Source organism: Chryseobacterium sp. CBo1, from assembly GCF_001693475.1.
Lineage (GTDB): Bacteria > Bacteroidota > Bacteroidia > Flavobacteriales > Weeksellaceae > Chryseobacterium > Chryseobacterium formosense.
On record NZ_MAUH01000002.1, the window covers coordinates 1 to 57,671 of the forward strand.

Sequence of the window (57,671 nt, forward strand, 5' to 3'; positions counted from 1 at the left end):
TGGATTCAAAACAAGAATACTAAGTAAAATAATGACACTCACATTTATCCAATTCATAAATGTTTTTGTTTATAAAAGAAAAATGAATAATATTAAAATAGCTATTGTGTGATAATGCACTACGGGTTAAACAATATAAAAAATCCGTCTCGGCCAAAGCTGAGACGGATTTTTAACTTTCGAACTAATCCTTAGCAATTTGCTGATCATTATTTTGACTAATCAAATTTATGCTGGTCGGTGTTACCAAAGGAATTCCGTCTTGATCCAATCGTTGTTTTATTTTCATCAATGCTTCACTTTTTATATGAACCATATTAGAACCTACAGCAATCCAGAATTTTGCCTGTAGGGTGAAAATTCCCTGCTTTAAGCTTGTGAAAATTACTTCAGAAGTTTCTATACGATCAATATTGTCAAGATTTTTAATTACATCTAAAATTCCCTCTTGTGCTTTTGCAATATCTTCATCTGCCGGTATTTCAAAGTCTAAAATAATTTTTCTTTGCGGTGATGCTGTAATATTTGAGAAAGGAGCATTAAAAATCACCTGGTTCGGAATATATACCTTCTTTCCGTCATCACTGATAATTTTTGTTGTCAGAAAACCAATATCCATCACTGTTCCTGAGTTGTTTCCGAGAATAATATAATCACCTACTTTAAAAGCTTTATCAATGCCAATCAACATTCCTGAAAAAATACTAGAAACAAGATCTTTCAAAGCGACTCCCGCAATAACCCCTGCAACTCCTAAACTTCCGATAAATTTCCACAGAAAACCGCTGAATCCCATAATTTCAAGGGCGATAAAAGTTCCCATCAGAATAATAATAAATCTGAAAACACCGATTATCGTTAAAACCGAACCTTCATTTCTGCTCTTGGGAAATACTTTGTGCATGATTTTCACTGCAAGTTTACTCAGGTATTTACTTGTTATTAAGAAAAAACTGAAAACCAGAATTCCTACTACAAGTTTTGGGGTAATCTTCGCAAAAGCGAAATACCAGTTTTCTAATACTTTGTAAACCGTATCAATATAACTCCAGCCATTTTCCATAAACGTGAAATAAATTTTTATTTTAAGATTTTTTTTAAGCAAAAATTTTGCCAGTTACAAAAAGTCTATTAAATTTGTAGACTAATAAAACAAAATATTATGTCAATCAAACTAGGAGATACCGCACCCAACTTTCAGGCAGATTCAACAATAGGAAATATTGATTTTTATGAATATTTAGGAAACTCCTGGGGAATTTTGTTTTCTCATCCTGCAGATTTTACTCCGGTTTGTACGACAGAGTTAGGTTTTACTTCAAAATTACAGGCTGATTTTGAAAAGAAGAATACGAAAGTGATTGCTTTGAGTGTAGATGGAGTAGAAGATCATAAAAAATGGATTGAAGATATTAATGAAACTCAGAACACGGAAGTGAAATTTCCGATCATTGCAGATAAAGACAGAAAAGTTTCAGAGCTTTATGATTTTATTCACCCAAATGCTTCTGCAACGGCAACTGTTCGTTCTTTATTGATTATCGATCCTGAGAAAAAAGTTAGATTAATCATTACTTATCCTGCTTCTACAGGAAGAAATTTTAATGAGATCAACAGAGTTTTAGACTCATTACAATTGGTAGATTCTCATAAAATCGCAACTCCCGTAAACTGGAATGATGGTGATGACGTCATTATTCCACCTGCAATTTCTACAGAAGATGCCAAAAATATTTTCCCGAAAGGGGTTACCGAAATAAAACCTTATTTGCGATATACACCGCAACCCAATAAATAGGCTTAGATTTTTTATTTATTATATATAGTTTAGTTTTAATTGAAAAAGCGGCTCAGAAATTTTCTGAACCGCTTTTGTAGTTTATTATGATAATAGTTTATCCTTATCTTACGTCGTTTGCAACGTCTTTAGCTTTTGAAGTTGGCAAGTAAATACTGAAACCAACATTAAAACTGATTCTTGAAGTAAGTCCTTCATTACCGAAACCAGTTACCCCATTATATTTTACCAATCCTTCAACACCGATATTTGGTGTGATGAAGTATGAATAACCTGGTCCAACTCCGAAATCTAAACCTGTAGTAGAAATACCGTTTTCAACATTGAAACCTCCAACACCTACGTTACCTTCGAAGAACCAACGACCATGGTTTAATAAATTATCAACTCCTTTTTCACCCGGAGAAAGGAAGTAACGACCTAAAGCTCCAACTCCGTAATCAAACTGTGTAGATTGTCCTGCTCCCGGTTTTGAAAATCCTAAAGTAACATATCCCCCAACAGCAACATTATCTTCTACAAAATAAGCTGCTCTCGGTTGAAGTTTAATATCATATCCAGCTCCTGTATTTAAACCGAAATTACTTGAAAGCAAGCTACTTCCTACCATCCAGTTACCTTTTTGGATCTGTGCATTTGCTGTAGTAGCTAAACCTGCGATAGCTAATATTCCTGTAAAGATTAACTTTTTCATAATTTATAATTTTAATAATTAATGTTTATTATTTTTGATGAAAACTGAAATCCAATTAATGTGCCACTCAGTTAATTTCAGGGAGATTTTTTCATTTATTTGAGATAAGTTTATTATTAAAAAAATAAAAAGTACAGTTATAATTATCAGGAAGTACATTTATACCAACAGAAGTATGATAGATATCACTAAACCAGCAATGGCAAATTTAATTCCTCTTTTAAAAGGCTTACTTTTAGGATTGAACATCCAGAAACTTGATAGTACAAAGAAAAATAAACAGATCCCGAAAAATGCATTTAACGGAGACAAGCGATCAGCAGATTTTGCTTTATGAAGCTTGGTCATTTTATCTAAAACAAGTGGAAGTTCTTTTTTTGTGTAATGTGCTTTTCCTGTAAGAGAATTGTAAGATCCTTCTTTGAACTGAACCATATTATTTTCAGTTTTAATGATTTCAAAATTCTTGATCTTCAGTTCTTTTTCAAGCTCTTTTTCAGACAGGTTTTTGGCAATTATTTTGTCATAAATCTTTTCTCTCTTCAAAAAATCTGTATCTCTGTAGATCAGTAAAACTCCGCTCAAAGCATAGATGACCATTATTCCTGCCATGAAATACCCCAGATAACGGTGGGTAATCCTCATGAAACTTCTTGTATCTTTAATTTTATCCATATTTAATAAAGGTTGTAAAAATTCAAAAGTGAAAGCTGCAAAATTGCAACTTCCACTCTGAACTGAAAAATTATTTTAATAATAATTTAAAGCTTGTATGTTAATGTGAAATAGTAATTTCTTGGTGTGATAGGATTTACTGAATAGTTTTCGTGAACATTGTAATTTTCAACATCAAATAAATTTCCGACTTTCGCCTGAATCATGAATTTCTTCCATTCGTAACCTGCCGATATAGAAACTGTCGTAAAATCTTTTAATTCAAAAGATCTACTGACTCCGTTTCTGGTCGCTAAACTGTTGGCTCCTGTTTTTGTATCATTCCAACCTGCAAGTCTGTCGCCGATATAATAAGCTCCGGCTCCGATTTTTAATCCTTTTATTCCTCTCGTAAATGTATAAAATACAGATAGGTTTGCAGTTGTTGCAGGCGTTCTTACCAATCTCTGTTTTTCAACATAGCCAACTTTTTCAGGAGTATCTAAATACACAGAATTGTTGTAAGAAAATCCTCCGATAATAGACAAATTAGTTGTAGGATTTCCTGTAATATCCAGTTCTACTCCTCGGCTTCTCATTTTACCGACAAATTCTTTTAAATTTCTTGGGTCGGTGGATGCTAAATTGGTTGCAGGATCTACATATGCCTGATAAAAATCTCTATATGAAATCTGATAAACAGAAAGGTTTACAGCAAGTGCATTGTTCCATATATTTTTCTTTGCACCAACTTCATACTGGTCTATCATTGATGGCTTTAAAGATTGTAGGGTGAAAGCATCTAATCCTGTATTGGCTGCAAAAGAATTGGTATACGTTGCAAATACAGAAAGATTTTCATTAGGATTATAAACAATACCTACTTTCGGTGAAACAGCCTGATCAGAAGTTGCCGAATTGTTTACTTCGCTTTTTACTCCTGTTTTGAATTTGGTATTTAATGTCGGCATATTTTCAATGTAAGACCAACGCAATCCTGCAATTACTTTAAATTCTTTGGTAAGACTTACAAAATCCTGAGCGTAAACTCCGATTCTTCTGGTATTAACTCGTGTTTTTTCCAATTTCTGAGAATCAGGCATACTTCCGCTTGCCCAGGTTGCAGGATTGTCTAAATAAAGAAGATCTGTTCCTCCGTTTGTTCCATAAAAATAATTAGTACCGTAATTTTTATTATTGGCAGGATTAAAATAAGTATAAGAATCAGCAACACCATAATCTGCATCAGCTCCGATCAAAACTTTATGGTTAATGCTTCCGGTATTGAATTCACCATTCAAGTTCACCTGTGCTGACGTATAATTTTGCTCATTATAAGTTCTGTTTAACGGTCTGTTCCATGAAAGTCGGTTAGGATTTGCCGTGAAACCCCACTGAACTCTTTCTGTAGAAAAATAATTTTTTGTATAATTCTGATAAGAAACGGTAGAATTCAACGACCATTTTTCGTCGAACTGATGATTAAATGTTACGTTGGTAGAAACCTGCTCAACATCTTGGTATTGCCAGTCTGTTCCCAGAAATACATTTCTTCCTAATCCCGTATTCAGGGAATAGCTTTTATCTTTGTTTTCAACTGCACCGATTCCGAAATCGGGTGTGAAATTATTTTTAAGATAATCTGCTTCAACAATTAATTGCGATTTCGGACTCAAGTTAAAAAGAAAAGAAGGATTAAAATAATATTTCTCAGATTGTACAACATCTCTGAAACTTTCAGCATATTCATAGGCTCCATTTACTCTGAATGCAATATTTTTTGTTAACGGTCCGTAAATATCAACGGTTGGTTTATAAGAGTTCCAGCTTCCAGCATTCAAACCAATGCTTCCTCCGAAATCAAACTTCGGCTTTTTGGTAACCATGTTGATCACGCCTCCTGCAGCAGTATTTCCGTAAAGCATGGCATTTGCACCTTTTAGAACTTCCACTCTTTCTAATCCGCTTACTTCCGGAAAAACACCACTGTTGATTCTTGATCCGTTTTTAAACATATTATCATTACCCAAAATGAAACCGCGTCCTCCAAAACTATCCTGAGAATTTCCTCTGGAAGAAGTAACATACATTCCGTTTACATTTTGCAGTACATCACTTAGCTGTTTTGCCTGTTGCTGCTCAATAATATCATGGGAAACTATGGCAATTGGCTGCGGAGTTTCCATTACCGTTAAATTGGTTTTAGTAGAGGTTGGGGTAATCTTATTAGGATTCCCGGTTTTATAGATATTTACATTTTCAATGTTTTCTATTCTGATTGTGTCTCTTTCTGTGTTTTTTAGTTGTGCACCGATTGTTATCGAAATAATCAGAAAACCTAATGTGGTAATTTGTTTTTTCATTAGTTATTTAGAGTGATTTTAAATAATGCGCAAATGTATGATTGTTGTTTAGAATAATTCAAAATAAATTTCTGATTTTTATCATACCACATCTGTATAAAAATCCATCAAATTTTTTGTTTTTAATTTAAATATCTTTGTTCAAAATAAATCTTATGCAATTGGTAAAAGTAGGTCTTTGTGCTTTCGGAATGAGTGGTAAAGTATTTCACGCACCATTTTTAAAGCAACATCCGGGATTTTTTCTCACAGCAATCGTAGAACGTTCAAAAGAAGAATCTAAAATTGATTATCCCGATGCAACAATCTACCGTTCGGTAGAAGAAATGCTGAAAAATGCAGATCTAGAAGTTGTGGTGGTAAATACTCCGGTTCAAACTCATTATGAATATGTGAAAATGGCTTTGGAGGCAGGAAAAAATGTTATTGTTGAAAAACCATTCACGGTAACTGTTTCTGAAGCTCAGGAACTGGTTAATTTAGCTGAAAGCAAAAATCTATTTCTAAGTGTTTATCAAAACAGAAGATTCGATCGTGATTATCTTCAGGTACAGAAAATTTTGGCTGAAGGAAAACTAGGGAATATAAAAGAGGTAGAAATCCGTTTTGACCGATTCAGAACTGAACCTAGTGCAAAAGAGCACAAAGAAAATCCTGAGTTAAGCGGTTCGGGTTCTGTGCATGATCTAGGTTCGCATCTTGTAGATCAGGCAACACAGTTTTTTGGCTATCCTGAAAAGCTTTTTGCCGACGTTTTCTCTATGAAAGGTGAAAATTTTGCCAATGATTATTTTGAAATTATTCTTTACTATAAAGATAAATTAAGAGTAAGACTAAAATCTTCGGTATTTACCAAAGAAGATCATTATGCTTACAAAATTCATGGCAGCAACGGAAGCTTTTTACAGGAAAGAACTGATGATCAGGAAAACGAACTGGTTGCAGGAGCAATTCCAACCTACGGTGAAAACTGGATGAAACCTTTGAAAGAAGCCGACGGAATCTTAAATTATTTTAATGAAAATTCAGTGACAGAAAGAATTTTAACTTCAAGTGAGCCCGGAAATTACATGAATTACTATCAGCAGATTTATGAACATATTGTTTTCGGATATGCTTTACCTTCGCTTGGAAATGAGGTGGTTCAAAATATGAAAATCATCGAAGCTGCCCTTGAAAGTTCAGATAAAGGAAAAATTATTGATTTAAATTAAAACCTAAAAATGCAGAAGAGAAGTTCAAGTTTTATCATTATAGGTTTGCTGTTTATAGGAATCGCGATGACTTTGGTTGAAGATAATATATATTTGAGATACGGATTTCTAATTGTGGGAACTGCGTTTCTTTTCTACAGCGTTTTTACGATGATCAGGAGGAAATAAGTATTCAATTTATTAAAAAAAAGAGCTATCCAATTACTGAATAGCTCTTTTATTTATCTTAAATCCTAATGACTTAGGCTTCTCCCATGATTTCCTGAATTTCCAGCCATCTCATTTCGTGCATTTCCAATTTTTCAGAGATACTTTCAAGTTCGGCAGAAAGCTTTGAGATTTTTTCATAATCCGCTTCATCATTCAATTGGTCTAATATTTTCGCCCTTTTTTCTTCAAAATCCGGTATTTCTTTCTCAATTGTTTCCAATTCCCGTTGCTCTTTAAAAGAAAGTTTCTTTTTTGGAGCCTGTGGTTTTGAAACCTCAATTTCTACAGGTTTTTCAATTATTTTTTCCTCTGTTTTCACTTTTTTATCTTCCTGCTTCAGACTTCCATCTTCCAACTTTTTATGCTCTCTATATTCAGAGAAGTTTCCGATAAAGTCTTTAATTTTTCCTTCGCCTTCGAAAGCCAGAATATGGTCAACAATCCTGTCCATAAAATAGCGGTCGTGGGAAACGATAATCAAACTTCCCTGAAAATTTAAAAGAAAATTTTCCAAAACTGTTAGCGTAGGAAGATCTAAATCATTCGTTGGCTCATCAAAAATCAAAAAGTTTGGATTTTGATATAAAATATACATCAAATGCAATCTTCTTTTTTCCCCACCGGAAAGTTTTGATATTGGAGAATATTGAGTTTGGTCGTCGAATAAAAATAACCTTAAAAACTGCGATGCAGAGATGGTTCTTCCATTAGCTAAAGGAAAGTTTTCCGAAATTTCTCTGATAAAATCGATTACTCTTTCGTCTTCTTTATATTGTAAACCTTTCTGAGAAAAATATCCGAATTTAATGGTTTCCCCGGTTTCGATTTCTCCGGAATCTTTTGGCTCAAAACCTTGAATAATATTTAATAAAGTAGATTTTCCGGCTCCGTTTTTTCCTAAAATTCCTACTTTTTCGCCACGTTGAAATGAATAGCTGAAATCTTTTAGCAATAATTTATCGCCGTAGCTTTTTGAAATATCTTTCAGTTCCAAAATTTTATTTCCAAGCCTTTTCATTTCGAAATCAAGCTCTAAAGATTCCTTTCGGGTATCTGTTTTTGCTATTTTTTCCGTTTCATAAAAATCGTCCTGTCTGGATTTTGACTTCGTCGTTCTCGCTTTGGGCTGTCTTCGCATCCATTCCAATTCCTTTCTGTAAAGGTTTTGCGCTTTATCGATCGTTGAATTCAAATTGTCTTCACGAATCATCTTATTTTCAAGATAAGTTGCATACGATCCGTTATGAAAATATAGATTCTGATCTTCCATTTCCCAAATAATTCCGCAAACCGCATCCAAAAAATAACGGTCGTGCGTTACGAGAAGAAGTGTAATTTTTGCTTTATTTAAATAATTTTCGAGCCATTCTACCATTTCCACATCTAAGTGGTTGGTCGGCTCATCCATAATCAAAAGCGTATGACGATGTTCGGCTCTTGTTTCCGTTAGCAATTTTGCCAAGGCAACACGTTTTATTTGTCCACCGGAAAGCATTCCCATTTTGGCAGTCAAATCTGTAATTTTCAGCTGAGAAAGAATCTGGCTCATTTCGTTTTCCAAATCCCAGGCTTTGTGAATTTCCATTTCAGCCAGTGCTGTTTCCATTTCATCCGGATTTCCGGAAAGCAAAGCGTGATGGTACTTTTTTAACGCTAAAATCGGTGCGGAATCCAAAGTCATCATAAATTCGTCAATCGTAAGATCAGATTCGAAATCAATTTCCTGATCAAACAAAACCACCTGGATATCTTTATTAATAATAACTGTTCCGCTGTCTGCGATTTCTTTCCCCATCAAAATTTTCAGAAGGGTAGATTTTCCGCTGCCGTTTTTGGCAACGATGGCAATTTTGTCACCTTCATTTACGTGAAATGAGACATTTTTAAACAAAGTTTTAATCCCATATGATTTGGTAAGGTTTTCGACAGAAACGTAATTCATTTTAGAGTGAAGCTTTTGATTGAAATTTCAAGTGAGCCGCAAAAGTACAAAATTTAAACCTTAAAAATATGATAGCAAAATTACGTGCGATTCCTAAAAAAAGATATTGGGATTATTTTATTTTAGTCTCAAGATTTTTATTGGCTTATACTTTTATAGGCTATGGTTATAGTAAACTTGACGGTAATCAGTTTGGAGTTTCAGCTGATGATTTACTGATTCCTTTAAAAGACTCATCTTTGTTTAAGATAATGTGGTTTTTATTTGACCATGAACCATTTAAAACAGTTGTAGGAATACTTCAAATTATTACAGGGATACTTTTGCTGTTTGAAGCGACCGCTATTTTGGGTGTAGTTTTCTTTATTCCTGTTGCTGCAAATATTGTACTGATGGACATTAGCTTTATGGATAGTGCTATGGGAACTGCATTTACTTATAGATTTATTTTCTACTTTTTTCTATGTTTTTTAATTTTGTGGAATGACAGAGAAAGAGTAAAAATAATTTGGAATGCAATGGTAAAAAAGTTTTCTGTGAAGCTAAAATTCCCAATTTTATTATACTTAGCGATTCCTGTGTTTGCCGTTGTTTTAAGTCTCTTATCGTCTATTCCTCAAATTATCCATTACTACATCATATTTCCTGAAGATATTGTAAAAAATGTAGAAATGCTGATGTCTGCGTTGCGGAATATTTTTTAGCTAAAATTTACATAATGATTTATCAATTTGCCAACATTAATTTTTAATGTAGATTTGAGAAACTAAACTAATTATAAAAACTATGGTGCAAATTAATTTTCTGGCAATCCTTTTTGCCGCTTTGATTCCCTTGGTGATGGGATTTATCTGGTATCATCCTAAGGTTTTTGGAAATGCCTGGATGAAAGAATCTGGTTTGACGGAAGAAAAAATGAAATCTGCAAATATAGGTGTTGTCTTTGTTTTGTCGATTATTTTATCTGTTTTGATCGGGATGTTTCTTCAGTTTGTGACGATTCATCAGTTTGGAGCTTTAGGAATGATCGGAGGTGATGAAACATTGGCAAAGCCTTCTTATACAGCTTTTATGTATGATTACGGAAAAGCTTACCGTTCTTTTGGTCACGGTGCTTTGCATTCTTTTATGACAGGAATCTTTTTTGTGTTTCCTTTAATTGCAATCAATGCGATGTTTGAAAGAAAATCCTGGAAATATGTTTTTATCAATACTGGTTACTGGATAATCACCATAACTTTAATGGGCGGTATTATCTGCGGTTGGTATGCAATGGATGGCTTCAACTGGGTAACTCAGAAATAATTTTACATTATAAATTATAAGGCTACATTTGTGGCCTTTTTTATGGCTTATACTTTTCAAATTTTTGGTTCTGTAAAAGAACTTCCGACAGATTGGAACAAAATTATCGGACAACAGAATATTATGTTGTCTGAAGAATATTTTCGTGTTTTAGAAGAGTCAAAACCTGAGAACATGAAATGTTTTTTTGCCGGTTTTTTTGCTGATGAAAATCTGATCGGCGGAGCTTTATTTCAATATCTGAGCTTCATTGAACATAAAACATTTCAGAAGGATGAAGTTTTGTGCAGTGTCAGAAATTTTTTAGCAAAGAAGTTCACTAAAGACGTGATGATTCTGGGAAATAATATGTTGACGGGCCAAAACGGATTTTATTTTGATACCTCAAAAATTCATACCGATAAAGCAATGTCTTTGTTAAATGATACATCTACAACTTTACAAAGCAAATACAGGAGATCTTCTTTGATCATTTTTAAAGATTATCAGAAGCCATTTTTAAAGAATTTTGATGAAATAAAGTTCAGACGATTCTTCAGGTTTTCGGTTCAGCCGAATATGATTTTAAATATAAAACCGGAATGGAAAGCTTTCGAAAATTATGCTGATGATTTTTCTAAAAAGTACAGAGCAAGACTGAAGTCTGCAAAGAAAAAACTTGAAGGAATTCAAAAAATTGAATTGGATTTTGAAGCAATAAAAATGCATCAGAAAGAAATGAATGTGTTGTATCAAAATGTCGCTGAAAATGCTCCATTCAATACTTTTTTTCTTACAGATTATCATTTTGAAAATATGAAACAGAATCTTCAGGAAAATTTCAAAGTTTTTGGATATTTTTCTGATGATAAACTTATCGGCTTTTATACTTTAATTATTAATAATCAGGATATTGATACCTACTTTTTGGGCTATGATAAAGAAATTCAGAAAGAAAAACAGATTTACCTGAATATGCTTTTTGATATGACCGAGTTCGGGATTTCCAACCAGTTTAAACGAATTATTTTCGGAAGAACCGCTTTAGAAATAAAATCGACTATTGGAGCAGAACCTGTTGAGATTTTCGGATTAATCAAACACAACAATAAGGCAATTAATACTTTTATAAAAAAGATTTTTTATTCATTAAATCCTAAAGTAGAGTGGGTGCAGAGAAAACCTTTTAAATAAATTAAGAATTCGGTTCACGGCATTGTGATTTTTTAGATAATATTTAACGATTTCGAATTTAAATTTAATAGGATTTTAAGAGCGTTTTATATACAGATTCTTGAATTTTGCTAAAATTATAATCATGAAAAAACTTAATCTTCTTTTATGTGTTTTTACCGCAGGTTTTTACTATTCTCAAACTATTTCTGGGACTATTCTTTCTAAAGATGAAAATCAGCCGGTTGCGTATGCTAAAATCGGTGTTGACAAGGAAAATATCGGTGTAATCACTGATGAAAATGGAAATTTCAGTATTGACCTTTCTAAGGCAACTGCTTCAGGAAAAATTAAGGTTGAAGTCGCGGGTTATGAGCCTTTCACCGAAAATATTTCTGATTTCATCAAACAAACTTCTCAAAAGATTTATCTGAAAGAAAAGATTAAAAATATTCAGGAAGTTAAGCTTAAACCTAAAAAATTAGTTGATAAAAACTGGGGCGTAAATACAAAAACAAAAAGTGTGATGTATTCGGTAAATCCTGCCTTTAAAAAAGAAGATTTTCTGGGTGAAACTGCTTTAGCATTTAAAGCAAGTAAAAAGTCGAAGATTAAAGCCATCAATCTTAATATTGCAAGCATCACAGCAGACCGACCTGTGGTAATGCGTTACACGATTTACAACGAAAAAAATGGTTTCCCAAACGAAAGTATTCTGGATGAAGAAATTACAATTGAATTAACGAAAGATAAAATTATTGACCAGACATTTTCTTTGGATGTGAATGATAAAAATATTTGGGTTCAGGGTAATTTTTTTGTCGGAATTCAGTTTTTAAAAGAGTTTGAAGGAAGGTTAAATATTAGTGCCGCACTTTTCAGAACGGGATATTTGAGAAAGTTTTATGGAGATTGGCAAAAGATGAAAATTGCAGCTCCTGCTATTAATATCGATGTAAAAGTGGATAAAAATGCTAAAGACGAAAATAATCAGGAAGAACTTAATGATAAAGCTCTTGCCTATGATTTCGGGGATGTAAGTAAATATATTGAGGAATCAAACAAAGAGATTTATGGAAAAAATGAAATGGTAGGGAAATTTTTAAAACTGAAAGACGCCAATCTTTATTATGAAGTTTATGGCGAAGGTGAACCGCTTTTTTTACTACATGGAAATTCAGGAAGCATCAAAGATTTTTATCAGCAGATTCCGGTGCTTTCAAAACAATACCGTGTGATTGTGATGGATACAAGAGCACAGGGAAAAAGTGTTGATAAAACTAAAAAGGATTTCAATTACAAGATTTTTGCAGATGATGTGAAAGCTTTGGCAAATCATTTAGGGTTACAGAAAATCAATATTGCAGGTTGGAGTGATGGCGGAAATACAGGCCTGGAATTTGCCATAAAATATCCGGAAAGTTTAAATAAACTCATTACAATTGGCGCAAATGCTTTTCCAGAAGGCGTTGATAAAGATTTGATTGATAATTTCACAATAAAATATAAAGTTTCGCAGTTGGAAAACAAACCTGAGAGTTTCAATGAAGGCAGATTACTTAAATTAATGCTGAAAGAACCGAAAATCACTGAAAAGCAATTAAATAAAATTCAAAATAAAGTTTTGGTGGTTGCCGGAGAAAAAGATGTGATCACTGAGGAGCATACCAAATTTATGGCAACACAAATGCCCAATTCAGAGCTGAAAATATACAAAGAAGCAACCCACATGATTCCTTTTGAAAATGCAGAGCAGCTTAATCAGGATATTTTAGAATTTATGAAGAAATAATCAGATTATTCTTTCAAAAACTTTTCGTAATAAACTTTGTCTTTTGTCTGGATTTTTAAATAATAAGTTCCATTGGCAAAATCTTCTACTTTTATTGATTTTTGTGCGGATTTTAAAATTAGTCTTCCTAAGTTGTCGTACACTTCAACAGAATTAACTTGCGCCTCAGTAGCAATATTCAGAATTTTTTTTACGGGATTTGGGAAGATTACTAAATTTTTCTTTTTGACAAGCTCTGAAGTATTTAATGTTGAATTATAGAAATTCCCGAAATTCAGAATTCCGTAACCCATTTGGTTTGTGTGAGAAGGAAATAACGAAGCCGTTTGTCTCAGATTTGTTCTCATTACATCTCTGCTCATCGCCGGAAAAGCTTGAATTAAACAGGCAACTCCACCTGCCGCAATCGGTGTTGCAATCGATGTTCCCGAAACAGAAACTGTAGCATTATCATCAACTGTTGTTGAAAAGCCTCCTCTCGTACTTGCATCAGGCTTTATTGCACCCAAAGAATTCGGACCGTAAGAAGAAAATGCTGATGAACTTCCTGCAGCATCAACAGAACCGATAGTAAAAACTTTCACATTATCCGCCGGAGTTGTAATGTAATGCCATGGAACTTCTCCGGAATTTCCTGCAGCAATTAAAACAAAAATCCCTTTATTTACGGCAATTTCACTTGCTCTTGCTATAAAAGATTTCGAGCCGTTCATATCTGCATAAGTATAGCTGTATTTAGGATCATCAAAATTATTATAACCTAATGAAGTGGTGATAATATCAACACCTTTTCTGTCGGCCTCTTCGGCAGCTTCAATCCAATATAGCTCTTCTTCGGGAATTTCAGCGGTTGTGGTTTCGCTTCTGTAAAGATAAAAATCAGCATCCGGAGCAGAGCCTACAAAACTATCATTAATATAACCGCCGATTGCTCCTAAAACTACAGTTCCATGATGATTCAATGATGTATTGTAAATATCATTACTCTTTGAAACGAAATCATAGCCACCTTTTATCTTATTATTAGTCCATAATCTGGAAAAGGCAGCTCCTGTATTTACCGTAGGAAATCCGGTGTCAATAACAGCAATCGAAACTCCGGTTCCGGTATAGCCTGCAAGATGAAGCGGTCTTAAATTAATTTGGTCAATTTGTTCTGAACCTGATCCATAGTTAAAAACGGTCATGTTTTTTTGAGCCAGTTCGAAATCTGCCCACTTGTTGGTTTGAGTGGTTTTTAAAACTAAAGAAGAGTTTTTCGCAAAACTTTCGACAGACTGTACAAAAGGTTGCGCTTTAATAAGATTTACCTGTGTTTGATTTGCATTTACAGCCACACCGTTCAGCCATTTTGAATAATCGGTGATGGTAAATCCTAAGTTCTGTAAACTTTGAATATAAGACTGCTCAATCGGAGCATCCTGGTCATTTAATGCAATTCCTAATGCAGTACGCCTGTTCAACGACTTTTGGGTAAGTTCAGAAAGTGGATTGGCATAAAAAGCTGCTTTGTTGGGTTTTCCTGTAAAATATACGAAAACAAGCTCTGTCTGTGCAAAAGCTGTAGAGTAACCTGCTAAAAAACAAAAGAGTAAAAGTTTTTTCATCGAATAATTTTGTATAAAGATAAAACAAAATCAATAAAATTTTTGATAGCACTTTAAATTCCTTATTTTTACGAAAATATTCGTTTAAGAAATCGCTTGATAAAATAAAATTAGAATAAAAAGCGATTGGCTGAAACTTAAAAAATAAAATTTACGTATGAAAAAGATACAGATGGTAGACTTGCAAAGTCAGTATTACAAAATAAAAAATGATGTAGACAATGCAGTGTTAAATGTGATGGATTCTGCTGCTTTTATCAATGGACCTGAAGTAAAATCTTTCCAGAACGAAATGGAAACATATCTTGATGTAAAACACGTCATTCCTTGCGCAAACGGAACTGATGCTTTGCAAATTGCTTTGATGGCTTTGGATCTTCAGGAAGGTGATGAAATTATCACGGCTGATTTCACCTTTGCAGCTACAGTAGAAGTTATTCATTTATTAAAATTAAAATCTGTATTGGTAGACGTAGATTATGATACATTTACTATTTCGACTGAAGCGATTAAAAAAGCAATTACTCCAAAAACAAAAGCAATTATTCCTGTACATATTTTCGGACAATGTGCAAACATGGAGGAAATCCTGAAAATTGCTGAAGAACATAATTTATTTGTAGTTGAAGATAATGCACAGGCAATCGGTTCTCAATATACTTTTTCAAGTGGTGAAGTAAGACATGCCGGAACGATGTCTACGGTTGGAACAACTTCTTTCTTTCCATCTAAAAATTTAGGTTGTTATGGAGATGGAGGAGCAATTTTTACCAATAATGATGAATTAGCTCATCGTTTAAGAGGAATTGTAAACCACGGAATGTATGAAAGATATTATCATGACGAAGTGGGCGTGAACTCAAGATTAGACAGTATTCAGGCAGCGATTTTAAGAAAAAAACTTCCGAATCTTGATTCTTATAACGATGCCAGAAGAAAAGCAGCTGATTATTATGATGAAGCTTTTGCACTAAACGAAAATATTTTAACTCCGAAAAGAGCAGATTATTCTACACACGTATTTCATCAGTACACTTTGAGAATTCTGAACGGAAAACGTAATGAACTACAGAAATTCCTTACTGAAAAAGAAATTCCGGCAATGATCTATTATCCTGTTGCTTTAAGAAAACAAAAAGCATATTATCAGGAAAGCAATGATGCCGATTTTGTAAATACGGATAAACTTTTAGACCAGGTAATTTCTCTTCCGATGCATACGGAATTGGATGAAGAGCAGTTGAAGTATATTACGGATGCTGTGTTGGAATTTATGGGGTAAAATGAAAAAGAGAGTTTTCAAATATAAATCTGTTTATTATTTAGCGATTTGTACGACATTAATATTGATGATAATGTCACTTTTCGCAATGATATCAATGTATGCTGCAGCTAATTATTTTAAATTATTCACAGCAATAATGACCTTAATAACCAGTCTCTGTTCATTTATAAACTTAATTGAGAAATATAGTAACGCAGCTATTTATATGAATATTAATTTAGGACTATTTGCTTTGATTTTAGGTGTAAATTTACTATTTACAGGTATCTCTTTTGAATCAAAAATATTTCAATTCTTCATTGTAATTATAGCAATTTCTGTAATTCTAAATTTATTTAAATCAGAAAATATTGATCATAATAGTGAAATAGAACAGATAGGAAAAAACCAAAATTAAAAAACATAAATAAAAAATGGCAATACTAGTCACGGGCGGACTTGGATATATAGGTTCTCACACAGTGGTAGAACTCATTAATAGTGGATTTGATGTGGTGATCGTGGACGATTTATCGCATTCGGAGAAATTCATCTTACATAATATCGAAGAAATTACAGGTAAAAGACCTATTTTCTATCCTTTTGATTTAAAAAGAAAAGAGCTTCTTACACAGGTTTTTGAGGCACACCAAATTGATGGTTGTATTAATTTTGCAGCATTTAAGGCAGTGGGTGAAAGTCAGGAAAAGCCTGTCGATTATTATGAAAACAATTTATTTTCCTTAATTAATATTTTACAGGAATTTAAATCGAGAAATATTTCTAACTTTATCTTTAGCTCTTCGTGTACCGTTTACGGACAGGCAGATCAAATGCCGATTGACGAAAATACTCCGCTGAAAATGCCGGAGAGTGTTTACGGAAAGACAAAGCAAATGGGAGAGGAGATATTGAAGGATTTTGCTAAAGGATATAAAAGAAAAGTAAGTCTTTTGAGATATTTTAATCCGATTGGAGCACATCCTTCTGCGTTATTGGGAGAATTACCGATAGGTATTCCGAATAATTTGGTTCCTTACGTAATGCAGACTGCTGCAGGAATTCGCGAGAAACTGAGTGTTTGGGGAAATGATTATCCTACAGAAGACGGAACAGCTATAAGAGATTATATTTATGTTGTAGATTTGGCAAAAGCTCATGTTGCAGCTCTTAAAAGTTTAATCAGTAAAAATAATGATGAAGCTGTAATTGATGTTTACAATTTAGGAACAGGAAAAGGCTCGTCTGTTTTAGAGGTTGTAAAGGCTTTCGAAATAGCAAATAACGTGGCAGTACCTTATCAGATTTGTGAAAGAAGGGAAGGTGATATTACCATTGCTTACGCCAATGTCGATAAAGCGGAACAGAATTTGAATTGGAAATCTGAAACTTCTTTAGAAGAAGCATTGAAAACTGTCTGGGAATGGCAGAAATATTTAGAATCAAGAAATAATTAAATTTTTTAAATAAAACACATGAAAAACGAAAGAATAGGAATTACATTTTCGTCATTTGACCTTCTGCATGCAGGACACATAAAGATGTTGGAAGAAGCAAAAACAGTTTGTGATTACCTAATTGTTGGATTACAGATTGATCCGTCACATGACCGTCCGAACAAGAACAAACCAACTCAGACTATAGTAGAAAGATATATTCAGTTGAAAGCCGTAAATGCAGTAGATGAGATTATTCCTTACTATACGGAAGAAGATCTTGAAGATATTTTGAAATCTTTTGTGATCGATGTCAGAATTATCGGTGACGATTATCTGGATAGAGACTTTACAGGTAAAAAATATTGCGAAGAAAAAGGAATTGAGATTTTTTATAACAAAAGAGATCACCGGTTTTCATCAAGCGATCTTAGAAAAAGAATTTATGAAGCGGAAGCTGCTAAAGCTTTAGCGAAATAAAAACAAAAATCCCGAAATTCAAATTTCGGGATTTTTTATGACTGATTTATTTTAGTTGATTACATCGGTCCGCCTTGTTGGTCGTCTCCTGTAGCATTAGAATTAATATCTTTTTTACGCTTAGGCTGCTCAATTTTTTCACCTTGCTTGAATCTGTAAGTTAATGATAAAGCAAACTGTCTAGGCTGCCATTGCATATATGAATCTCTTACGAAATTTGATCCGTATGCGGTTGATTCCATCGCTCTTGTATTGAAAATGTCCTGAATATTGAAACTCAACGTACCATCTCCTTTCCAGATTGTTTTTGAAGCACCAAAATTCAAAGCATACATATCTTTTCTGTCTATACTTTGTGTTTTCTGACCTCCTCTGTAAAACCCTTGAATTTGGAAGCTGAATGTTTTATCAACTTTAAAAGTTGAAGTTAAACGCGCTCTTGTTGCAAAGCCACTTCCTTCAAAAGAGAAAGGTTCTGAAAGCCCATTGTAAGTTCCGTTTGTTTTATATCCAAATAAATCAACGTTTCCTAAGAATTTAAGCCATTTTGTAGCATCCCAGTTAAAGTTTAGATCCAAACCATAACGATCATCTGTTCCTAAATTAATCGGTTTCGTTTTAAAAACTCCCTGATCAGAGTACACCAGCATTTTCACATCATCTGTTGTGTGTCTGAAATAGATCGTCGGATTGATGGTGAATTTTCCTTTAGAAATGCTATATCCAAATTCATACGAATCTACGTAAGAAGGATTTAAATCAATATTCCCTTCAAAAATATTCTGATTATCGCTGTAGCTTGGATTCGGAATCAGGAAAAATGATCTCGGTCTGTCTATTCTTCTTGAATAGTTTACTAAAAACTGATTGTCTTTTGCAATTTCATAACTCAAGAAAACAGTTGGAAATAGATTATTATAGCTTTTTTTGTTGTCAATATTACGATCTTCAGGATCTGGATTTAAGTTTGAATATTGAATGTCAACATTAGAATATTCATTTCTTAGACCAACCTGATAACCCAATTTTCCGATTTTACTCTTAAACTGTACATATCCTGCATTGAACATTTCACGGTAGTTTGCATTGTATGTAAAGTTGTTTAAATAGTGGAAATCTATATCAGATGAATAACGTTCCAAAACATCATTATCATAATTATTGTTATTGATATCGATTCTGTAACCAGCTTCAATCTTTGAGTTTTCACCTATAGGAAGTTCATAATCAGCTTTACCTACCAAGGTTTTATTTCTTGTGTTTTGGTTGATAGAGTTTTGCAGTTCAAAAATACTATTGGTAACCTGATTCACGTTGGTATCATTATATGATCTGTTACTTTGGAGACTTACAGATAATGAAATGTTTTGTCCCTTATCATCAAACTTATGATCCAAACCAAAATCTCCTTGGAAAGCAAGATTGTTATTAGAACCTGTATTCATTCTTTCAGTAAATAGACTTGGAGCATTTAAGAAACGATAATCATAAGTGATGTTCCCAACGTTATCACTTTCAAATGTTCTCACCGTTCCGGATGCATTTACTGATGTTTTATCTGAAATATCATACACCAATCCTGAAGAAACATTATAGTTATTATTCTTGTTTTTAGTGATAGATTCCTGATCGGTCTGTGTTCTTCCGCCATTTTCTACGTTGAAGAATGTTGCATTGTTTCTGTTCGTGTTTTTAGATTCACGATAACCGCCGCCACCATTCAAAAACCAGGTAAGATTGCCCTTTCTCCAGCTTAAATTTGTATTTAAATTAGTTTGAGGTAAATACCCTAAAGTTCCGATCACACTTCCGTTGAAACCTGTTTTCTTAGATTTTTTAAGAATAATATTTAAAATACCTGCAGTTCCGCTTGCTTCAAATTTAGAAGAAGGGTTGGTAATAACTTCAATTCTCTCAATCTGATCAGCAGGAATACTTTGCAAAGCATTAGCTCCATCATCAATTCCTAAAAGAGCAGAAGGTTTTCCGTTGATCAAAAATCTTACATTCGAGCTACCTCTCATCGAAACAGTTCCGTCTGTATCTACCGAAACCGAAGGAACATTAGAAAGAACATCCTGAAGGCTTCCTCCTTTACTTACAATATCCTGAGAAGGATCGTACGTTCTTTTATCAAGCTCTACTTTATAAGGTTTTGCTGTCGCAGTAATTACAACTCCCTGAATATCCTGGGTTTTCATATTGGTACTTGCTGCTTCCGGTTCAATAGACAATGCACCGATACTTCCAGCAGCAGTAATCTGTTTATTGATAACGCTTTTCTTGTAATCGATTGCTTCAATTACAATATCATAATTACCCGGAGTTAGATCCAGCTTATAATTACCCTTTTCATCGGTAAGCGTTGCATCACTCAAAAGTTTGCTTTGCTTGTTGCTGAATGTTACAGAGGCGTAAGGTACAGGCTGATTGCTTTTATCAACCACTGTTCCCGAAATTCCGACTTTATCTTGTGCAAATGCAAGCGCAGCAGCAGATAATACGAAGGTAAGTCCTAAGGTTTTCTTTGTGAAAATACTGATTATTTCCGTCTGATTCATAAGGTATTCTTTAAGTAAAACTGCAATAAATAGCAATAAATTTTAAAAATTCATTAATGAAGAAATTCACAGTTTTACGATTCGTTTATTTTATTTTTTAATAGATCAGTCGTTTTGTAGACCGATTTGTTAATTATTAATTTGTTAAATTAAAGTTAAATATTTTTATTATTTGATATTTTTTGAATTCAGCCAATCCTGATACGCTTTTGCATTGATGGCATGCTGCTCTGCACTTGCTGTAAATTTGTGGTATCCGAATCTTGCCGGGTCTGCACACATAAAAATATAGCCATTCTGTTCAGGATTCAATACTGCATCTACGGAGTTTTTATCTACCACACAAATCGGTCCCGGAGGAATTCCTGCATTTGCATACGTATTGTAAGGAGATGGAGTAGTAAGATGTTTATATAAAACTCTTTTAATAGGTTCTTTGAAGTTGGTCTGTTTGTTTATGGCGTAAATTACCGTTGGGTCAGACTGTAGCTTCATTCCTTTTTTGAAACGGTTCAAATACAATCCGGCAATGGTTTTCATCTCGTCAGGTTTTCCGCCTGATTCTTTATAAACGATTGATGCCAATGCATAAATTTGTTCTCTCGTTAAGCCAGATTGTTGTTCTTTAGCTTTTCTTTCAGTAGTCCAGAATTCATTATACTGATCTTCAAATTTCTTGAAAAATTCTTTAGGAGTTACCGTCCAGAAAAAATTGTAAGTATCGATGAAGAAATATTTTTTTAGATCTTCCGCGTTTTTGTATCCTTTTTCAGAAGCAATTTTATCAAGATCATTCACAAATTTTAAAGAATCCAGCTCTGTTTTTTTACTCACTCTTCCAACCATCTGATACACATCTCCAAAATCTCCGATTCTGAACGAGTTTTCAGTCTGATTTCCGGCTTTAATCATGTTGACCAAGCTTGTATTATTTGCTCCTTTCGCAAAATGATAACGACCTGGTTTGAAAAATTCATCCATGTTTTTATCCTTTGCAACTTCTGTGAAAGATTCTTTGTTTTTTACGAAAGGCGCTATAGAATCTAAAATCTGATCGAATTTCGCACCATGCGGAATTAAAACATATCCGTCTTTCGAGATGTTGCTTCCGTAATATTTATTGTAGAATTTAAAACCAAAAAATCCTGCCACAGCAAGAATAAGGAGTACGATAATGAGAATAGCTTTTTTCATTACTTACAATAGATTAAAAGTTTTTGTTTTTTTAAATAAGATCTACCTTACCTCTGAAAACTTGTTTTGCCGGACCTTCAAGCCAGATTTGATGGAAAGATTCTCCATTTTTTTCTGCATAAACTTTCAGGTTTCCGCCCAACGTTTTAACTTTTACAGAGGTTAGATTGCTTTTTTGCAGAAAAGTTAAAGCAGAAGCTGTAACTCCTGTTCCACAGCTGAAAGTTTCGTCCTCAACGCCTCGTTCATAGGTTCTTACGAAAATTTCATCATCAGAAATATTTTCAACAAAGTTCACGTTGATGCCCTTTTCCTTATAATTTTCAGAGTTTCGGATACTGTTTCCTTCGGCAAAAACTCTGTAATTGGCGATGTCTTCTACATATTTTACATAATGTGGAGAGCCTGTATTCAGAACTGAATCGTTTCCGTCATTTGAAATTGTATCAACATCAATCATTTTTAGCTTTACAATTCCGTTGTGAATTTCAGCTTCATGTTCACCGTCAATAGCAATAAATGTGCATTTGTTCTCAAAAATATCCAGAAAGAATGCGAAGGCAACCAAGCATCTTCCACCGTTCCCACACATCGTACTTTCACCGCCATCTGAATTGTAATAAACCATTTTGAAATCATAATTGTCGTCATTTTCCAACAGGATCAACCCGTCTGCTCCGATTCCGAAACGACGGTCGCACAATTTCTCAATGATTTTTTTATCTTTCGGGAACTGAAGATCTCGGTTATCTACCATTACAAAGTCGTTTCCTGTTCCCTGATATTTATAAAATTCCATACTTTCTGTTTTTCTTAAATCAACCTGCAAAATTACTGTATTTTATACAAAAAACGAACAGGTCGCCCTGCTCGTTTTATTATTTAGAATATTTATTTATTATCTGAAACCACCGGAACGATTTTGGTCATTCTGACGTGGTTGGCTGTTATTTTGAGGTGCCTCAGTCCTTGTTCTGGTTGTATTATTATTTCTGAAACCGCTATTGCTATTACTTCTTGGAGCTTGCTGTGTGTTATTTTGTTGATTATTTCTGAAACCAGTATTGCTGCTGTTGTTTCTCGGTGGCTTCTGATTATTGTTCTGTCTGTTATTATTTCTAAAACCGCTGTTATTGTTGTTACTGTTTGTTGGAGTAGAAGATGTATTGTTTCTGAAACCGCTGTTTCCCGTAGCTCCACTACGTCTTTCTACATAAACTTTTGTTCGGTTGTTACCATAATAATAAGGTATGCCGTTATCATAGTAATATCTCATATCGTCTCTGTAATAATATCCGTCATTACCCCAGTATCCTCCATTTCCGTAGTATGCTTGTGGAGCATAATAATATCCGTTATCATAATAAGGATCTCCATAAGCCGAATAGTTGCCGCCGTACGCAGCACAAGATGCTAAGCTTAAACCTATGAAAATTCCAAATCCTATTTTTATTAAATTTTTCATGACTTTGTTGTATTTTTTTCTTTAAAACTTTTTTTCCAACTGACATATCCCATGATAGCCATTATTGTAAATACCAAATATTGAACCGAAGTGATGCCGAGACCCTTATAAATAAACATCGGAATACAAATGAGGTCGCCGATTATCCAGAAAATCCAGTTCTCAATGCGTCTTTTCGCCATCAGCCACATTCCGACTAAAAATGTAGAGGTCGTTAAAACATCCAGCCAATTTGCCCAATCCAGATGATCTAAACCAAGATTCGCACCGTCCATCGAAAACTGATTGTCGATATAAGGTTTGTAATAATACACAATGGTAACCAAAATAATACTTAAAATAAATAATAAAAATGAATAAAACCATTCCTTACGGGTTGCGTAGGTAACATCAACGTGGATGTGATCTTCAGAATTTTTATTCCATAAAATCCATCCGTAAATACTCATGATCGTATAATAAACATTAATCATACAATCTCCCAATAATCCGAAATTGAAGAGAATATAAACATAGATCAGAGTAGAAATAATTCCGGTAGGATATAGCCAGATATTTTTTTTGATGGTAAGAAAAACACTCAGCATACCAAAAGCCGCCGCTAAGGCTTCTAAAAAAATTTGGACATTTGTGTAAACTTCATATGGTTTTATGAAGAGATCATATAGATTCATGAGTTCAAAAATAACTAAAAATTGCTTTACTTAAAAATGCATTAAAATAAGTGTAAATCAGTTTTTTATAATTTAAAATTAAAATAAATAGATTAAAATGTGTCAATAAATGTTAAGGTCTCTAAAATTTTTATATTTTCGTAAATCTTTAATTAAATAAAAAAATATGTCTAAAATTTGGACCAAAAAGCCGATGAGTGCTTTTGAGGACGATGTAAAAAGTAGTCAGCTTAAAAGAGTACTCGGTAAATGGAGTCTTACAGCCATCGGAATTGGAGCGATTATCGGAGGAGGAATTTTTGTATTAACAGGAACAGGAGCGTATTATCATGCGGGACCTGCTTTGGCGTTATCATTTGTAATTGCCGGAATTGCCTGTGTTTTTGCAGCATTATGCTACTCTGAGTTTGCATCAATATTACCTGTGGAAGGTTCTGCTTATGCTTATGCATACGGAACTGTAGGAGAAATCTTTGCATGGATTATCGGATGGGGATTAATTCTCGAATATGCAATGGGATCTATGACGGTTGCGGTTTCTTGGTCTGGATATTTTAATAAATTGCTGAAAATGTTTGGTCTTCATTTGCCAAATTGGTTAACAACTGATCCGGGAACAGCAAGTGGTGCATTTACAGAAGCAACTAAAGCAATTGAAAAAGGAGGTTTAAGTGCCGAAAAACTAGGACAGTTACAAGAAATTATTGCTAATTATAATGCAGCTCCTGATTTATTCGGATTTAAAATAATGCTTAATTTACCTGCATTTTTAATTGTTCTTTTTGTCATTTCAATTCTGATTAAAGGAACAAAAGAGGCGGCAAAAGCAAACAACATGATTGTAATTATGAAAGTTTCTGCTGTTTTATTCGTTATTATCGCAGGAGTTTTCTTCATTAATACTGATAACTGGAATCCTTTCATTCCTGAAGTTACAAAAGTAATGGAAGGCGACAAGATAAAAGAAGCGTATGGTATTCAGGGAATTATTTCAGGAGCAGCGGCCATATTCTTTGCGTATGTAGGTTTTGATGCAGTTTCTACTCAGGCTGGAGAAGCAATCAATCCTAAAAAAGATGTTCCGTTTGCAATTATTGTTTCACTTTTGGTTTGTACGGGTTTATATATCTTGGTGTCTTTAGTTTTAACAGGAATGATGCATTATTCAGATTTTAATCCTCAAGGTAAATTTCCTGATGCAATTAAAGCTCCTGTTGCTTACGCTTTTGAAATTGCAGGACAGGGTTGGGCTGGTTACATTATTACCATTGCTGCAACGGTAGGTTTGGTTTCCGTTTTAATGGTCATGATTATGGGGCAATCGAGAATTTTCCTGGGAATGTCTAAAGATGGTTTAATTCCCAAAATGTTCTCAGATTTACATCCGACTAAGAAAACACCGGCGAAAAGTTTAATGATTTTAGGAATTGTAATTGCAACGATTGCTGCATTTACACCTATTTCAAAATTAGCTGATATGACAAGTTTTGGAACTCTATTCGCATTTACAATGGTTTGTATTGCAGTTTGGATTCTTAGAAAAAAACAACCTGAATTACCGAGAAATTTCAAAGTTCCTGCACTCCCTGTTATTGCAACATTAGGAATCGGAATTAATCTATATCTGATTTGGAATTTAAGTCATGAAGCAAAATATCTTTCTTTAGGATGGCTTGCATTAGGAGTAATAATTTACTTTACTTACAGCTTGAGAAACTCTAAACTTCATAAAACAGGTTTTGGCGAAACGTTCAAAGCAGAACAGGAACCTTTAGAAAAACCTGATTTAGATTTATAAAATATAATCGTATAAGATCCACAGAATTCTGTGGATTTTATATTTTTGTTGACATGAAAAAAATGTTCACACTTTTATTTTCGGTTTTAAATCTGATTGTATTTTCTCAGCAAATCGAAAGTTTTGAAACCATTTTAAATGATAAGATAAGCATTCGTGCCATCGAATTGTTTGATGGTAAAGTATGGTATAGCGGAACAGATTCTAAATTTGGATATGTAGATTTAAAAAATCCTCAAAATCAAAAGCAGATAAAATTGTCTGAAAAAAAATTACAGTTTAGAACGTTGGCGCAGAATAAAGATGCTTTTTATGCTATTAACATTGAAAGTCCGGCTCATTTTTTTAGAATAGATAAAAAAGATCTTTCGGTCGTAAATATTTATACAGATACTTTGAAAACGGCATTTTACGATGCATTCATTTTTGTAAATGACGAACATGCGGTTACATTTAGTGATCCGGCAAAAGATTTGAATTTAAAATTATCTTTTATAATGCCAAAATTGAATTCTGTTTTGGATTTCAATACACTCACCAAAAGAGAAGGCTTTAATAGCATAAAATTGAATGAAGGTGAGGCGGCTTTTGCAGCAAGTAACACTAATATTGTCCATTACGGAACTAATATTTGGATTGCAACAGGAGGCAAGAATTCAAGAATTATTAAAATAGATTATACTACTTTAAAATCATATATATATAAAACACCTTTTATTCAAGGAGAATCTTCTCAAGGAATGTATTCAATCGATTTTTCAGACGATAAATTCGGTATTGCAGTCGGTGGAGATTACACAAAACAGGAAGCAAACATCAACAATATTGCGACAACAAATGATGGCGGAGAAACTTGGCAGATTCAGGCTTCCGGAAAAAATGCAGGATATATGACCTGTGTAAAAATAAAACCGGGATCGAAGGGAAAGGAAATTATTGCAATTGGCGATAAACACATCAGTTATTCCTCAGATTTTGGAAAAACATGGAAGAAAATTGCAGATGAAAAAGGCTTTTATGTTTGTAAATGGGTTGATAAAAATACAGTGGTTCTTGCAGGAAAAGATAAAATTTCTGTGATGAAATTAAAATTTTAGATTTCAGCAATAGAGTATTACGTTAAAAAGACAATCGAATTCAACTTTCCTAAAACTATCTTTGATTAAAATTTCTTCATGAAAAATTTAAAAATAGTATTTCTTCTATTAATTCCGACTGTATTTTATACCCAAAAAATAAGAGTTTTCATTTTGGCAGGACAGTCGAATATGAACGGTTTTGGTTATAATAAAGATCTTCCGAATGACGCTAAAACTTTTAAAGACGTTTATATCTTTCATGGAAATTCTGTTCCCGATGGAGATAAAAATGGCGGAGTTGGAAGATGGGATATTTTAAAACCCGGAAACGGAACAGGGTTTAAAACGGACGGAAAAACAAATACACTTTCAGACCGATTTGGTTTGGAAATGACTTTTGCCAAAAGAATGAAAGAATTATTTCCAAATGATAAAATAGCTTTGATAAAATATGCAAGAGAAGGAACGTCAATAGATAGCTTAGCTGCGTCAAATTTTGGTTGCTGGGATGCAGATTTTAATGGTAAAAACGGAATCAATCAATACGATAATTTCTTGAAAACAGTTAAAAATGCTTTAAGCGAAAAAGATATTGACGGAAACGGAAAAACAGACGAGTTGGTCATGTCGGGAATTCTTTGGATGCAGGGTGAAGGTGATGCAAGTTATGATGAAGAAATTGCAAATAATTATTACAGTCATTTAAAAATATTGATGAATCAGATGCGAGCTTCGGTTTTAATGGATGATTTACCTGTTGTCATCGGAAAAATTTCAGATTCAGGAAAAAATGAGAAAGGGAAAGTCTGGCCGATGGGAGAGTTGGTACAGTATGCTCAGGAAAAATTTGTTCGAAATGATAAGAATGCTGCAATCGTTCGTTCCACAAAAAAATATAACTACGGAAATGATCCTTGGCATTATGACAGTGCAGGTTATATCGATTTAGGAAAGCAGTTTGCAGATGAAGTATTTAGACTCATTATAAATTTCGAAAAGAAAGACTAATATATTTCATAATCTTTAATTCAGAACTTATGGTTAATTTTGCACTATGAACTCGTTAATCGATAAATATAATATTCCCGGCCCGCGTTATACTTCGTATCCTACCGTTCCTTATTGGGACGAATCTACTTTTTCTCCGGAAAAATGGAAATCAAGTGTCATCAGGTCTTTCAATGAAAGCAACGCGCAGGAAGGAATTTCAATCTATATACATCTTCCGTTTTGTGAAGCATTGTGTACATTTTGTGCATGTCATAAACGTATTACGAAACAACACAGCGTAGAAATCCCGTATCTGGAAAGTGTTCTGAAAGAATGGATGCTTTATCTTAAATTATTTAATGAAAAGCCTAAATTAAAGGAACTGCACTTAGGCGGAGGAACTCCAACTTTTTTTTCTCCAGAAAATCTAAAAACTTTACTTCAGGGAATTTTTGATACGGTTGAAATAGCCGAACATCCTGAGTTTTCTTTTGAAGGACATCCGAATAATACAACAAGAGAGCATTTACAGACTTTGTTTGACCTTGGTTTCAGAAGAGCCAGTTTTGGTGTGCAGGATTATGATTTGAAAGTGCAGAAAGCCATCAATAGAATTCAGCCTTTCGAAAACGTAAAAAATGTCACAGAATGGGCCAGAGAAATTGGTTATACAAGTATTTCCCATGATTTGGTTTATGGTTTACCGCATTCCAATTGGGAAAGTATGGCTCTTACCATTCATAAAACTTTGGAGCTGAAACCGGATCGCTTGGCTTATTATTCTTATGCTCATGTTCCTTGGATAAAAGGAGTAGGACAAAGAGGTTTTGATGAAAGTGATCTGCCAAGCGGTGAAGAAAAGCGAAGATTGTATGAAGACGGTAAAAAATTATTAGAAGAATTAGGATATAAAGAAGTCGGTATGGATCATTTTTCTCTTGAGGATGATGAGTTATACAAATCTATGATTTCAGGAAATATTCATCGTAATTTCATGGGATATTCTTCAAGCAAAACTCAGCTTATGATAGGTTTAGGGATGAGTTCTATCTCAGATTCTTGGTATGCTTTTGCCCAGAATGTAAAAACGGTTGAAGAATATCAGAAAATTGTTGAAGGAGGTGAAATTCCTGTTGTGAAAGGTCATATTCTGAATGAAGAAGATCTTCTGATCAGAAGACATATTTTAAATCTGATGTGTCAATTGGAAACCACTTTTGAAGATAAAAATGCCATTCCTGAACTTGAAAATGCTTTCGATATGCTTTCGGAAATGGAGCGCGACGAATTGGTGGAAATTCATGATAATCAAATCAAAATTACAGAAAAGGGAAGAGCGTTTACAAGAAATGTTTCCATGGTTTTTGATTTAAGAATGATGAGAAATAAACCGGAAACGAGAATTTTCTCAATGACGATATAAAACAAAAAGCGATTCAAAACCTGAATCGCTTTTTTTATAATATTTTTTTAGCATTAAGATTTATGAAGATTTAAGAATTATTAGGATTGAATTAAGCACTACTCAAAAATATCTTTGATATTTATCTTAATGGTTTAAAGTTTATTTTATAATAATTTTCTCTGTATAAGATCTCAAATCTCCCGATTTAATATTAATGTAATAAGCTCCTGCAGGAATTCCTGTAATATTAATGCTGTTTTCACTATCAAATTTTGTTTCCTCCAAAACTCTTTTGCCATCCGTACTGATGATTTCTGCGGTGCTTTGGCTGTCTTTCAATCCGTCTACAAATATTCTTTCATGAGCAGGATTAGGATAGATTCTGATTCCGTTAAACATATTATTATCCTGAACGCCTAAAGTCGAAGTCGTAATTTTATAGATTTTGCCATTGTTTACGGCAGCAACATAAAGGTTTTTCTGACTGTCTTCGCCGAATGTAGAAAAATTGTTTCCGGAATAGGCATTGCTCCACGTAATAGCATTATTAGTTTCCATCATACCGATTTGAGTGGAGCAATAATCTGCGAAAAAATATTTACCCTGCAAACCTGGATATTGCGTTCCTCTGTAAACATAACCTCCCGTAATCGAACACTTTCCACCTGAATGATCATATACCGCAACCGGAAAAGTCATGGTAGTAGAAGCAGCACAACCTGTCGTATTGTAATTGTTGTTCCCTTCATAACATCTCCATCCGTAATTGGTTCCGGCTTGAGTAATCGGCATTCTGTTGATTTCTTCAATAACTCCTTGTCCTACATCGGCAATCATTACATTTCCAGTGGTAAGATCAAAAGAAAATTTCCATGCATTGCGTAATCCGTATGACCAAATTTCATCAGCGCCGTCAACTCCCGATCCCGCAAAAGGATTTCCTGCCGGAATATTGTAAGGTCCTGTAGAATTAATATCAAGTCTCAGTAATTTTCCGAGCAGAGAATTTTTATTTTGTGCATTATTATTCGGGTCACCGCCACTTCCACCATCTCCTGTAACAATCCATAAATTTCCGTCCGGTGCGAAATGAATGCTTCCGCCGTTATGATTGTCAAATGGTTTAGGAATATTCAAAATTATTTTTTCAGAATTAGGATCCGCAACATTGGCATTTGAGCTACTTACTGTATATCTTGCTACAATTATGTTTCCGTTCGAACTGTTATTATAATACACAAAAAAATATCCGTTTGTTGCATATTGTGGGTGAAAAGCCAGGCCTAAAAGACCTCTTTCGCCTCCGAACAATACTTTGCTGCTGATGTTTAAAAAATCTGCAGCATTTACTGTCCCGTTAGGTTGAATAATTTTGATGATTCCGTTCTGTTGTACCACGAAAAGCCTGTTGTCATTGGCATTTGTAATTTCTACCGGATTCGAAAGTCCGGTTGCAAATTCTTCCAGATTAAAACTTTGAGAATAAGAAATAAGGGAAGAAAAAAGACTGAGAGAAAATAGTAGTTTTTTCATAATATTTTGATGATTAAGGTGTTGTAATTTATTTAATGAAAATTTCATACCAACAGCTTTTAAATAAATCTAATAGATTTGAAATAAAACTTTCTGTGAAATTTTAACAAAAAAATAATTGCCGATATCTCTGAAAATAAACCATTTCTGCTCTTAAAAATTCATAAAATATCAATAAAATCATTATATTTGCCGACTTAATTTAACGTAGTTATAACAAAATGCAAGGAAAAGGACTTATTACAATTGTTGCTATTGTACTAGGGTTAATTTGCTTAAATGAGCTATTACCAACATGGTACGCCGGCAAAATTGAAAAGCAGGCAACTGCTATTGCAGGAGACAATCCGGAAAAGTATCAGAAAGAAATCGAAAGACTTTCTAAGGATACACTGAACTTAGGTTTCACAGAACTTTATTATTCTAAAGCGAAAGACAAGGAAATGAAACTTGGTCTTGACCTTAAAGGAGGGATCAACGTTCTTTTGGAGATCAACCAGAGAGATTTGGTGAATGATTTAACCAATTATTCTACCAATCCTATTCTTATTGAAGCTTTAAACAGAACAGATGAAGTTCAGAAAAATTCTACAAAATCTTACATCGATAATTTTTTTGTAGAGTTTGATGCTGTAAACAAAGCAAAAGGTGCAAATCTTAAACTTGCAGATCCTGAGATTTTCGGAAACACAAACCTTTCTGAAATTAAATTCAATACTACTGATGAGCAGGTAAAAAGCATCGTAAAGAAAAGAATTGATCTTTCTGTAGGAACAGCTTTCGAGGTAATCAGAACCAGAATTGATAAACTTGGAGCCATCCAGCCAAACGTACAGAGAGTTCCGGGAACGGCTAGAATCTCTGTAGAAATGCCGGGTATGAAAGATATCGATAAGGTGAAGAAAATGCTTCAGACTTCTGCTAAACTTCAGTTTTGGGAAGTACAGCAGATTCCGGAAGTATTGCCTTATTTCCAGACTTTAACATCTACTGTTTCTGCTAAAGGAGATTCTATGGGCGTGAAGAAAAACGTAAACTTCATGAATCTTCTTCAGCTTGATAAATTGAGAACGAACGGTGTTGCTTCTGTAAAACTATCTGATACTGCTGCTGTAAATAAAATTATCAACAGCAAAATTGGTCAGTCTTTACGTCCGGCAAACATAAAATATACCCAGTTCATGTGGGGTTATAAACCTGAATCTACAGATCCGAACAGCTTAGTATTGTATGCTGTAAGAGGTAATATCAACCAAAAAGCTCCGGTAGACGGTGCTGTAGAAACTGCGAACATCAGCTATGATGAATTGAGCAGAGTCGTGGTAGACATGCAGATGGATTCTAAAGGTGCAAAAGACTGGAAAACTCTAACTGAGAAAAACGTCGGTAAACCGGTTGCTGTAACTTTGGATAACAGAGTGTATACTGCACCAAATGTTGTCGGTGCAATTCCTAACGGTAGAACGCAAATCTCGGGGAACTTCTCTCAGGAAGAAGCTAAAGAATTGGTAGACGTTTTAGGAGCTGGTAAGTTACCTGCAGGTGCAAAAGTGGTTCAGGCTACACAAGTTGGTCCATCTTTAGGACAGGAATCAATTGATGCAGGGGTAATTTCATTTGCAATCGCATTCTTAATTATTATTGCGTATATCATTTTCTATTACGGTGGAGCGGGAGTTTACGCTGTAATTGCAATGATAATCAACTTATTTTATATTTTCGGAATTATGGATTCCGGAGACTTTACCCTTACACTTCCTGGTATCGCTGGTATCGTACTTTCGATGGCGATGGCAGTAGATACAAACGTAATTATTTACGAAAGAACAAAAGAAGAATTGTTTGCAGGGAAAGGTATTTTAGAAGCTTACAAAGATGGTTTCAAACATGCGTTAAATGCAATTATTGATGGTCACTTAACGATGATCTTAACGGCAGTCGTATTGTTCTTCTTCGGAACAGGACCTATCAAAGGTTTCGCATTAACGTTGTTAATTGGTGCTGTAATGACTTTATTTACGTCTATCTTACTTTCAAGAGTAATGATCTTCCACAGACTGAATAAAGGTAAAGGTCTTTCTGTATGGACTTCTCCAACGAAAAATCTTTTCAGAAATACTTGGATCGATTTTATCGGAAAGAGAAAATATTCTTATATCATTTCTGCAGTTTTAACGGTTATTTCTATTGGATCTATCGCTATAAACGGATTTAAATATGGTATCGACTTTACAGGTGGTAGAAACTATGTAGTAAGATTCGATAAAGATGTGAATGCAGAAGATATCGAGCATAATTTGGTGAAAATGTTCACTACTGAAGACGGTAAAAACTCTTCTGTTGAAGCTAAAACTTTTGGTAATGATAAGCAGTTGAAAATTTCTACAGATTATCTTATCGATGACGAATCTTTGAAAGCTGACCAGACCATTGAGCAGAAATTATATGAAGGTTTAAAACCAAACTTACCTTCAAACATTACTTTAGAAGATTTCAAATCTGCAGATAAAGATCACGCAGGAATTATCTCTTCGGAAAAAGTAGGACCTACAGTGGCGGATGATATTCAGACACACGGTATTCTTGCAGTTGTTGCAGCTTTGGCGGGAATCTTCATCTACATCTTGTTCAGATTTAGAAAATGGCAGTTCTCTTTAGGAGCGGTTGCGGCATTGTTCCACGATGCGATCATTATTTTGGGAGCATATTCTTTGCTTCATAAAGTAATGCCTTTCAATATGGAGATCAATCAGGATTTCATTGCAGCGATTCTTACCGTATTGGGTTACTCGATCAATGATACCGTAATTATCTTCGATAGAATCAGAGAATATCTAAGAGAGAAAAAAGCATTGACTTTGTCAGGTTTATTTGATGATGCAATCTCAAGTACATTGGGTAGAACATTCAACACAACGTTTACAACATTACTTGTAATTCTTGCGATTTTCATCTTTGGTGGAGACAACTTAAGAGGATTTATGTTTGCGTTGTTGATCGGTATCGGGTTCGGTGCTTATTCATCAATCTTTATTGCATCGGCAATCGCTTACGATTTCTTAAGAACCGGTAAAGAAGAAGAAGTACATGGTAAATCTTCTTCAAACAAAGAAGTTCTTGCAACAAAATAATTTAAACTACATTAAATAAGAAAAGAGTCTTTCGGTTTGAAAGGCTCTTTTTTTTATTCAAATGTTAAATTCAATATTCAATATTTCAAGTAAAAGAATAATTACTTATATCTCAGACATCCATCACCCATCATCCATCACCAAACAACTATCACCAAACAACCAATTTAGAATCATTATTTTTTCTTATTTGATTAATTTTGCACCGTTATGGAGAATTCTAAAAAACAGGCAGCCATTGGCTTCATATTTATTACGCTTCTGATCGACATTACAGGATGGGGAATCATCATTCCTGTTGTTCCGGATCTGATTAAAGAGCTGATTCATGCAGACATCAGCGAAGCCGCAAAATATGGTGGTTGGCTTGGTTTTGCCTATGCTTTTACGCAGTTTGTTTTTTCGCCTGTTGTTGGAAATCTCAGTGATAAATTCGGAAGAAGACCTATTATTCTGATTTCACTTTTCGGTTTTGCGATAGATTATATTTTCCTTGCTTTGGCTCCTACAATCGTGTGGCTTTTTGCTGGAAGGGTAATCGCCGGAATTACGGGAGCAAGTGTGACGACGGCAAGTGCATACATTGCGGATATTTCAACCGATAAAGACCGGGCAAAGAACTTTGGTTTAATTGGTGCTGCTTTTGGTTTAGGATTTATCATTGGACCTGTTTTGGGTGGACTTTTAGGACATTACGGTTCAAGAGTTCCTTTTTATGCAGCGGCTGTTCTATGTCTTTTAAATTTCCTTTATGGATATTTCATACTTCCGGAAAGTTTAGATAAAGACAAAAGAAGAGAATTCAGCTGGAAAAGAGCAAATCCTGTAGGTTCATTTAAGTTTTTAGGGAAACATCCTGAAATTTCAGGGTTGATTTTTGCTTTGATTTTAATCTATATTGCAGGTCATGCCGTTCAGAGCAACTGGAATTTCTTTACCATGTATGAATTCAATTGGGACGAAAGAATGGTCGGAATTTCCCTTGGCGTTGTCGGTCTTTTGGTTGGGCTGGTTCAGGGTGTTTTGATTCGGTGGACAACTCCAAAACTGGGCGAACAGAAAAGTATTTACTACGGTTTGGCTTTGTATGCAATAGGAATGTTACTTTTTGCCTTTGCAACGGAAGGATGGATGATGTTTGTTTTTTTAATTCCGTACTGTTTAGGCGGAATCTGTGGTCCTGCTTTGCAATCAGTGATTACGAAATCTGTTCCAAGTAATGAACAGGGAGAATTGCAGGGAGCTTTGACGAGTTTAATGAGCGCAACATCCATTATTGGTCCGCCAATGATGACGAATTTATTTTATTATTTCACCCATGATGAAGCGCCTTTTGAATTTGCGGGAGCACCGTTCTTTCTGGCTTTTGTGATGATGACTGTGAGCGTTGTTGTCACTTACTTTGCTTTTCAGAAAAAGAAATCTTAAAATTAGTTTAAAATTAAACGAAATCTGAATTAATTCTATAATCTTTTGTAATTTAGCGCCATGGAATTAAGCATTGGAGAAATGGCACTCATTGCCATCGCAATCGTGGTTTTATTCGGTCCGGATAAGCTGCCTCAAATTGCCCGTGATCTTGGATCAGGAGTGAGAAAAATGCGTGGTGCAGTTGAAGATATTAAAACCGAAATCTTAAAAGAAACAGATAATCCTGTCTCCGAAATTAAGAAAGAGATCGAGAAGGTAAAAGATGCGGCCAAAGATTTCAATCCGATGAAAAATATTGAAGAAAATATCATCAACGAACCATCTTCAACACCGGAAAGTCCAAAGATTAAACCTGCGGATGACGAAACTTACGAAGGTCCTGTAAGCCGATAAACAAGATATGGAAGAAATCATTCAGGAAGATAAAAGTCTTTTTCTTTATCTCAACAACTTAGGCGATACTCCTTTTGATCAGTTTTGGATCATGATTTCGGAAAAATGGATCTGGATTCCGCTTTACGTTATTTTCCTTTATTTTCTTTATAAAAATTATAAACTCAGATCTTTACTGTATATTCTTTTGTTTACGGCAATCGGAATTACGGTTTCAGATCAGATTTCAGGGATTTTTAAATATGGTGTTGCCAGATTAAGACCTTGTCATGATCCTGCAGTTCAGCCTTTTATGCGAATTGTGAAATGTGGCGGTCAGTTTGGTTTTTATTCTGCACATGCCTCTAACACTTTCTTTTTGGCAAGTTATCTCACTTTTTTATTGAAAGATAAGCTTAAATGGTTTCCTTATGCTATATTTGTATGGGCGGCTGTTGTAGCCTATAGCCGTGTTTATTTAGGAGTGCATTTCCCAATGGATATTTTGGTGGGGGCGTTTGTTGGAACTTTATTGGGAGGGCTTTTTGCTGTGCTCGCAAAAAAAGTGATCAACAAACAAACTATAAATACATGAAGAAACATTTACTCGTTCTTACTTTAGCTTTTACATCTTTACATTTTATTTCTGCACAGGATAAAAAAACGGCTGAAGAGTGCTTTAAAAAAGCAGATTACAAATGCGCCGAAGAGCAATATTCGAAACTGGTGCTTACAGAACATATTCAGAGATACCAATCGGATTATTATGTGAATCTAGGAATTGCACAAAAAAGATTGGGAAAAACCGCGATGGCTTTTAAGTCTTTTGAATCTGCTTTAAAATCAAACCCTAAATCGATCTCGGTTTACGAAAATTTAGCATTATTACACAACCAGAAAGGAAATCGCACCAAGGCATTGGAATATGCCAACACCGGTGTAAAACTTGAGCCTGAGAATGCAGAAATTTACCTTATCCGTTCAAAAATTTACAATAATTTAGGAAAAAAAGATCTTGCGATGGCAGATTTAAATCAGATTCTGACTTTTGCTCCCGATAATATTTTTGCGAGAACAGGTTTGGCGACTCTTAAAAAAAACAATGGAGATCTGGAAGGTGCTTTAAAAGATTATAATCAAATGCTTACCGAAAAACCCGAGTCTCTACTTTACAACGGAAGAGCCGAAGTTTACATGAAAATGAAAAAATCTAAGGAAGCTTTGGCAGATATTAATAAAGCCATTTCTATTGATCCTAAATTTTCTCAGTCTTATGTAACGAAAGCAACTATTTTGTTTGATTCTGCAAAAGATAAAGAAGCGTGCACCAATTTGGAGAAAGCTGTTGCATTAGGTCACGAGAAAGCTTTATTACCAGAACTTGAGACCAAGTGTGTGAAAAAATAAAACTTTATTAAATAAAATTTAGAATTAATAAAATGTCATTGTAAAAGATGGCATTTATATTTAGAAATAAACAAAATTCATGTTAAATATTGTTCTTGTAGAACCGGAAATTCCCAATAATACCGGAAATATCGGCAGATTATGTGTAGGAACCGAAAGCAGATTGCACCTCATTCATCCTTTCGGATTTATTATCAACGATAAAAATCTGAAACGTTCCGGTTTAGATTATTGGGTTCATCTTGATGTTACGGAATACGAAAATGTTGATGAATGGATGAGTGTTATTCCGGACTTATCGCGTGTTTTTTTAATGAGTTCACATGCTGAAAAATCTTATCTTGAAACCGATTTTCAGGATGGCGACTGGCTGGTTTTCGGAAAGGAGAGTGTAGGTTTAAGCAAAGATGTTTTGGGCCGTTTCGAAAATCATTTGACGATTCCGATGTCTAAGCTGATCAGAAGTTTTAATATTGCCAATTCGGTTGCGTTCGTTGTAGGTGAAGCAAAAAGGCAGATTGGTTTAAAAATTTAGTTTAAATTAATCGTTATGATACGGTTTGCCCTGTAAAATCTGGTCGGCTCTGTAAAGCTGTTCTACAATAAAAAGTCGGATCATCTGGTGCGTAAATGTCATTTTGGATAATGACATTTTTTCGTTGGCTCGGCTATAAATTTCATCTGAAAAACCATACGCTCCGCCAATTAGAATATGAACTTTTTTCACAGAGGAGCTCATCCACGAATCTATTTTTTGAGAAAATTCACGGCTGGTAAACTGTTTTCCTTTTTCATCTAAAATAATAACCAGATCATTTTTATCAATCTGGTTCAAAAACAATTTGGCCTCTTCTTTTTTTAAAAGATCAGAAGAAAGGTTTTTGGCATTTTTCACATCCGGAATTTCGGTAATTTCAAAATTCCAGTGTTTGGGAAGGCGTGGAAGGTAATAATTAATCAATGATGTAATTTCTTTATCATCTGTCTTTCCGATACAAACTAAACTGATTCGCATTTCTTATATTTGCTGTGCGCAAATATACTTTATGGCTATAAAAATTCCTAAGTTTATCTTAAAAATTCAAGAATTTCTGGACGATATTCACCTTCCTGTATTGGGAATATCGCTTTGGCAGATGTTTCAGATCTATATTTCGGGGATTTTTAAAGATAAGATCGGGAGAAAAGCAGCAGCAATTTCATGGAGCTTTACCTTGAGTTTGTTTCCGTTTTTACTGTTCCTGCTTTCCGTCATTCCTTATATGCCGCATTATGATAAGCTTCAGTTTTATATTTTTGAGGTTTTGATGCACAATATTTTCCCTTCGAATATCGAAGGCGATGTGCGTGGTTACATTCAGGATAATATTATTCCGAATATGAAAGGAATCAGTAATTTAACCATCTTAATTGCCCTTATTTTTGCGACCAACGGAACATTTTCTCTCATCAACGGGTTTAATGAAAATTCTAAAGAAAAACTGACGGATGTAAAAGAATTTATTCTGTCATTCTTTATCACCATTGGCTTTGTGACAATCATATTTCTGACCTTATTCGGAGTTTATTATACGGAAGTGGTTCTCAAGAATTTTTCACCGGGTTACAACTTGTCGTGGCTTGTAAGAAACCTTTCGAAGATTATCGGTTATTTTTCTTTTCCGTTTTTTTATTTTATTCTGTTAACGCTTTTTTATTGGCTGGGAACTGTGAAAATTATCAGATTCAGACAGGCAATTCCGGGAGCGATTTTAACGACAGTTTTGTTTTTGGTCACCACTTATTTCTTTGCATTATACGTTAAAAATATTGCCCGTTACAACGTATTGTACGGTTCGATCGGAAGTATGATCTTATTAATGGTTTGGATCAATGTAAATGTTTATCTTCTTCTTTTCGGAAACGAACTCAATATGGCTCTCAGAAAATTAAGAATTGAAAAATTGCTATCTGACGAAATAAAAAAAGAAGCCAAAAAATACCATGCAGAAAAATCTGAACCTAATTTGGAAAGTGACGACGAACATAAAAGACCCTTTAAAGATAACAATAAAAAATAAAGTAAGCTTTTTGCTGTAGTGTTCGCTACAATTTCTGTTTGCTCACTGCAATCCTGTGATCAGATAATCGATCATATCCACGAAAACAAGGTAGAACAAAATATATATTGCCTTATCGTGGAAATTACACAGGAATTTATACAGGTGACTTTAACGGAAGTATAACGGGATTAATCAATTCATCATTTAAAGCACCTTCCGTTTTTATTTTGCTGGGAAATCTCGAAGCACGAACAGGAACTTGGGAAATGGGTATTAGTATCACTAAAAATTAATCTTCTTCGGTATTTTCAATATTTTTTGAGCCCATATTTAAAATTAAATAACCTGAAACTGCCGCAAGAACTGATGCAATTAAAATAGCAAACTTTGCTTCATCCTGAAAGACAACTTCATTTTTAAAAGATAATAAGGCTATAAAAATAGACATTGTAAAACCTATTCCTGCCAAAAGACCGACACCGATCATTTGTTTCCACGAGCTGTTTTGTGGGAGTGAGCTTATTTTTAATTTAATCGCAATCCACGAGAAAAGATTAATTCCAACTAGTTTTCCTAATACCAATCCGCCAATTATTCCTAAACCTAAGCTGCTGAACAGCCCATCAATCATACTGTTATTAAACGCAATATTGGTATTGGTTAAAGCAAAAACAGGCATAATAATAAAACTGACAGGGTAGTGTAGTGAATGCTCGAGCTTTTCTAAAGGAGAAATGATGGTTGTCGATTCATTTGTCGGAATGCTAAATGCCAGCAAAACTCCGGCAATTGTCGCATGAATTCCCGAATGATGAAGAAGATACCATAAAAATAAACCGGGAATTATATAAAATATGAGTTTTTTTACCTTTAAAAAATTTAGAATAAACAAAACAGCAACAATTCCAAACGATGATAAAAGATACATCCAGTGAATCTGGTCAGTATAAAATATGGCAATCACCAAAATCGCTCCCAGATCATCAACAATTGCCAAAGCTGCCAGGAAAATTTTAAGCGAAGCAGGAGCTTTTTTTCCGAGCATTGAGATAATTGCCAGAGAAAAAGCAATATCAGTCGCCATCGGAATTCCCCAACCGTTACTGTAATCCGTTCCGGAATTGAAAGTAGAGTAAATTACTGCAGGAACAAGCATTCCGCCGATTGCAGCAAAAATAGGCAATGAAGCATTTTTAAAGGATGATAATTCGCCTTCCAGAAGTTCTCTTTTAATTTCCAATCCGACTAAAAGAAAGAAAATTGCCATCAATCCATCATTGATCCAAATACTTACCGGATATTCAAGATGTAAGTTTTCAAAACCGATTTTTGAATCTAACAAACTTTGAAAGCCACTTCCTAAAGACGAATTAGCAATTATTAAAGCCAAAGCAACACAAAAAATTAATAAAATTCCGGATGATTGACTGCTTTTAAAAAATCTCTTGAAATACAGTGATAACTTCATTATTTTTTTAAATACGTCTGATTTTGGATATACCGTTGATTGCTTTTAGTTTTTTAAACGTCTCTTCAAGCTGACCTTTATGCTTAACTTCTAAATTAATATTTCCTGTAAAAATACCGTTGTTGGATTCGATCGACATACTTTTCATATCCATTCCCATTGCGCCGCTGATTACGGTCGTAATATCGTTGATCATTCCCATTCTGTCGAGACCTTCAATTTCGATTTTAATACGGTTTTTGAAACTTTCTTCATTCACCCATTTTGCCGGAATGACCCTGTAATCATATTGCGCACGAAGATTTATCGCATTAGGACAGGTGTCGCTATGAACTTTAATCCCTTCCGAAATAGTGATGAACCCGAAAATTTTGTCTCCCGGAATTACTGTACAGCATTTTGCATAACTGTAATTCAGTTTTTCTTCATCTTTTCCGAACACAATCATGTCCAGATTCTGTTCTTTTGGTTCTTCGTAATGCTGATTCTTACTTGGATTACGTTTAAACCTTGAAAGCAAATTGTTGAATACGTTTTTACTTTCAATATATTTTCTCAGACTGCTTGCATCAAGCTCATTGGTCTGGAATTTTAAAAATAATTCCTGTGAAGTTTTAAGATTAAAAAATTTCTGAAGTTTATTGATTTCTTCATCATTGAAATTGATTTTCGCATGACGAAGTTTTCTCTGTAAAATTTCTTTACCTTCCTGTACATAAGAATTTTTCTCAGAATTCAGAAAGCTTTTGATTTTTGATTTTGCCTTGGATGTAACGACAAATTCCAGCCAGTCGAATTTTGGTCTTTGATTTTGAGAAGAAAGAATATCAACCTGATCTCCGTTTTGAAGAACATACGAAATAGGAACGAGTTTTCCGTTGATTTTAGCGCCTAGACATTTCATTCCTAAATCGGTGTGGACGGAAAATGCAAAATCTAAAGCAGTTGCATTGGTCGGAAGAATTTTAATTTCACCTTTTGGAGTAAATACAAAAACTTCTTTCGAATAAAGATTGAGCTTAATATTATCTAAAAGTTCAGAAGTAGAAAGATTCTGTTGCTGCTCAAGTACATCGCGGATTTCAGTTACCCATTTTTCAAAATTTCGGTCGTCATTGCTCTGTTTGTAGCCTTCTTTGTATTTATAATGGGCTGCAACACCTTTTTCGGCAATATCATCCATTCTTTCAGAACGGATCTGAACTTCAATCCATTTTCTGTCAGGACCAAGAACCGTTAAATGTAAACTTTCATAACCTGTTGAACGTGGTTGAGTAATCCAGTCACGCATTCTCGAAGGGTTACTGTGGTAAACATCAGTTACAATAGAATATATTTTCCAGGCAAGAAATTTTTCATTTTTTGCATCTGATTTATAAATTATCCTAATCGCGTAATTATCGAAAACTTCTTCGAAAGGAACACCCTGCTTCAGCATTTTTCTGTAAATGGAAGAAATTGCTTTCGCACGTCCTTTTATGCTTACATTTAGACCTTCTTCCTTTAACCTTTCAGAAACTTCTTTAGTGAACTCATCAATATAACGGATTCTGTTATCTTTTGCAAGTTCAAGTTTCTCAGTGATTTCGTTATAAACTTCAGGATTGTTATATTTTAAAGAAAGGTCTTCAAGCTCAGACTTAATATTGTACAATCCAAGTCTGTGTGCCATCGGTGCATAAATATAGACCGTTTCAGAAGCAATTTTTTTCTGCTTGTCCGGTGCCATACTTTCCAAAGTTCTCATGTTGTGGAGACGGTCTGCAATTTTGATCAGAATCACACGGAAATCTTCAGAAAGAGTCAGTAATAATTTTCTGTAGTTTTCAGACTGTACAGAAATATTCTGATGATTCATGATCGAGATCTTCGTCAGTCCGTTTACAATTTCTGCAATTCTTTCTCCGAAAATCTTTTTAAGATCTTCATAGGTATAATCTGAATCTTCAATCACATCATGCAAAAGCGCACAGGCAATTGATGTTGCACCAAGACCGATTTCCGTAGCAACAATTTTTGCTACGGCAATGGGATGATAAATGTAAGGTTCTCCTGATTTCCTTCTTTGATCTTTATGAGCATCGAGAGCAATATCAAAAGCCTTTCGGATGAGTTTGTTATTTTCTTCATCCAAAGTTCTGTATGTATTAGAAATCAGGTCTTTATACCGCGCTAAGATTTCTTTGTTTTCTTGTTCTAAGTCGTAACTCATCTGTGTAAAAGGCTTTATTTAAACGAAAATACGAAAAAAAATGCTATTTGTCAATTGCTAAAATCAAAAATCCGCAGAAAGAATCTGCGGATTACGGTTATTCAGTTTTTATTTAGTTTTAAGCTTTTACTTCAGAATTCATTCCGTCGTGCTGTACTTTTATTCGGACATCCGGACTGCTATGGATTTCAGCTTTGCATCGTGCATCAATCAATCTTTTTAGGTTGCTGTAAGAAGCCTGATTAATGCTCATGTTTTCGAAAAAATAAGTTTTTAAAACATCATTTTTATCAAAAACGTGCCTCGCTTTTTCATTTGTTTCTCTGTTTTTTATTTCTACACTCACCGTATATTGGGAGTTATGATGATCGTCACTTAGGTACACAATGTAATCAGAATTAGATAATCCTGAAGCTTCAAGCTCTTGCTCAAGCTTTTTATAATCACTGTGTTGGGCAAATATTCCTGCTAAAATGCTTGACATAGTAATGCTGTTTTGGTTATCTAAAGTTATAATTATTTTTAATATAATTAATAAAAATTTAATAAAATTTATAATATTTTATTTTATCTATAAATAATTAATAAAAATTAAGAAATTATCTATTTTAGTTAAAATAAAAAACTCTGTGCAATACACAGAGTTTAAATAGATGTAAGATATGTTTAGCTTAATCTCTCATTTTTAATTTCCTCAACAATTTCGGGATTCAATAGAGTAGAAATATCTCCGAAATTACTGAAATCTCCTTCCGCAATTTTTCTTAGAATTCTACGCATGATTTTTCCGGAACGTGTCTTCGGAAGCCCGGAAACAAACTGAATTTTATCCAGTTTTGCAATCGGCCCGATCTGATCTGAAATCAATTGATTAATTTCTTTTTTAAGATTTTCTTTTTGACGACCTTCTCCGGTTTCTTTTAAAATTACAAATCCATACAAAGCATTTCCTTTAATATCATGAGGATAGCCAACAATCGCGGATTCGGCTACAGCAGGATGTTCGTTGATGCTGTCTTCAATCGGAGCTGTTCCTAAGTTATGTCCGGAAACAATAATCACATCATCCACACGACCTGTAATTCTGTAATATCCGACTTCATCTCTCAAAGCACCATCGCCCGTAAAATATTTTCCTGGAAAAGCAGAGAAATACGTTTCTTTATATCTTTGATGATCTCCCCAGATTGTTCTTGCAATTCCCGGCCACGGAAAACGAATACAAAGGTTTCCTGTAACCTGATTTCCAGTGATTTCGTTTCGTTTATCATCCATCAAAACAGGCTGGATTCCCGGTAGAGGCAAGGTTGCATAGGTTGGTTTTGTCGGTGTCACGAAAGGAAGTGGTGAAATCATAATTCCTCCTGTTTCAGTCTGCCACCAAGTATCAACAATAGGACATTTTTTCTTGCCAACGTGATCGTTGAACCAATGCCAAGCTTCATCATTAATGGGTTCACCAACAGAACCAATGACTTTTAATGTGCTTAAATCATGCTTATCAACCCATTCTGAACTTTCTTTCGCCAATGAACGAATGGCTGTCGGAGCCGTGTAAAATTGAGTAACTTTATGTTTTTCAATAACTTCCCAGAATCGGTCCGGTTCAGGATAAGTTGGAACTCCTTCAAAAATTACGGTTGTCGCACCATTTAAAAGTGGTCCATAAAGAATATAGGAATGACCTGTAATCCAGCCAATATCGGCAGTACACCAATAAATGTCATTTTCTTTATAATTAAACACATTTTTAAAGGTATACGCTGTGTAAACCATATAACCGGCGGAAGTGTGAAGCATTCCTTTTGGTTTTCCTGTAGATCCTGAAGTGTACAAAATGAAAAGAGGATCTTCCGCATCCATAATGATCGTAACAAAATCCGGAGAAGCTTTTTCATACAAATCGGCTAACCAATGATCTCTTCCTTCCTTCATTTTGACTTCGTTGTGGGTTCTTTTTACCACCAAAACGTTTTCAACGGTTGGAGTTTTTTCCAACGCTTCATCAACGATACTTTTTAGGTCTAACACTTTGTTTCCTCTGTAACTTCCGTCTGATGTGATGACCATTTTAGCCTCACAGTCATTCACTCTTGAAGCAACGGCAGAAGCGGAAAATCCAGCAAAAATAACAGAATGGACGGCTCCCAATTTTGCACAAGCCAACATGGTAATCGCCAATTCAGGAATCATCGGAAGGTAGATGCAGACTCTGTCGCCTTTTTCGATGCCCATATCTTTTAAAACATTGGCCGTTTTATTGACTCTTGTGTATAATTCGTTATAAGAAATATGTTGAGCTTCTTCTTTCGGATCGTTCGGTTCCCAGATGATAGCGGTTTTATCACCTCTTACAGCTAAGTGTCTGTCAAGGCAGTTTTTAGTTATATTTAATTTTGCATTTTTAAACCAAGCGATTTTGGCTTCATTCATATCATATTTTACGACTTTGCTCCATCTTTGATACCACACGAAATTTTGATCGGCAATCTTATCCCAGAATTTTTTAGGATTTTTTATAGATTTTTTATACTCTTCAAAATAATGTGGTAAATCTTCTATTAGGTAATTTCTCATATCCCTTTCGTTTTTTTGAAGTTTGAATTTTTGTTATTTAAATTTATGTTTAATTTCTCGTTTAAGCCCTATAAACCTCGATTTTTTGCTGAATTTCTTCAATAATTTTTTCATCATCAATCGTTGAAGGAATCTGAAATTCTTTTCCGTCCAATAAGGTTCTGATCAGTTTTCTTAAAATTTTTCCGGAACGTGTTTTTGGTAAACGTTTTACAGTCATTACATTTTTAAGACAGGCAACTGCACCGATTTTTTCACGAACCATTTTCACAATACCTTTTTCTAAATCTTCATTGGAAATTGTCGAACCATTCTTTAAAACCACCGAAGCGAAAGGAATTTGTCCTTTTAATTCATCATCAATTCCTACAACCGCACATTCTGCAACATCGGGATGTGATGAAACGATTTCTTCCATTTCAGAAGTAGAAAGTCGGTGTCCTGCAACATTAATTACATCATCAACTCTTCCTGTGATGAAAATATAGCCATCTTCATCTTTTATCGCGCCATCTCCGGAGAAATAATAACCTTTGTATTGTGATAAATAACTGTCTTGAAAACGTTCATTATCATTCCAGATTCCGAGTAAAGCTCCCGGCGGAAGCGGAAGTTTGATAATTAAATATCCTTCCTGATGCGCATCAAGTTCATACCCATTTTCATCAAAAATTTTAATATCATATCCCGGAATCGGTTTTCCGGCTGAAGCTCTTTTGATTTTATAATCTTCATTGAAAGTCAGTAAACCCAACATCGGCCAGCCGGATTCTGTCTGCCACCAATGGTCGATCGCGGGAACTCCGATGTGTTCTTCAAACCAATCCAACGTCGCAACATCGCATCTTTCACCTGCCAAAAACTGTTTTTTGAAATGGCTTAAATCATATTTTTTGACTAATTCTCCGTTCGGATCTTCTTTTTTAATAGCCCGAATCGCTGTTGGAGCCGTAAACATTGTGGAAACTTTATATTCTGAAATAATTCTCCAAAAAGTTCCCGCATCGGGAGTCATAATAGGTTTTCCTTCAAAAATAATCGTTGTATTTCTATTGATTAATGGTCCGTAAACCGAAAAACTATGACCGACTGCCCAACCAAAATCGGAGGCCGCCCAATACGTTTCTCCTTGCTCAATTCCATAAATATATTTCATAGAAAATTTCAAAGCAGTCGCGTAACCTCCTGTGTCTCGTGTAATTCCTTTTGGTTTTCCCGTAGTTCCTGATGTGTAAAGCAAATAGAGTGGGTGAGTCGATTCAACCGAAACACAGTCAACAGGTTCTGATTTTTGGACTAATTCTTCATAATCAATCAATCCATCGAACATTTCATGCTGGTTATCAACTAATTTTCTGTTGTAAACGATAATATTATCAACTTTATCCTGAGCGAGTTCGATCGCTTTTTCAACCAATGGTAAGTAAGGAATTCTTTTGGCAATTTCTATCCCGGCTGTTGCTGTAATTAAAGCTTTTGGTTTGCAATCGTCGATTCTCACAACCAATTCATTTGGCGCAAAACCTCCGAAAACAACATTGTGAATTACTCCGATTCTCGCACAAGCCAACATTGCAAAAAGCGTCTGCGGAATCATCGGCATATAAATAACAGCTGTATCACCTTTTTTCAAGCCTAAAGAAACCAAACCTCCCGCCAACTTCGAAATTTCTTCTTTCGCCTGATTGAAAGTATAAGTTTTCTTCTGATTGGTAACCGGAGAATCGTAAACAACCGCAATCTGTTCTCCAAAACCGTCTTCAATATGCTTGTCGATGCATAAATAGCACATGTTCAACTTTCCGTCGGAAAACCATTGGGTGTAATCATTATTATCTTTTGAAAGAATTTTTGAGGGAAATTCAAACCAGTCGATTTCCTGAGCCTGCTCCTTCCAAAAATTCTCTTTGTCTTGTATGCTTTGTTTAAATAAATGGTCTGCGTTCATAGTAATTTTGTGCATTTTGTCATTTCGACGAAGGAGAAATCTATATTTTTAGATTCTTCACTCCGCTTTCTGAACTACGTTCGTAAACTTTCAGTTTATGTTCTGAATCACAACAAAATGAAGAATTTTAAGAATCTATCAAAACATTTCTTCAATCTGCTGCATCAGTTTTTTAATTGAATAAGGTTTTGTAACATACGCATCAGCTCCCATTTCTAATCCTTTTTCAATGTCTCTCGGATTGTTTTTAGCACTTAGAAAAATGACTTTTGTATCCTTTAGTTTTTTATCTTGTTTGATGATTTCCAGTGTGCTGTAACCGTCAAGATTAGGCATCATAATATCGAGCAAAATCACATCGGGAATCATTGTTTTTAGAAATTCCAACACTTCTGTTCCGTCTCTTGCAATGAATACGTCGTAACCATTTTTCTTGAAACTGTATTCCAGTGACATTAATATTTTGTGTTCATCATCCGCAATAATTATCTTTTTCATAGCATGTTTTAAATTTGTTCAACTTCATTTTTATTCTTTATTTTTTCGGGAAGGGTAATGGTGAAAGTTACGCCTAATCCACTGTTTTCTGCCTTTATGGTTCCTCCCTGAGCTTCTATGATTTTCTTTGAAATTGCCAATCCGAGTCCGCTTCCTGTCGGTTTTAAAATATTTTGATTTTTTGACTGGTAAAATTTATCGAAAATCATTTCCAGGTCTTCTTCGGGAATATGTTTTCCTGTGTTGAAAATTGTAATGAATAATTGATTTTCCTTTTCAGATAATTTGGTCTGAATTGTTCCCTGTTCGTCAGTAAATTTTAAAGCATTTCCTAAAATATTCTGAAACAACTGAATCATCCTCGCTTCGTCATATTCAAACAAAAAATTATTGAGAAGATTGACTTCACTTAAATGAATGTTTTTTTGCTGAATCAAGTGCAGAAGTGGGTTTAATGCTTTTTTATAGGTTTCAATAATGTTATTTTGTTGAATGTGTAAAGCAATTTCGCCATGCTGAAGCTTATCCAGATACAAAATATCATTGATAATCTCGCTTAATCTGTCTGATTCTGTGATGATATTATTTAAAAATTCTTTTTTGATATCTAAAGGAATGTCATCATCATCTGCCAAAATTTCCCCAGCCGAACGAATCGCTGTGATTGGTGTTCTTAATTCATGCGCAACGGAATCCAGAAAATCGTCTTTTTGTCGGTCTTTGATAATTAAACTTTGATTGGCATTTCTCAGATCATTCGACAGTTTTTGAAGTTCCTGCGATTGTTCTGTAAGCTTTTTATTAAGGATAATATTTTCTTTAGATTCTTCTAAAATATTTAAAACTTCCTTTAAAGAAATTTTATCTTCTTTCGTGACACCTTCAATTAAAATTTTTGCCGAAGCCGTCCCGATTCTTCCTGCCAAAAGGTTTTCGGAGAATTTGATAAATCTAGAATCTGCTGTTTCTGTCTGAGAATCAATATTGTATTTTAAATTAAAAATTCGTAATGCCTGTTCGGTTTTCGTTTTGCCTAAAAATCTTTCCAGGATATTCTTAATGTCTGAAACATAAGCTGTTCCACGCCAAATGAAAGCATTTTCATGGTTTTGAATGTATTTGTCAATATCAACATATAATTCTGCGAAATTTCTTTCGCGATAATTTCCTTTTACACTGACAGAAATGATGGCAAATAATCCTGTATTCACCAACATCGACCAAAAGAAAATCTGTGGAATTCTTCCTAAAAAAGAAATTTTAAAGAAATCAAAAGAGTCGTACATTTCCCGTAAAATTCCTTTAAGCTCCTGATTATATGAAAAATAATATTGAGGAATAATTAATCCGAAATAGCAAATTGCCAATCCTGCCAACAATCCAATCACTGCACCTTTATAAGTTCCTCTTCTCCAGAATATTGCTCCGAAAAAAGCGGGAGCTAATTGTCCGATCACAACAAATGATATCAAACCAACAGAATCCAATGAAGTTTTAAGAATGAAATATTTATAAAAGACAAATGCCATAATCACCAATGCGAAAATGCTGAATTTTCTGATGTTGGTGATGTTTCTAGTATTCTGAACTTCATTTTCAGATTTAAATTTGCCCAACAAACCGTAAGGAATAATTAAATTATTGGAAAGCATTATGGATAATGTAATTGCCGAAATAATGATCATTGAAATACAAGAACTTAATCCTCCCAGAAATACTAAAACAGTAATTAAAGTATTGTCAAAATGTCGCGGAATTAAAATAGAGTAGAACTCTGGATTTACATTTTGTCCGTTAAAAATGAGTCTTCCTCCCCACGCAATCGGGAAGATAAATATTGTGAAGATCAATAAGTAAAGAGGAAAAAACCAGATCGCTGTTTTGATGTGTTTTTCCTGTCTGTTTTCAACAATAGCGGTGTGAAACTGTCTCGGGAGAATACAGATTGCCGTTCCTGAAATCAGACAAAGAACCATCCAGTTCATCGCACCTTCAATGCCGTTGAATGTATTTTTTTGTTTAAAATCTTCAAATTTGCTTGCCTTTTCATAAATATCTGAAAATCCGTCAAAAGCATAATAGATAACGAATAATCCCAAAATAATAATGAAGAATAATTTTAGAAAACTTTCCAACGCAATGGCGGAAATTATTCCCAAACGTTTTTCTGAAGCATCAACATATTTTGTTCCGTAATACGATGCAAATAAGGCAATTAACACAACCACAAAAGTTGCGTTATCAGTCAGGATATTTTGTGACATTGATGTTTCTGTCACGAGGTGAAAAGTCTCAGAAATAGCCTTGATCTGTAAGCCAATATAAGGAACAATTGCCAAAAGACAGACGATCGTAATAATAGCGCTGAAGCTTCGGCTGTTACCGTATCTTAACGAAATAAAATCTGCAACACTGCTTATTTTATTCACTCTTGCTATTCTTACAATTCGGGTATTAATGTAAATCCATGCAGGAATTACCATGATGGGGCCGATGTAGATCGGGAGATAGTTGAGTCCGCTTGTTGCTGCAACTCCAATGCTTCCGTAGTACGTCCACGCTGTGCAATACACCGCTAAAGACAAGGCATAAATGTAAGGATTGTTGATCCAAAGCTTGCTCTTTTTCTTCTCCGCCAAATGAGCGACTAAGAACAAAAGTGCCAGATAAAACAAAACCACAAAAAATAATGCGAAACTACTCATCATATTTTTTTACGATTACAAAGGAGATAATGATGGAAACCATCCAGACAGCGAAAATATAAATCAGAATCATCGGATAGCCAAACACTTCTTTTTCACTGTTAAACAACAATGAAACAGGAATGCTGAAGGCGATCAGAAGCCCGATGCTCAGGATGATTAGCTTTTGTTCGTGTCTTTTTTTCATAATGATATAAAAAATAATTGACGGACAGATTCATCCGCCAATTATCACTAACATATTTTATTTAAACTTTATCGTCAGAATACTCTCCCGTTAAAGAATAGTAGCCGAAAATTGCCATTCCACCTGAGATAATCGGCATCAGTACAAATAGAATGATAATCCCGAAAACAAGGTCTTCCTGCTTTCCTGAGGTAATTTTTGGAATTCCCAAAACGGTTATCCCGAAATATCCTACAACCAAAGCAACTGCAATCCAAAGAATGCCTAATATTTTTTTTAGTCCGTTCATTTTAGTAGATTTAAAATTAATAAAAATTTAAGTGATTGAGTGTTTAATCGTGAATATTATTGTTCTTATTTTTAAGATAAAATAATCCGATCAGTAAACAGACTGCGGCAACTCCGATCGGATACCAAAGTCCTTCCAGATACCACGTTGCGTGTTTCGCTTCTTTAGCTGTTGTTACCAAATAAGTTGCCACTGCAGGAAGCAATCCTCCAAATACTCCGTTTCCAATATGATAAGGCAGAGACATCGATGTGTAACGGATTCTTACCGGGAACATTTCGACAAGGAAAGCTGCAATCGGACCGTAAACCATGGTTACAAAAATCACCTGAATAAACACTAAGAAGATTAATAATAGATTGGTTTCACTATTGATTTTGACTGTTTGGGAAACTTTAGGTTCTTCTGCTTTTCCGTCTTTTATCACAGGTCCGGTTGGAGACCAATGAACAATACTGTCTTTTTTAGCTAAAGTTCCGTCTGTGAAAAGTGTTTCTTTATGAAAAGTAATTAAGCTGTCGGTCATAATCTTATCATGAATTTTTGCTGTTCTTTTTTCAATAATAACGCTTTTCGCAACTGTCTTTGATTGTAAATCGATACTGTTAAACATTTTATCATAAATAGGTCTGTATGCTAAAATTGCCACCAACATTCCGGTCATCATAATTGCTTTTCGTCCGATCTTATCAGAAAGCCATCCGAAAAATACAAAGAAAGGTGTTCCCATTAAAAGAGCAATTGCCATTAATTTGTCAACCTGTGCAGACTCAACGTTCATTACCTTTTGCAGGAAACTCATCGCATAGAACTGTCCTGTATACCAGATTACACCTTGTCCCATTGCAGCTCCGAATAATGCCAGTAAGACAAATTTGAAGTTGAATTTGTTCCCGAAACTTTCTTTTAAAGGATTTTTTGAAGTTTTTCCTTCACTTTTAGCCTTTGCAAAAAGCGGTGATTCTTTCATGTTTTTTCTGATGATATAAGAAACTCCAACCATTAAAATCGAGATCCAGAAAGGGATTCTCCATCCCCAATTGTCGAATTCTTCTGCAGAAAGTGTACTTTTTGTAATTAAAATTACGATTAATGAAATGAAAAGCCCTGCTGTTGCTGTTGTTTGAATCCAGGAAGTCCAATAACCTCTTCGGTGTGGCTGTGCATATTCCGCAACGTAAGTCGCAGCGCCGCCGTATTCGCCTCCAAGAGCCAAACCTTGTAATAATCTTAAAATTAAAACTAAAACCGGCGCCATAAATCCGATAGTTTCATAACTTGGGATACATCCGATGAGGAATGTTGAAAATCCCATAATTAATAAAGTCACCAAAAACGTATATTTTCTTCCGATAAGATCTCCTAATCTTCCGAAGAATAACGCTCCGAAAGGTCTCACTACAAATCCGGCTGCGAAAGTTGCTAAGGTAGATAGAAACGCTGCAGTAGGATTGTCTGATGGGAAAAATTTCGTTGCTAAAACGATGGCTAAACTTCCGAAAATATAGAAGTCATACCATTCGATCAATGTACCGAGTGACGATGCAGTGATCACGCTCCAGATGGTACGGTTTTTCTGCTTTTCGGTCATATTCTCGTAGCTTATTTGATTGTTATCGCTCATATTGCTTTAATTTTGATGTTAGTTAAAATTGATATTGAGTTTTCTGAGTTTTTATAAATAAATTTGAAATTGCACAATAAATTCTCCTTTTGATGATGGGCTTTCCGTAGGACTTGTATAAACCGGTCTTGTTGAATATTGTGTTGTAATTTTTGCGTGATGACCGTCTATGAACCAGTTGGCTCCGATATCAAATTGAGAAGAAGATTTCTCAAATGCTTCAAAACTTTTGTGCGTATAAGCCGCAAATGGTTGAATTCTTATTTTCGGTTTTTCTGCCTGGCTCGGTAATAATAAACCAGCCTGTGCGTAGATAGTATTACCTGTTCCGATCGTTGGCTGTAGATTTCCTGCTCCTGCGATGGCTTTGTTGCCAATGAAATTTGGATCGGATGATGCAATATTCATGATTCCTAAATTTCTGATGTAATTGGGGCCGAATTGATAATTGTAGTATCCTGCATATGCTGAAACTGCCATTTTATTTTTAGCATTTCCTAAAGGAATATCTGCAAAAGCATCGACGGCAACAAGCGTAATATCATGTTTTTCGATAGTTGAATTCACAGAAGTTCTCGTTCCGTCTTTTTGATGATAAAAACCAGTTCCCAAGTTGAAAACTTTCTTCGTTCCCAGATAAGAACCCACTTTGAAAGGCAATGTGTTGGATTCTTCGTCCAAAAACTGATATTCTACATAGCCTGCTTTTGAAAAGTTTGGATTTCCGTTATTGTCAACTGCTACGGCTTTTGAAGGATCTGTAACATTTACCGGAACTAAATCTGTTGCAAAAGGTTTATTTAAACTAAAGCGATATTCCAGTTTTCCGTATTTTCCTTTCGCAAACATTCCCAATTGCCTTGCAAACTGGTCGGAATTATCTATTAAAGGCCAGGTGAAAATAGGAGAGTCTACAGTAAGAAAATTCAATGTTGAAGCCATTGTCATACGGGAAAGTCCCATATAATAATGCAGTCCGGCTCCTAAAGATAAGCTGAATTTTCCGGCTTCTCCGGGTAAAATAACAGCATATTCATTCCATGCATCATGAAAAAACATCTGTGGTTTTTTGCCGTTTCCATAGCCTCCGGTTCCTGAAGTTCCTGAACCGCCGCCATTGATAAAGGTTTGATTATTAATTCCAAAATGAGCAAGGATCATATATCTTTTGGAAATCTGAGCATATGCCAAAACACGCAATCTACGGTTTCCTAAGCTCCAGGAATTATCGGTTGGTTCTCCGCCGACCATACTTCCGGGATTCATATCTGTGTTTCTTAACCAGAACTGATCCCATAAAATAAATCTGACGTATTTGTCTCCTTGTTGATTAAGGTTAACTTTCAGCCCGCTTCCATAATCGGGAGAGCCTTGTGAATATAAAGAATTACTGATTAAAGCTAATCCAATAAATGTGAGTATTTTCTTCATAAATTATCAATTTTTGGCTTTGTTTTTTGTGAAAGCCAAATTGTAATTAATAATTTAGTTATAAAAATTTAATATATATTAATGGTAATAATATAGTTATGAATTTAAAATGAAGAATTATGAGTTATGAAATAAATGAATCTTAATTGATATTTTAAATTTAAATATTTGATTAATAATTATTTATTTAAATTAAAAAAGCTTCAAAAACTCATAATTTATAATTAATAACTCATAATTTTCAAACTTATTTTTTAAATCGCTCCCATTTTATCAGCATATACTTATCTGCAAACTGAGTAATAATTAATCCTGAATTTTTAATATTTTCTTCTTTAGTGATATATTCAATCAGTTCATTTTGTTTTAAAATTTTATAAACAGGATGGAATTCCGAGTGGGGAGGTCTTATGATATTGTATTTCTTGATCCATGAACTTATTGTAACATGCGAAACTCCTATAATTCTCTCTATTTCACGGTAGCTTAAGCCTTCAAGATATAATTGTAAAGCTTTTGTCACGTAGTAATCATCAATCTGTTTTCCTAGTTTTTTGACGGTAAAATAATAGTTGCAGTCTTTACAGTGGAAACGCTGTTTTTCGTTAACGATTCCACTTTTTACGATTTTATTGCTATTGCATTTTGGACAGTTATTTTCCATAACTATATATTTTTAGCAAATGTATAATAATTTAGCAAAATATTAATTTAACTTAAAGATAAAATTACCTGTATATTAATTTAATTCAATAAAAATATCTTTTTAATTTGGTTTTTAAAGTTATTATACTTTAAATTTGCCAAAAAATTCAGATAAATAAATGGAAATACAAATTTCCTCATGCGAACATTTAATGTATGTGAGTGAAATACAGCAGGAAATGTATGATTCTGCACAGCGAAGAGGAACGGGGATCGCAAAACGTTCTATAGAATATTTAAGCAAAAAGATTTCAGAAGGCAATGCTGTTGTCGCCACTGAAAACGGGGAATGGGTGGGTTTCTGTTATATAGAAACGTGGTCCCACGGTCAATTTGTGGCTAACTCTGGGCTAATTGTTTCTCCAAAATTCAGGCATGGAGGTATTGCAACTTTGATCAAAGACAGGGTGTTTGCATTGTCGAGAGAGAAATTCCCAAATGCAAAAATATTCGGTTTAACTACAGGACTCGCTGTAATGAAAATTAACAGTGACCTAGGTTATAAACCAGTAATTTATTCTGAATTAACTCAGGATGATGAGTTTTGGAATGGCTGTAAAAGTTGTGTGAACTATGAAATTTTAATGAAAAAAGAACGAAAAAACTGTCTTTGTACAGCAATGCTTTTTGTTCCTGAAAATAATAAAGTAAATGAGGTTGTAAACAATCAATCCGAAAATCAATATAAAAATGAGCAAGAAAGTAATCTTAGCGTTTAGTGGGGGTTTAGATACCTCTTACTGTGCCAAATATTTGAGTGAAACACTTGGATACGAGGTGTATGCAGTAACTGTAAATACCGGAGGTTTTTCTCAAGAAGAGGAAAAAGAATTGAAGAAAAAAGCTTTTAATCTTGGGGTAAAAGAATACAGGTGCGTTGATGCTCAGGAAGACTACTACAATTCTTGCGTAAAGTATTTGATCTTTGGTAATGTCTTGAAAAACAATACATATCCTTTGTCTGTAAGTGCTGAACGTACGATTCAGGCGCAGGAAATTGCAAAATACGCCATCGAAATCGGTGCTGATGCGATTGCTCACGGAAGTACGGGTGCTGGAAATGACCAAGTCCGTTTCGATTTGATTTTTCAGGTCATGTGTCCGAATGTGGAAATCATTACGCCAATTCGTGATCTATCTTTATCTCGTGAAGAAGAAATTGAATTTTTGAAAGGGCACGGTTATGAAATGGAATTCCAAAAAGCACAATATTCTGTGAATAAAGGACTTTGGGGAACTTCAGTGGGTGGAAAGGAAACCTTGACTTCAAGAAGTTATCTTCCCGAAGAAGCTTTTCCATCTCAAATTAAAGAAACTCAGCCTTCAGAACTGGAAATTGAGTTCAAAAATGGTGAAGTTGTAGCAGTAAACGGAGAAAATTTTGAACATTCAGTCTATGCGATTCAAAAAATTGAAGAATTGGCTTCTGCGTACGGAATTGGTCGCGATATTCACGTTGGAGATACGATTGTTGGAATTAAAGGAAGAGTTGGTTTCGAAGCGGCAGCGGCGTCTGTGATTATTAAAGCACACCATTTATTGGAAAAACATACGCTTTCAAAATATCAGCAGATGATGAAATCTCAATTGTCAGATTGGTACGGAAATTGGCTTCACGAAGCACTTTTCTTAGATCCTGTCATGAGGAATATTGAGTCTTTCTTAGATGATTCTCAGAAAACAGTGAGCGGAAAAGTTTTCGTAACGCTTCATCCCTACAGATTTATCTTAAACGGAATTGAATCTAAGCATGATCTAATGTCCGATAAATTCGGAAGCTACGGTGAAGCAAACAGAGCGTGGACGGGAGAAGATGTAAAAGGTTATACGAAAATCGTAAGTAATTCCTTAAATATTTATCATCAGATTAATCAAAATATAAATTAATGGCGAAGTTCCGAAGGAACGACTTAAATCAGGATAGGATGAAAATCCTATCAAAACAAATATAAAAATGATTGAGATTAATCAAAAAGAAATAAAAACAGCAGGAATCATCGGTGCCAACGGCTACACAGGAAGCGAACTGGTTCGTCTGCTAGCTTTTCATCCCAATGTGTCTTTGAGTTTTTTATATAGTCGTTCAAATTCGGGGACAAAGATTTCAGATTTGTACCCGGATTTAGCGGCGGTTTGTGAAATGGTTTTAACGGATCAGCATGAAGAGGTAGATATTTTATTTTTATGTCTTCCGCACAAAGAAAGTCAAAATTGGTTGACGCAAAATTCTGTAAAAGATGAAACATTAGTAATCGATTTAGGAAATGATTTTCGTTTAGAGGATAATTTAGGAAACAGAAATTTTATCTACGGTTTGCCTGAAATCAACAAAAAACAACTTTTTGGAGCAAAAAGCATTGCAAATCCGGGATGTTTTGCGACAGCGATTCAACTGGCCTTGCTTCCATTAGCTCAAAAAGGATTGTTGAATGAAGTGTACACAACGGGAATTACAGGTTCAACAGGTGCCGGTCAATCTTTACAGCCGACGACGCATTTTACCTGGAGAAACGATAATATTTCAGCTTATAAAACTTTGGTACATCAACATGTGGATGAGATTTTACAACAATTAGTTTCTTTTAACACGAATGAAATCAGTCTGAATTTTGTTCCATGGAGAGGGGATTTTGCGAGAGGAATTTTTACGAGTTCCACGGTGAAAACAGATTTAGAACTTTCAGATATCAATCAATTGTATCATGATTTTTATGCAGATGAGCCTTTTGTAAAGGTAAGCGAAAAAGCAATTGATTTAAAACAGGTTGTCAATACCAATCGCTGTGTGATTTATATAGAAAAGAGTGGAAATGTTGCGGTAATTCACTCAGCGATTGACAATTTGTTGAAAGGAGCTTCCGGACAGGCAGTCCAAAACATGAATATTGCAATGGGCTGGGAAGAAAATTTAGGATTGAACTTGAAGCCTGTGGCGTTTTAAATGTCAATTGTCAATAAGCCAATCGTGAATTTTTAAACTCAAAGTAAAACCGACCTAGGAAAATGAAGCGTTAAGAAAAATACTTTTGTGAAC

At 34.5% G+C, this 57,671-nt stretch carries 51 protein-coding genes; 26 read left to right on the forward strand and 25 right to left on the reverse strand.

The window, feature by feature from the left end; genetic code table 11:
* Nucleotides 1-184: 184 nt before the first annotated feature.
* Complete coding sequence (locus tag BA768_RS02575; RefSeq protein ID WP_065719683.1) at nt 185-1,063, reverse strand: mechanosensitive ion channel family protein; 879 nt, start codon at nt 1,061-1,063, stop codon at nt 185-187.
* A 99-nt stretch (nt 1,064-1,162) separates the two neighbouring features.
* Here BA768_RS02575 and BA768_RS02580 point away from each other — a divergent pair, with 99 nt between their 5' ends.
* Nucleotides 1,163-1,798, forward strand: coding sequence for a peroxiredoxin (locus BA768_RS02580; protein WP_034673451.1), 636 nt, complete (start codon nt 1,163-1,165; stop codon nt 1,796-1,798).
* Nucleotides 1,799-1,901: 103 nt separating this feature from the next.
* Here the strand turns inward: BA768_RS02580 and BA768_RS02585 are convergent, their stop codons facing one another.
* From BA768_RS02585 to BA768_RS02595, 3 genes are all read right to left on the reverse strand, one after another.
* Nucleotides 1,902-2,492 carry a hypothetical protein gene (locus BA768_RS02585; RefSeq protein ID WP_034673453.1) on the reverse strand — a complete coding sequence of 197 codons (591 nt, stop codon included), beginning with the start codon at nt 2,490-2,492 and terminating at the stop codon, nt 1,902-1,904.
* A gap of 159 nt (nt 2,493-2,651) precedes the next feature.
* The gene (locus BA768_RS02590) at nt 2,652-3,167 is read right to left on the reverse strand and encodes a hypothetical protein (RefSeq protein ID WP_065719585.1); all 516 of its coding nucleotides are present in this window, start codon (nt 3,165-3,167) and stop codon (nt 2,652-2,654) included.
* Between the two features lie 86 nt (nt 3,168-3,253).
* Nucleotides 3,254-5,509: a TonB-dependent siderophore receptor gene (locus BA768_RS02595; RefSeq protein WP_065719586.1), complete on the reverse strand. Its 2,256-nt coding sequence runs from the start codon at nt 5,507-5,509 to the stop codon at nt 3,254-3,256.
* 155 nt (nt 5,510-5,664) lie between these two features.
* On the opposite strand from BA768_RS02595, the gene BA768_RS02600 reads away from it, so the two are divergent.
* Together BA768_RS02600 and BA768_RS21230 are read left to right on the forward strand one after the other, a co-directional pair.
* Nucleotides 5,665-6,723: a Gfo/Idh/MocA family oxidoreductase gene (locus BA768_RS02600; protein ID WP_065719587.1), complete on the forward strand. Its 1,059-nt coding sequence runs from the start codon at nt 5,665-5,667 to the stop codon at nt 6,721-6,723.
* A gap of 9 nt (nt 6,724-6,732) precedes the next feature.
* Complete coding sequence (locus tag BA768_RS21230) at nt 6,733-6,891, forward strand: hypothetical protein (RefSeq protein ID WP_165601766.1); 159 nt, start codon at nt 6,733-6,735, stop codon at nt 6,889-6,891.
* Between the two features lie 73 nt (nt 6,892-6,964).
* On the opposite strand, the gene BA768_RS02605 is transcribed toward BA768_RS21230, so the two are convergent.
* Nucleotides 6,965-8,875 carry an ABC-F family ATP-binding cassette domain-containing protein gene (locus tag BA768_RS02605; RefSeq protein ID WP_065719588.1) on the reverse strand — a complete coding sequence of 637 codons (1,911 nt, stop codon included), beginning with the start codon at nt 8,873-8,875 and terminating at the stop codon, nt 6,965-6,967.
* A 68-nt stretch (nt 8,876-8,943) separates the two neighbouring features.
* On the opposite strand from BA768_RS02605, the gene BA768_RS02610 reads away from it, so the two are divergent.
* From BA768_RS02610 to BA768_RS20835, 4 genes are all read left to right on the forward strand, one after another.
* Nucleotides 8,944-9,579, forward strand: a complete 636-nt coding sequence (locus tag BA768_RS02610) for a hypothetical protein (RefSeq protein ID WP_065719589.1) — start codon at nt 8,944-8,946, stop codon at nt 9,577-9,579.
* Nucleotides 9,580-9,661: 82 nt separating this feature from the next.
* The gene (locus BA768_RS02615; protein WP_317039925.1) at nt 9,662-10,180 is read left to right on the forward strand and encodes a DUF1761 domain-containing protein; all 519 of its coding nucleotides are present in this window, start codon (nt 9,662-9,664) and stop codon (nt 10,178-10,180) included.
* Nucleotides 10,181-10,222: 42 nt separating this feature from the next.
* Nucleotides 10,223-11,353 (forward strand): hypothetical protein, encoded by a 1,131-nt coding sequence (locus BA768_RS02620; protein ID WP_065719590.1) that lies wholly within the window; start codon nt 10,223-10,225, stop codon nt 11,351-11,353.
* A gap of 124 nt (nt 11,354-11,477) precedes the next feature.
* On the forward strand, nt 11,478-13,124 hold the full coding sequence (locus BA768_RS20835) for an alpha/beta fold hydrolase (protein ID WP_083206572.1): 1,647 nt from the start codon (nt 11,478-11,480) through the stop codon (nt 13,122-13,124).
* A gap of 5 nt (nt 13,125-13,129) precedes the next feature.
* On the opposite strand, the gene BA768_RS02630 is transcribed toward BA768_RS20835, so the two are convergent.
* Nucleotides 13,130-14,731: a S8 family peptidase gene (locus BA768_RS02630; protein ID WP_065719591.1), complete on the reverse strand. Its 1,602-nt coding sequence runs from the start codon at nt 14,729-14,731 to the stop codon at nt 13,130-13,132.
* Between the two features lie 157 nt (nt 14,732-14,888).
* Here BA768_RS02630 and BA768_RS02635 point away from each other — a divergent pair, with 157 nt between their 5' ends.
* From BA768_RS02635 to BA768_RS02650, 4 genes are read left to right on the forward strand one after another with little or no spacing between them, the layout of a single operon-like run.
* Nucleotides 14,889-16,013: a DegT/DnrJ/EryC1/StrS family aminotransferase gene (locus BA768_RS02635; protein WP_034673467.1), complete on the forward strand. Its 1,125-nt coding sequence runs from the start codon at nt 14,889-14,891 to the stop codon at nt 16,011-16,013.
* 1 nt (nt 16,014) lies between these two features.
* Nucleotides 16,015-16,413, forward strand: a complete 399-nt coding sequence (locus BA768_RS02640) for a hypothetical protein (RefSeq protein ID WP_165601767.1) — start codon at nt 16,015-16,017, stop codon at nt 16,411-16,413.
* Nucleotides 16,414-16,429: 16 nt separating this feature from the next.
* Nucleotides 16,430-17,452, forward strand: a complete 1,023-nt coding sequence (galE, locus tag BA768_RS02645; protein WP_034673471.1) for a UDP-glucose 4-epimerase GalE — start codon at nt 16,430-16,432, stop codon at nt 17,450-17,452.
* Nucleotides 17,453-17,470: 18 nt separating this feature from the next.
* On the forward strand, nt 17,471-17,911 hold the full coding sequence (locus BA768_RS02650; protein WP_034673473.1) for an adenylyltransferase/cytidyltransferase family protein: 441 nt from the start codon (nt 17,471-17,473) through the stop codon (nt 17,909-17,911).
* 59 nt (nt 17,912-17,970) lie between these two features.
* Here BA768_RS02650 and BA768_RS02655 read toward each other — a convergent pair whose 3' ends face one another.
* From BA768_RS02655 to pnuC, 5 genes are all read right to left on the reverse strand, one after another.
* Nucleotides 17,971-20,472 carry a TonB-dependent receptor domain-containing protein gene (locus BA768_RS02655; RefSeq protein ID WP_065719593.1) on the reverse strand — a complete coding sequence of 834 codons (2,502 nt, stop codon included), beginning with the start codon at nt 20,470-20,472 and terminating at the stop codon, nt 17,971-17,973.
* A gap of 168 nt (nt 20,473-20,640) precedes the next feature.
* Entirely contained in the window at nt 20,641-21,666 is a 1,026-nt protein-coding gene (gene mltG / locus BA768_RS02660; RefSeq protein WP_065719594.1) for an endolytic transglycosylase MltG, read from the reverse strand.
* Nucleotides 21,667-21,697: 31 nt separating this feature from the next.
* Nucleotides 21,698-22,465, reverse strand: a complete 768-nt coding sequence (gene dapF / locus BA768_RS02665) for a diaminopimelate epimerase (protein WP_034676968.1) — start codon at nt 22,463-22,465, stop codon at nt 21,698-21,700.
* 99 nt (nt 22,466-22,564) lie between these two features.
* Nucleotides 22,565-23,131, reverse strand: coding sequence for a hypothetical protein (locus BA768_RS02670; protein ID WP_051882553.1), 567 nt, complete (start codon nt 23,129-23,131; stop codon nt 22,565-22,567).
* Entirely contained in the window at nt 23,128-23,805 is a 678-nt protein-coding gene (gene pnuC / locus BA768_RS02675) for a nicotinamide riboside transporter PnuC (protein ID WP_065719595.1), read from the reverse strand. Before pnuC ends, BA768_RS02670 begins: the two co-directional genes overlap by 4 nt.
* 166 nt (nt 23,806-23,971) lie before the next feature.
* Between pnuC and BA768_RS02680 the strand changes: the two genes are divergently transcribed.
* From BA768_RS02680 to hemN, 4 genes are all read left to right on the forward strand, one after another.
* On the forward strand, nt 23,972-25,603 hold the full coding sequence (locus BA768_RS02680; protein WP_051882554.1) for an APC family permease: 1,632 nt from the start codon (nt 23,972-23,974) through the stop codon (nt 25,601-25,603).
* Nucleotides 25,604-25,665: 62 nt separating this feature from the next.
* A complete protein-coding gene (locus BA768_RS02685) occupies nt 25,666-26,700 on the forward strand; it encodes a WD40/YVTN/BNR-like repeat-containing protein (protein WP_228388268.1) in 1,035 nt (344 codons plus the stop codon).
* Between the two features lie 78 nt (nt 26,701-26,778).
* A complete protein-coding gene (locus BA768_RS02690; RefSeq protein WP_065719597.1) occupies nt 26,779-27,690 on the forward strand; it encodes a sialate O-acetylesterase in 912 nt (303 codons plus the stop codon).
* 46 nt (nt 27,691-27,736) lie between these two features.
* Complete coding sequence (hemN, locus tag BA768_RS02695) at nt 27,737-29,095, forward strand: oxygen-independent coproporphyrinogen III oxidase (protein WP_034673484.1); 1,359 nt, start codon at nt 27,737-27,739, stop codon at nt 29,093-29,095.
* A gap of 141 nt (nt 29,096-29,236) precedes the next feature.
* Here hemN and BA768_RS02700 read toward each other — a convergent pair whose 3' ends face one another.
* Nucleotides 29,237-30,610: a PQQ-dependent sugar dehydrogenase gene (locus tag BA768_RS02700; protein WP_065719686.1), complete on the reverse strand. Its 1,374-nt coding sequence runs from the start codon at nt 30,608-30,610 to the stop codon at nt 29,237-29,239.
* A 221-nt stretch (nt 30,611-30,831) separates the two neighbouring features.
* Here BA768_RS02700 and BA768_RS02705 point away from each other — a divergent pair, with 221 nt between their 5' ends.
* The 6 genes from BA768_RS02705 (at nt 30,832) to BA768_RS02730 (ending at nt 37,486) form a co-directional block, all read left to right on the forward strand.
* Entirely contained in the window at nt 30,832-33,741 is a 2,910-nt protein-coding gene (locus BA768_RS02705; protein WP_034673487.1) for a protein translocase subunit SecDF, read from the forward strand.
* 210 nt (nt 33,742-33,951) lie between these two features.
* A complete protein-coding gene (locus tag BA768_RS02710; RefSeq protein ID WP_065719598.1) occupies nt 33,952-35,169 on the forward strand; it encodes a TCR/Tet family MFS transporter in 1,218 nt (405 codons plus the stop codon).
* Nucleotides 35,170-35,229: 60 nt separating this feature from the next.
* A complete protein-coding gene (locus BA768_RS02715) occupies nt 35,230-35,565 on the forward strand; it encodes a twin-arginine translocase TatA/TatE family subunit (protein ID WP_034673493.1) in 336 nt (111 codons plus the stop codon).
* 7 nt (nt 35,566-35,572) lie between these two features.
* A complete protein-coding gene (locus BA768_RS02720) occupies nt 35,573-36,139 on the forward strand; it encodes a phosphatase PAP2 family protein (protein WP_034673495.1) in 567 nt (188 codons plus the stop codon).
* Nucleotides 36,136-36,951 (forward strand): tetratricopeptide repeat protein, encoded by an 816-nt coding sequence (locus BA768_RS02725; protein WP_065719599.1) that lies wholly within the window; start codon nt 36,136-36,138, stop codon nt 36,949-36,951. The genes BA768_RS02720 and BA768_RS02725 overlap by 4 nt, the downstream gene beginning before the upstream one ends.
* Before the next feature lie 79 nt (nt 36,952-37,030).
* Nucleotides 37,031-37,486, forward strand: coding sequence for a tRNA (cytidine(34)-2'-O)-methyltransferase (locus BA768_RS02730; RefSeq protein ID WP_034673500.1), 456 nt, complete (start codon nt 37,031-37,033; stop codon nt 37,484-37,486).
* 6 nt (nt 37,487-37,492) lie between these two features.
* On the opposite strand, the gene BA768_RS02735 is transcribed toward BA768_RS02730, so the two are convergent.
* On the reverse strand, nt 37,493-37,966 hold the full coding sequence (locus BA768_RS02735) for a 23S rRNA (pseudouridine(1915)-N(3))-methyltransferase RlmH (protein WP_034673502.1): 474 nt from the start codon (nt 37,964-37,966) through the stop codon (nt 37,493-37,495).
* Between the two features lie 31 nt (nt 37,967-37,997).
* On the opposite strand from BA768_RS02735, the gene BA768_RS02740 reads away from it, so the two are divergent.
* Nucleotides 37,998-39,011, forward strand: a complete 1,014-nt coding sequence (locus BA768_RS02740; protein ID WP_083206573.1) for a YihY/virulence factor BrkB family protein — start codon at nt 37,998-38,000, stop codon at nt 39,009-39,011.
* A 107-nt stretch (nt 39,012-39,118) separates the two neighbouring features.
* Entirely contained in the window at nt 39,119-39,286 is a 168-nt protein-coding gene (locus tag BA768_RS21235; RefSeq protein WP_165601768.1) for a hypothetical protein, read from the forward strand.
* Here the strand turns inward: BA768_RS21235 and nhaA are convergent.
* The 12 genes from nhaA to BA768_RS02800 all read right to left on the reverse strand — a co-directional run bounded on the left by nhaA (nt 39,283) and on the right by BA768_RS02800 (nt 54,596).
* Nucleotides 39,283-40,461 carry a Na+/H+ antiporter NhaA gene (nhaA, locus tag BA768_RS02745; RefSeq protein WP_065719600.1) on the reverse strand — a complete coding sequence of 393 codons (1,179 nt, stop codon included), beginning with the start codon at nt 40,459-40,461 and terminating at the stop codon, nt 39,283-39,285. The genes BA768_RS21235 and nhaA overlap by 4 nt on opposite strands.
* Nucleotides 40,462-40,468: 7 nt before the next feature.
* Entirely contained in the window at nt 40,469-42,673 is a 2,205-nt protein-coding gene (locus BA768_RS02750; RefSeq protein WP_065719601.1) for a RelA/SpoT family protein, read from the reverse strand.
* A 118-nt stretch (nt 42,674-42,791) separates the two neighbouring features.
* Complete coding sequence (locus tag BA768_RS02755) at nt 42,792-43,157, reverse strand: hypothetical protein (protein ID WP_034673513.1); 366 nt, start codon at nt 43,155-43,157, stop codon at nt 42,792-42,794.
* Nucleotides 43,158-43,339: 182 nt separating this feature from the next.
* Nucleotides 43,340-45,250 carry an acetate--CoA ligase gene (acs, locus tag BA768_RS02760; protein ID WP_065719602.1) on the reverse strand — a complete coding sequence of 637 codons (1,911 nt, stop codon included), beginning with the start codon at nt 45,248-45,250 and terminating at the stop codon, nt 43,340-43,342.
* A 61-nt stretch (nt 45,251-45,311) separates the two neighbouring features.
* The gene (locus BA768_RS02765; protein ID WP_065719603.1) at nt 45,312-47,198 is read right to left on the reverse strand and encodes an AMP-binding protein; all 1,887 of its coding nucleotides are present in this window, start codon (nt 47,196-47,198) and stop codon (nt 45,312-45,314) included.
* A 138-nt stretch (nt 47,199-47,336) separates the two neighbouring features.
* Complete coding sequence (locus BA768_RS02770; protein WP_065719604.1) at nt 47,337-47,696, reverse strand: response regulator transcription factor; 360 nt, start codon at nt 47,694-47,696, stop codon at nt 47,337-47,339.
* A gap of 8 nt (nt 47,697-47,704) precedes the next feature.
* Nucleotides 47,705-50,401 (reverse strand): ATP-binding protein, encoded by a 2,697-nt coding sequence (locus BA768_RS02775; RefSeq protein WP_065719605.1) that lies wholly within the window; start codon nt 50,399-50,401, stop codon nt 47,705-47,707.
* Nucleotides 50,394-50,588, reverse strand: a complete 195-nt coding sequence (locus BA768_RS02780) for a hypothetical protein (protein WP_065719606.1) — start codon at nt 50,586-50,588, stop codon at nt 50,394-50,396. The genes BA768_RS02775 and BA768_RS02780 overlap by 8 nt, the downstream gene beginning before the upstream one ends.
* 61 nt (nt 50,589-50,649) lie before the next feature.
* Nucleotides 50,650-50,877 carry a DUF6814 family protein gene (locus BA768_RS02785; RefSeq protein WP_047398396.1) on the reverse strand — a complete coding sequence of 76 codons (228 nt, stop codon included), beginning with the start codon at nt 50,875-50,877 and terminating at the stop codon, nt 50,650-50,652.
* Nucleotides 50,878-50,920: 43 nt separating this feature from the next.
* On the reverse strand, nt 50,921-52,501 hold the full coding sequence (locus tag BA768_RS02790; RefSeq protein WP_065719607.1) for an MFS transporter: 1,581 nt from the start codon (nt 52,499-52,501) through the stop codon (nt 50,921-50,923).
* 51 nt (nt 52,502-52,552) lie between these two features.
* Nucleotides 52,553-53,932, reverse strand: coding sequence for a porin (locus BA768_RS02795; protein ID WP_065719608.1), 1,380 nt, complete (start codon nt 53,930-53,932; stop codon nt 52,553-52,555).
* A gap of 247 nt (nt 53,933-54,179) precedes the next feature.
* Nucleotides 54,180-54,596 carry a helix-turn-helix domain-containing protein gene (locus BA768_RS02800; protein ID WP_065719609.1) on the reverse strand — a complete coding sequence of 139 codons (417 nt, stop codon included), beginning with the start codon at nt 54,594-54,596 and terminating at the stop codon, nt 54,180-54,182.
* Between the two features lie 160 nt (nt 54,597-54,756).
* Here BA768_RS02800 and BA768_RS02805 point away from each other — a divergent pair, with 160 nt between their 5' ends.
* From BA768_RS02805 to argC, 3 genes are all read left to right on the forward strand, one after another.
* Nucleotides 54,757-55,356, forward strand: coding sequence for a GNAT family N-acetyltransferase (locus BA768_RS02805; protein WP_065719610.1), 600 nt, complete (start codon nt 54,757-54,759; stop codon nt 55,354-55,356).
* Nucleotides 55,328-56,524 carry an argininosuccinate synthase gene (gene argG, locus BA768_RS02810; protein ID WP_065719611.1) on the forward strand — a complete coding sequence of 399 codons (1,197 nt, stop codon included), beginning with the start codon at nt 55,328-55,330 and terminating at the stop codon, nt 56,522-56,524. Before BA768_RS02805 ends, argG begins: the two co-directional genes overlap by 29 nt.
* Nucleotides 56,525-56,591: 67 nt before the next feature.
* Nucleotides 56,592-57,578 carry an N-acetyl-gamma-glutamyl-phosphate reductase gene (gene argC, locus BA768_RS02815; RefSeq protein WP_065719612.1) on the forward strand — a complete coding sequence of 329 codons (987 nt, stop codon included), beginning with the start codon at nt 56,592-56,594 and terminating at the stop codon, nt 57,576-57,578.
* The last annotated feature ends 93 nt before the right edge of the window (nt 57,579-57,671 follow it).

Coding starts and splice junctions, on each gene's coding strand:
- BA768_RS02780 (WP_065719606.1), bottom strand. CDS start 50,588: ATGAAAAAAAGACACGAACAAAAGCTAATCATCCTGAGCATCGGGCTT.
- BA768_RS20835 (WP_083206572.1), top strand. CDS start 11,478: ATGAAAAAACTTAATCTTCTTTTATGTGTTTTTACCGCAGGTTTTTAC.
- BA768_RS02805 (WP_065719610.1), top strand. CDS start 54,757: ATGGAAATACAAATTTCCTCATGCGAACATTTAATGTATGTGAGTGAA.
- BA768_RS02610 (WP_065719589.1), top strand. CDS start 8,944: ATGATAGCAAAATTACGTGCGATTCCTAAAAAAAGATATTGGGATTAT.
- BA768_RS02595 (WP_065719586.1), bottom strand. CDS start 5,509: ATGAAAAAACAAATTACCACATTAGGTTTTCTGATTATTTCGATAACA.
- BA768_RS02770 (WP_065719604.1), bottom strand. CDS start 47,696: ATGAAAAAGATAATTATTGCGGATGATGAACACAAAATATTAATGTCA.
- BA768_RS02635 (WP_034673467.1), top strand. CDS start 14,889: ATGAAAAAGATACAGATGGTAGACTTGCAAAGTCAGTATTACAAAATA.
- acs (WP_065719602.1), bottom strand. CDS start 45,250: ATGAGAAATTACCTAATAGAAGATTTACCACATTATTTTGAAGAGTAT.
- BA768_RS02580 (WP_034673451.1), top strand. CDS start 1,163: ATGTCAATCAAACTAGGAGATACCGCACCCAACTTTCAGGCAGATTCA.
- BA768_RS02700 (WP_065719686.1), bottom strand. CDS start 30,610: ATGAAAAAACTACTATTTTCTCTCAGTCTTTTTTCTTCCCTTATTTCT.
- BA768_RS02720 (WP_034673495.1), top strand. CDS start 35,573: ATGGAAGAAATCATTCAGGAAGATAAAAGTCTTTTTCTTTATCTCAAC.
- BA768_RS02785 (WP_047398396.1), bottom strand. CDS start 50,877: ATGAACGGACTAAAAAAAATATTAGGCATTCTTTGGATTGCAGTTGCT.
- BA768_RS02730 (WP_034673500.1), top strand. CDS start 37,031: ATGTTAAATATTGTTCTTGTAGAACCGGAAATTCCCAATAATACCGGA.
- BA768_RS02705 (WP_034673487.1), top strand. CDS start 30,832: ATGCAAGGAAAAGGACTTATTACAATTGTTGCTATTGTACTAGGGTTA.
- pnuC (WP_065719595.1), bottom strand. CDS start 23,805: ATGAATCTATATGATCTCTTCATAAAACCATATGAAGTTTACACAAAT.
- BA768_RS02740 (WP_083206573.1), top strand. CDS start 37,998: ATGGCTATAAAAATTCCTAAGTTTATCTTAAAAATTCAAGAATTTCTG.
- BA768_RS02615 (WP_317039925.1), top strand. CDS start 9,662: ATGGTGCAAATTAATTTTCTGGCAATCCTTTTTGCCGCTTTGATTCCC.
- hemN (WP_034673484.1), top strand. CDS start 27,737: ATGAACTCGTTAATCGATAAATATAATATTCCCGGCCCGCGTTATACT.
- BA768_RS02620 (WP_065719590.1), top strand. CDS start 10,223: ATGGCTTATACTTTTCAAATTTTTGGTTCTGTAAAAGAACTTCCGACA.
- BA768_RS02655 (WP_065719593.1), bottom strand. CDS start 20,472: ATGAATCAGACGGAAATAATCAGTATTTTCACAAAGAAAACCTTAGGA.
- BA768_RS02680 (WP_051882554.1), top strand. CDS start 23,972: ATGTCTAAAATTTGGACCAAAAAGCCGATGAGTGCTTTTGAGGACGAT.
- BA768_RS02685 (WP_228388268.1), top strand. CDS start 25,666: ATGTTCACACTTTTATTTTCGGTTTTAAATCTGATTGTATTTTCTCAG.
- nhaA (WP_065719600.1), bottom strand. CDS start 40,461: ATGAAGTTATCACTGTATTTCAAGAGATTTTTTAAAAGCAGTCAATCA.
- BA768_RS02715 (WP_034673493.1), top strand. CDS start 35,230: ATGGAATTAAGCATTGGAGAAATGGCACTCATTGCCATCGCAATCGTG.
- BA768_RS02710 (WP_065719598.1), top strand. CDS start 33,952: ATGGAGAATTCTAAAAAACAGGCAGCCATTGGCTTCATATTTATTACG.
- BA768_RS02775 (WP_065719605.1), bottom strand. CDS start 50,401: ATGAGTAGTTTCGCATTATTTTTTGTGGTTTTGTTTTATCTGGCACTT.
- BA768_RS02790 (WP_065719607.1), bottom strand. CDS start 52,501: ATGAGCGATAACAATCAAATAAGCTACGAGAATATGACCGAAAAGCAG.
- BA768_RS02630 (WP_065719591.1), bottom strand. CDS start 14,731: ATGAAAAAACTTTTACTCTTTTGTTTTTTAGCAGGTTACTCTACAGCT.
- BA768_RS02755 (WP_034673513.1), bottom strand. CDS start 43,157: ATGTCAAGCATTTTAGCAGGAATATTTGCCCAACACAGTGATTATAAA.
- BA768_RS02575 (WP_065719683.1), bottom strand. CDS start 1,063: ATGGAAAATGGCTGGAGTTATATTGATACGGTTTACAAAGTATTAGAA.
- mltG (WP_065719594.1), bottom strand. CDS start 21,666: ATGAAAAAAGCTATTCTCATTATCGTACTCCTTATTCTTGCTGTGGCA.
- BA768_RS02590 (WP_065719585.1), bottom strand. CDS start 3,167: ATGGATAAAATTAAAGATACAAGAAGTTTCATGAGGATTACCCACCGT.
- BA768_RS02585 (WP_034673453.1), bottom strand. CDS start 2,492: ATGAAAAAGTTAATCTTTACAGGAATATTAGCTATCGCAGGTTTAGCT.
- BA768_RS02605 (WP_065719588.1), bottom strand. CDS start 8,875: ATGAATTACGTTTCTGTCGAAAACCTTACCAAATCATATGGGATTAAA.
- BA768_RS02765 (WP_065719603.1), bottom strand. CDS start 47,198: ATGAACGCAGACCATTTATTTAAACAAAGCATACAAGACAAAGAGAAT.
- BA768_RS21230 (WP_165601766.1), top strand. CDS start 6,733: ATGCAGAAGAGAAGTTCAAGTTTTATCATTATAGGTTTGCTGTTTATA.
- BA768_RS02750 (WP_065719601.1), bottom strand. CDS start 42,673: ATGAGTTACGACTTAGAACAAGAAAACAAAGAAATCTTAGCGCGGTAT.
- BA768_RS02735 (WP_034673502.1), bottom strand. CDS start 37,966: ATGCGAATCAGTTTAGTTTGTATCGGAAAGACAGATGATAAAGAAATT.
- BA768_RS02795 (WP_065719608.1), bottom strand. CDS start 53,932: ATGAAGAAAATACTCACATTTATTGGATTAGCTTTAATCAGTAATTCT.
- dapF (WP_034676968.1), bottom strand. CDS start 22,465: ATGGAATTTTATAAATATCAGGGAACAGGAAACGACTTTGTAATGGTA.
- BA768_RS02670 (WP_051882553.1), bottom strand. CDS start 23,131: ATGAAAAATTTAATAAAAATAGGATTTGGAATTTTCATAGGTTTAAGC.
- BA768_RS02640 (WP_165601767.1), top strand. CDS start 16,015: ATGAAAAAGAGAGTTTTCAAATATAAATCTGTTTATTATTTAGCGATT.
- galE (WP_034673471.1), top strand. CDS start 16,430: ATGGCAATACTAGTCACGGGCGGACTTGGATATATAGGTTCTCACACA.
- argC (WP_065719612.1), top strand. CDS start 56,592: ATGATTGAGATTAATCAAAAAGAAATAAAAACAGCAGGAATCATCGGT.
- BA768_RS02650 (WP_034673473.1), top strand. CDS start 17,471: ATGAAAAACGAAAGAATAGGAATTACATTTTCGTCATTTGACCTTCTG.
- BA768_RS02725 (WP_065719599.1), top strand. CDS start 36,136: ATGAAGAAACATTTACTCGTTCTTACTTTAGCTTTTACATCTTTACAT.
- argG (WP_065719611.1), top strand. CDS start 55,328: ATGAGCAAGAAAGTAATCTTAGCGTTTAGTGGGGGTTTAGATACCTCT.
- BA768_RS02600 (WP_065719587.1), top strand. CDS start 5,665: ATGCAATTGGTAAAAGTAGGTCTTTGTGCTTTCGGAATGAGTGGTAAA.
- BA768_RS02800 (WP_065719609.1), bottom strand. CDS start 54,596: ATGGAAAATAACTGTCCAAAATGCAATAGCAATAAAATCGTAAAAAGT.
- BA768_RS02690 (WP_065719597.1), top strand. CDS start 26,779: ATGAAAAATTTAAAAATAGTATTTCTTCTATTAATTCCGACTGTATTT.